This is a genomic window from Actinoplanes sp. CA-015351 (genome assembly GCF_050955685.1).
Lineage (GTDB): Bacteria > Actinomycetota > Actinomycetes > Mycobacteriales > Micromonosporaceae > Actinoplanes.
On the sequence record NZ_CP192102.1, the window covers coordinates 8314678 to 8371350 of the forward strand.

Consider the following 56673-nt stretch of genomic DNA (forward strand, 5'->3'; position numbering starts at 1 on the left):
GGAGCATTACTACGGCCGGCTCAACCGCGCCCAGATCCGCAACCGGTTCGGACTGGCCGCCATCCGGGCCCGCATCACACCAATACCCCCACCAGCCGACCCGCCCGAGCCCGCACCATGAGCGAACCGCCCATCGTCCTCGACGAACTCGACAGCAGGGGGACACGGCGGCGTCTCGACGACGGAATCGCCGCCGCGCTCAGCAGCACCGGGCTCGTCGAGGTTCGCCCCGAAGGCGACGACTGGTGGCACCTGCTGCCCACCGGCAAGGTCGGCGCCGTCCGCATCGGTGGCCTCGACGTCCACGTACGACCCAAGACCGGCATCACCCGGCTGCTGTTCCTGCTCGGCTACGCCCTCGACCCGGGATTTCGCCCTGAGGACGTCACCGCCACCGCAGAACCGGACCTGTGGCCGGCCCTGGCCGAATCACTGATCCGGCAGGCCGAACGTGCCCTGGCCCCCGGTGTCCTACAAGGCTACGTCTCCGTCGACGAGGCGCTACCTCTGGTCCGAGGCCGCATCCGGTTCGCCGACCAGTTCACCCGCCGCCCCGGCATGCTCCTGCCCATCGAGGTTCGCTACGACGAATACGCCACGGACATCGCCGAGAACCGGATCCTCCGAACCGCCCTACGCCGGATGGCAACCGTGCCTCGGCTGCCCTCCGGCGCGCTCGCACGAATCAATCACCTCGACGGCCGGCTCGATGGTGTCCACATCCTCCCCGCCGGGACGCCGCTGCCGTCATGGCGACCCAGCCGGCTCAACGAGCGCTACACCGCCGCGCTGCGCCTCGCCCAGATCATCCTGCTATACCAGTCCGCCGAACCCGGCCCTGGCGACCTCACGATCGCGGCTTTCGTGGTCAACATGGCCAAAGTGTTTGAAGACTTCGTTACTACCGCGCTACGCGAAGCCCTCGCCCCGTACCCCGGTCACAGCGCTGGCCAGTACCAGGATCACCTCGACATCGACCGCAGCATCCCGATCAGGCCCGACGTCGTCCACCTCGTCAACCAGCGACCGGTCGCGGTCTTCGACGCCAAGTACAAGCTCGAAGGACCCAGCTCGCGATACCCCAACGCCGATGCTTACCAGATGCTTGCCTATTGCACGGCGCTCGATCTCCCCACCGGCTGGCTCATCTACGCCCAAGGCAAGGCACCGTCACGTCATCGGATCCGCCATACCAGCATCGACGTAGTCCACCACCCGCTGGACCTGACCCGAGAGCCTCGGTCGATCCTCAATGACTTAGCCAAGATTGCTCACACCGGGTTCCACGCTCAGCCCTGCTAAGACATCTCCGCGATGCGCATGAGCTCAGCGCGTCCGATCTGAACGCTGAGGCGAGGCCGTAACCCGAGGCGCTGGTCTCGAGCCGAGGACGATGTCATGCGTCCAGCCACCCCGACCGCTGGGGGTCCGCTTCGGGCATGTCTCTGCGTAGCACCGCCAGTACCAGTTCCCGTTGCGTCGTCGACGCAGGTCGACTTTAGAACTTCCGCATGCACCGCATGGCGGCTGGCGGGAGAAGTCGGCGGAGTGCTCGTGCTCGAGGAGCTTCCGAGCGAAGTGCGCACCACGCATCGCCACCATTACCTCGCGGGTCCAGCTCTGCGACAGCACGTTGAGGCTGCCAAGTAGCGTTGTCTGTTCATCGATGACGACGATCTTCTGGTGCATGACGTTGACTTCGATAACCGTGTGAAGGACGGCGCGGAGGTCGGCCAGAAACTTCTGATGCTTTGGCTCGCGCTGCGTCTTGTCGCCTGGGTCACGGACGAAAAGGGTGATGTGCACGCCCCGGTCGACGGCGGCTTGCAGCAGCGGCAAGACGGACTTGACCCGGTTGGTGGTCCAAGGCGCCCATAGCCAGATCGACTGGCGTGCGGAGGCAATGTGATCAGCAAAAACATCAAAGAACGTCCGCTCGTCGTGAATGTCCTCGACACGGACATGCTGGGCCAGCAGCTCGGCCAACTCGCCAGTGAAGGATCCCGCAAGGTGCGCCAGATCGTCGTCTGGGGTCGACGTCGGAGCGACCAGATGATTGGCGTGAATGACCCGGGCGCGCTTCGTCCGGATGAGTTCAGCGATGTACCCGAAAGGCGTTCCCGCTGCAGCGTCCTCGATGCGTTTCCAGCTCCCGATCAGGTAGAGCCGGTGTTGCGTTCGAGTGATCGCGACATTGAACAACCGGATGCCGTCCCGCAGGAAGAGGCTCTTAGTGAGGCTGGCCTCGGCCATCCAACGACTGTCGTATTCGTCTTCAACCATGTCAAAAATGACAATCGGGAACTCGCGGCCTTGGAAACGGTGGGCTGTACCTACCTCGGTGACAAGTGAGCCCCCGGTCTCGTGATCCCTGAGCGCCTCAAGTGTTGCCTCGACCTGCCGCCCGTACGGCGTCACGATGCCCGTTCGCTCCCCGCGGCTTTGGTGGAAGTCGGCCAACACACGAGCAAGGAGTGCGCCGGCGGGCCACCATCCCTTGAAGGGCCCATCGCTTCGTACACGTCCTATCTCCCCAAGACCGTCGACATTCACCAGCAAGATCTCCGGGTCGCTCTCGACATGCGGCCGGACGGACTTGCCAGCTTTGAGGCGGCCATCGTAGGCAACCGCGTTGGCCAGCCCCATGATCTGTGGTCCGAAGCGATGCTGCACATCGAGCATGGTGCAGCCGGGATGCCGGTCGGCGTCGTTCGCGGATGTGATTCCGCAGTGTGTGAACACGTCCGGAATCAGCCACTTCTGTACGTCGGATCGGTCCGTCTTGCTGACCTCCCTGTTGTCGATGATGGCGCCGAGCTGCATGAAATCGCCGAAGAGAACGGCTGCCTGGCCCGCACGAGATACCGCGAGCAGCACCTCGGGAAGGTTCGCGGCGCCGACCTCGTCCACCAGCACGACGTCGTACGGTCCGTCCATGAGCGGTTTACTAATCCGGAGCCGGGCAAGGGTGGTCGCGACCAGGCGGGCGCTACGGATGATTTCGCCTTCAGCATCTCGGCTAAGCCGTGTGAATTGCTCCTGCACCTTGGCGTACTGAGCTTCGAGGCGCCCCCAGTCACCTTCGGAGGCGTTGAGCCGGGTGCGCAAGACACGCATCTGCGCATCGAGAGTCACCAGATTTCGGCGGTCTGCGTCGGCGACGAATGCGCGCTGTGCGTCGGTCGGTGATGCGGCCTCTGCGGCGAGGAGACGCTGCTGGGCGATGTCGCGACTCTCGGTGATCTCATTGACCAACGTGGCCGACTGTTCCAATTCCCGACGTGCCCTCAACAACGCCGACTGAGCATCTCGGATGTCCGAGCGGCTGCAACCGGCCTTGGTCGTCAGCTGCTCCTTTCGGACCTCGAACCGGCGCTGTTGGCGATCCACTAGATCTTTCGCCTCACGCGCCCGCAGAGTGGCTTCCTGCGCCCGCGCCGTGGCCTGTTCCTGGTCGGCTGCCAGCTTTTTCAGTCGACCGCGATCACGTAGCCGCGGAAAACGACGAGTGCCTACGAGATCACGGATTTCGGTGTCGATCAGGTCCGCCACATGGCTGGCTTGCAGTGAGCGAGCAGCTTGGCCGTCAGCGGCCGCAACGAGTTCCTCAATTTCTCGCCGGAGGTGGTCGATCTCCGAATAAGCCTGGCGAGCCTGCTCGAGAGCAAGCCACCGAGTCTCTGCATCGTCGTGAGCCGCTGTTGCGTCCGCTAACTGGATCTGCGCGACACGACGAGCCTCCTCACTCTTCGACAGGTCAGATGCCAGCTGAGGAACCGAGGCAGCGGCGGCCGCAGCGCGCCTCGCACCGTGGTAGGCGTCTGGATCGAAGCCAGCAAGGTCTCGCTCCAGGCGAGCCAGTTCGCCGCGCTCCTTTCGGATCTCCACCAAGCGTTGCTCGATGCCGGCGCGTTCCTGGCTGACCGCCGTCAGCCGCTGCTCCACCAGCACCGGCAAACAAACCTCGGGATGTTCGAGAACTTCCGGATGATGCGGTGGGCCGACCCGGAGGAGGTGGCCTTGACGATGTCGTTTGCTTTTCACCGCGCCGAGCAGAGCGTTGTCCACGGCGATGTTGGTCGCGGAAACGAGCAGGACCCTTTTGCCGTCGCGGACCAGTGCATCTATCGCCTCGGTGAGTACGCGGGTCTTCCCGGTCCCGGGTGGGCCCCACACGAGATGGACTCCGCGACCGCGACACGCCGAGAGAGCCGCGTCCTGGGAAGGAGTGAAGTCACTGACGTGCGGCGGATGACTGGGAGCCGGAGTAAGCCGCCCTGCTGCGAGCTCATGCGCCAGGCCGGCCTCTTTCAGCCCAGCGATGCCTTCCTTGAGCTTGACGAGCAGCCGGGTGGGCGGCTGTTTGCTCTGCCAAAGCTGCGGCTCGGGCAGGTCGATGAACTCGGGAACCCGGAACCGAACCGTCTCGCCTTCTTGCACAGCCTCAAGAACTGCGTACGACGGTCCGGTCTCAAGGCCGTCTGGGCCGGCCAGCCGAAGTGACTCGATCTGATCGATGCCGGTAAACCGCAGGCCCCGCAGATCTACTGAGAACCAACCAGGTTCCGTTGGGCGAGCTCGGCCGAGCCGCAGCGGTCTTCCTGCCCTGTTCGGCCCGCCCTCAGCGTTGATCCAAAATTCCAGTGCACTGCACACAAAGTCACGCCAGTCCGGCAAGAACCGACCCCCATCGCCTCTACGCCACCCGTCGCGACACTACCTGGCGTAACCGGATGAGCACTAGCACATATCGATGGAAGCGACAGTCAGACGGCCGCACCAGCACCGCGGGTCAACTCACGGACCCGGAGTCGTCCGGATTAGCGCGCGTGGCCACCTCGACGATTCCTTCGGCTTCTTCGACGACGCCGGCTGCGGCTTCGTACTCGGCAGCCCGCGCGTGTAGCGCCGCGAGGCGACGGGCGGCTTGATGAAGTCGCTCGGCTTCAAGGGTGAGCGCAGGGCTGAGGTCCGCATCCTCGATGTGCTCCGAAACGATTTCATTGTCAAAGTCGAGGGGCACTACCTCTGTTGGCGTGGTCAGAGAGCCCGAGATCCAGGTCAGCAATTCCACCTGGGCCGCCAAGGCATTCACCAACTCGCCGCCTGCCAGAGCTTCCTCGGCGCGTTGTTGTGCTGGCTGGGGCACGGTCACGAACGGCGGCCTGACGGCATTCCGGCTCATGACGACCGCTCCGAGCTGCACAGCTGGTGCGAACGCCGGGTATTCGTTGCCCGTATCGTCGACGACGGTCGTGTCCGCCACGGCAATCGGAACCACCTCGGCAAGCGTGACTATGTGTTGATCAGCGTCTTGACGCCGACTGGGATCGATCCGTGTGGTCCCAACGATGATCACAGGAGTGTCAGCAGGCAGTCGGGCCAGGGCCGCTGCGAGATGGCCAGCGTTGTTGACCATGATCCGGCGCTCGCCGAGACCTTTCGTAACCGCCGCGAACGCTTCGCCGGCTTGGCGCTGGAAGTCTTCCCATCGGATTTCCACAATGCTCCTTCGGATTTTCGGCTTTACCTCTTGTTGTCGCGGTCGGTGACAGCAGTCGACGGCTGGCTCGAAGCAGCGACCCGCCTCCGATCGGCCAATTCGCCGCCAAGCTCGGCCCATCGCCGCGGGGCGGATTGTGTCCAACGGCCCCGGTGTCCTGGGCCGTACGGGCCAGGGCCAGCCGCTGCGGTGGCTATGGCTTGGATACCAGCGATTCGGGCGTGTTGACAGCCAGCACGCTGAGCTTGGCCAGGGATGTACGGCCCTCTCCGTCTCCAGCGATCGCCCACACCGCTTCTGCTGGGGGCTGCCCGCGGAGCGCCGCATGATCTCGTGCGCCGGTCGCCATCGGTATCACTGAAGGCAGTGCAGCGAGCCGGGTCCGGAAGTTGCGCTCACGGGCTGCGGAGTGCAGCCAGAACAGCACCGGCCATGCTCGCCCGATCTCGGCGAACAGCTTGCGGTAGCCGACGAGTTTGCCAATCAAGACGCCGAGTTGTTCGGCCCCAGTGTCGTACTCGAGGAAGAACGGAACGACCTTGTCGTCTTCCTCCCAGACGCCGTAGCCGTCTGGGCGTACACGGGGCTGGTAGGCGCGGATCAGGACGGGATCGTCCGGTTCGGCGAAGGTACCGGCACGTTGGCAGGCCGCCTCTGGCAACCACTTTCGCAGCGAACCGTGCGGGTGGGTGCGGTCGTGGCCAGCAAGGTCGGTGAAGAACTGGTTGACGCCGAGTCGGTGGCTGAGTGTCTGGGTGGAGGTCCAGCGGCGGCGTTCCAAGCGGGCGTGGTCGCGGCGGGGCGGCCGTTCGTCGCGAGCCGCGGCGACGACTTCAGCGCCGAGTTGGTCGATGAGCCAGTGGTACGGGTATGAGCCGCCGTCGGCGCGTTGAGGGCGGAACCGGGCGATCAGCCGCAGCTGGTAGAGGGCGCGAAGGCGACGCTGGCAGAAGTCCAGCGACGAGAACAGAGCGTTGGCGACCTGGAAGGTGGTGAGGACGCCGTGGTCGTAGAGCCAGCCCAGCAGGATCCGGTCGCGGGCGGTGAGCTGGGACTGCACCCGCAGGACGGGATCATCCATGGCGTCCCCCCGGGGAGACCCGAACGATTGCAGGGTCTGTCGGAGTACATGTCCCTGGTAGCCGCAGCCGCCCTGACCTGCACTGTGAGGCGGTCGTGGGGGTCGGTTCGGGGGTCCGGTTGAAGACTGACGTCAACACTGACGGCAAGGCTGACATCCGCACTGACGCGCGAACCGTCGTCGGTGGCGAGTACGAGGACTGCACAGAGATCTCCTCGATCTTCGAGAGGTGATGGGGGCGGTGGCGGCCGTCCGGAACATCTGCACCGTCGGGCCGGCCTGGTGTTGGCGAGAATCGGCGGGCACGGATGGCGGTCCAGCGGCAGACGCCATTGCGTTCGGTTGACGGCCGCGGGTGAGGCCGGCGTCGGTCCTGACGCCTGGGGTGCTAGCGGAGGGTGCGGCCTTCGGGAGGCCGGCGCGAGCGTTGTCCGGCCGGTCGCCTGTGCGCCGCGCGTGCCGGCGACGTCATCCTCAAAACGGGGTTTGTCAGCTCCGGCGAACACTCTCCGGTCTAACAGTTTTCTGACAGGCCGCTGAGGATGTCTGACAGTGCAGGTCAGCGGCATCCCGACAGGATTCGGCGCGGAGCGTCAGCATGATCGCTCGCGCTGTCAGTCGGTTGTACACAACCGACTGACAGCGCGTTCCGCAAGTCGCCGTGCCGGTCTGTCAGAGTCTCGGCCTCCACTGTCGATCAAGCCGCTGAGCTGCACTGTCAGACTTTCGTCAGGCGCTGTCAGAACTCTGTTAGAAATCTGTTAGATCGACGAGTGTTCGCCGGAGCTGACAAGAGCCGGTTTGAGAGTGCCAGCGCATCCCGCCCGCGCCGGCGGCCGACACGGGATGCGCCCGGCGTAGGCCCGTCTCTTGCGACAGGAGCACTCTCACCATGAACGCCACCCCGAACCCGAGCTTCTCTACCGTCCACCGCGACGGTGTGTGGACCGCAGACCGCATCCGTGCCCTGGCGCCGTCACCGACCTACCCACCCCGCGCGGATCTTCGGCCTCGGCCGGTCCCTGGCCTACGACCTCGCCCGCACCGACGAGTTCCCGGCACCGGTCATCCGCGCCGGCACCCGCTACCGCGTACCGGTCGCCGGAATCCTCACCGCCCTCGGCATCCCGCCCGGCGGCGACTTGACGCCGTCGGCGATGCGAAGCGTGGATCACCACGACGGAATCAGAACGCCCGCCGTCGACGACCACGTTCAGCAGGGAGAACCGTGACCAGCGAAGGATCCATCACCAAACGGTGCGGTTGCAAAGACGCCACCACCGGGAAACGACTCAACAGCGGCTGCCCGAAACTGCGCCGACCCGGCGGCTCGTGGAGCACCACCCACGGCGTCTGGGGCTACCAACTCGAACTCCCCACCGCACTCGGACGCGGACGGCGGTTGTTACGCCGCAGCGGCTTCGACGACCGCGATGCCACCCGCGCCGAACTCGACCACGCCCGCTCGCTGCTCGCCCTGGCCGGCGACGACACCGGCCTCGCCGTACAGATCGGGGACCTGCTGCAGGCGTGCAGGAACGGTATCCCGCTACCGGACCGGGACACCGTCGCCGACCGTGTCCGCGCCGGAGTCCCCGCCGCCGTCTCGACCACCACAGGCGAATACCTCTTCCACTGGCTGGCCGGACGGCGCGGGCTTTCACCCAAGACGATCCGCGGGTACGGCGACCACATCCGCTCCTACCTAATCCCGCACCTCGGCGACATCCCACTTCAGAGCCTGCGAACCAGCCACATCCAAGTCATGTTCACCGCACTCGACACCCGCAACGAACAGATCCGCGCCGCACGAACCAACACCGATCCGGTCGTACGTCAGAAATTTCGTGGCGTCCGGCCGATGGGCGCATCCAGCATGGTCCGGCTGTACGCCACCGTGCGGGTAGCGCTCAACGACGCCGTCCGCCGCGCCCGCCTCATCCCCACCAACCCAGCCCTCGGCATCGAACTCGAATCCGGCACCCGCCCGAAGGCACGCGTCTGGACACCGAAGGCGATCGAACTGTGGAAGGCCACCGGCGAACGGCCCAGCCCGGTGATGGTGTGGCGGCCCGAACAGGCCGGACAGTTCCTCGACTACGCCCAACGCCACGACGCCGTGCTCTACCCACTGTTCGAACTGATCCTGCACCGCGGCCTACGCCGCGGCGAAGCCATCGGACTCCGCGACTACGACGTCGACCTCAACGAGGCCTACCTCAGCATCGTCCAACAGATCACCACCGTCGGATACGCCCCCATCACCCGCAAGGTCAAGAGCGACGCCGGCGACCGGATCGTTCCCCTCGGGCCGACCACTATCGCCGGGCTCACCGCCTACCTCAACATGCGCGGTCGCTGGCAGCAGGTCAGCGGCGCCAGTTGGCCGGATACCGGGCTGTTCTTCGTACGTCCCGACGGCCAGCCGTGGCATCCACAGGCCATCAGCGACCGCTTCGACCACCTCGTCACCAAGAGCGGCCTACCACCGGTCAGGTTGCACGACCTCCGCCATTGCGCCGCCACCTACCTACGCCACGGCGGCGCCGACATGAAAGAGATCCAGGAAGTCCTCGGCCACTCCACCATCGGCCTCACCTCCGACACCTATACCTCGGTCATCCTCGAGCTACGACGCCCGAACGCCGACGCAGCCGCCAATCTCATCCCCCGCGAAGCCGCATAGCGGTCAGTCCGACAGGCCGGTCCACAGCAACATGGTGGGCCGGCCTTCGTTCCATCGAAGGCCGGCACGACACCGGCCGAACGCCACGTGCCGGACCTCCCTCATCGGGAGGCCCGGCGGCGCTGCCATAGCGACGGCCACCGGGCCGACCGCCGTGGTACCGGTCTGGTTGCGTAGCCACCTGACCAGGTGCACGAACGATCGCGTGACTCTTCGGAATGGTCAAGTGCTCTCTGACCAGGACGTGAGCCGCGACCGCACCAACTCATGTCACCGTCCGGCTTCCTCGTTCACCCCGCTCAAGTCTGCCGGCGACAAACCCTGCCCATGGCTCCGGGCTTGCACCTGCAAGCCGGGAGATCGTCGCATTCCTTCGATTTCGATGAATGGATGCGATCAACGTAGCCATCGTCCTACCCTGAGCCTTCCGAGCGGGGAGGGCGGGGATGGCTTCCATCGACACACTCTGGTGGAATTCGGCCACCCACGAGGGGCAGCCGTTATCTGAAATCTTGGCCCGCCACGAGTTCGGCAAGGTGTTCGCGTTCCTGCGGGCTCGGGGCTGGAGCGTCGGCGCGATATCAGCCCGCACCGGCATCGACGGCTAACGCATTCGCGAATACATCAAGGGAAGTCGGAAGATCTAGAAGCACAGCACCATCGAACGCGTGGCCGATGGGCTGGAGATTGATCGACGGCTCTGCCGCGTCGGTGACCTGTCACTAGACGAGCTGACTCTCGAGGCGATGCCATCAGCGGATGACGGCGCAACCGTGCTCCGAGATCTACTGGGCCGAGCGAAGAGGCTCAACGACGCTGGGCTGACCCTGCTAGGCGACCAACTTAATCAGATCCGCAAGGTTGATCGAAGTCTCGGTTCTCAGGTGACTGACCTGCAGCTTCTTGCCTATATGGGCACCTTGGCGGAACTCCGTTCCTTCAGCCTCCTCCCGGGTAGGCGGGAACGGCTGGCCGACCTCTTCTGTGACGCAGCCGCCCTGGCAGGCTGGGTAGCCCTCGACCTAGGTGACGTGGCTGCCTCATGGCGGCATCACGAGTCTGCCAAAGAAGCCGGGCGGGAAACCGGCTCTCCCATCGCACTGACGCATGCCCTGGCTCAGCAGGCTTACGTCCTCCTCGATATCGGCGACACCGTGCAAGCGGTTCAGCTCGCCGAGTACGCGCTCACTGTGGCGGACCGTGCCGTGCCTGCCGTGCTCCTGGCCTGGTTGTGGGCGGTCCTCGGAGAGATGCAGGCAATCATCGGTGCCGACCAGTTGAGCCGCAACGCATCCGAACGCGCGGAACGCCTTCTTCCGGCGAACCCAGCGGATCCGGCGGTGCCTTACATCATGCTCAACGAGTTTCACCTTGCTCGCTGGCGCGGAGCCGCCTTCGCGCGTCTCGGCGATGAGTCGGCTATCGACGAGATGCATTTCGCGCTCACCGGCACGGACTCATCGTGGGCGCGAGCGAAGGCACAGCTTCACGTGGATCTTGCCTATTCGCTGGTAACTGCCAAACATGAGGACCAAGCGGTTCGCCAGCTCGACCACGCTCGTGATCTCGCCATAGGAATCGGCTCGCGACGGCAGAAGCGTCGGATCCGAGACCTGGAGCTATTGCTCCAGCAGACCCGATGAAAGAACCCCGAGAAGCCCGACGAGTGATCCCGACCCAAGTACCTCGCCGTTCTTTATCAGCGAGGTGACGCTGTCGAGTGGTACCCAGTCGACGATGCCGGCCTCTTCAAGGTCGGTCGGTTCGCCGACGAGTTCGGCGCCCTTGGCGAAGTAGACCTCATGCGGGGTGTCGACCATGCCCGGCATCGGCTGAAACCGGGCGACGAGCTGCGGTGATCCCAGCGGCTTCCAGCCAGTCTCTTCCTCGACCTCACGCATGGCTGCGTCGGCTCCCGATTCGCCCTGGCCGACTATGCCGCCCGGCAACTCCCAGCCGATCTCCTGGGTAGCCCAACGATGACGGCGAAGCATCAGAACGCGATTCTGCTCATCCACGACGACGGCCGCCGCAACAGTCTGCAGGCGCACAACGTGGTGCCAGAAGCGTCGGCCATCCGGCGGCTCGATGTCGACCTGGACGAGCCGTACCCACGGATTGTCATAGATCGTGCGCTCGCCGAAGACCTTGGTCAGGGGTACGTCAGCAGATGAGTCGGTCACGTCGTGAGCGTACGTGGGCGTCGACCAGACCGCTCACGGTGAGCGCTCACGATGAGCCTCCCGAATGAGGGATGACACATCGACATTAGTGAGCGTGATTCGACATAGCGAAGACGTCGCCACCTCGGCAAATGCGATGGCAACCGTACCAACGATCACCAACCCCGCCGGGGCAGTTGAAACTTGTGGAGACGCCTGGTCCGCGGCAGCCCTTCAAGCGCTGCTGCGCGATCCGTCACCACTTGCCGACGACCGATGGCGCCGATGGTGCGCCGAACTCCTGCGTACGGACCGTCTCGGGCCTCAGGAGTTACTCGAGTGGTGGCGGGCTGCCGCCGAGTTCGATCCGATCCTGGCCGAGTACGGCGGTCGACTCATCCCCGTGCCCGAGCGCACCGTCGTCGTCGCCGGCAGCGGCAAGGAGCAGTTCAAGACCTTCAACATCAGCACCGCCGCGGCGATCCTCGCCGCGGCAACCGGCGTTTCCGTCGTCAAAGGCGTCTCCCGTTCCGTGTCCGCCGTGTCCGGTGCTTCCGACATCCTCGATGTTCTGGGTATTAAGCCGGTGCTCAATCCAGAGGCCATCCCGCAAAGTCTGGAACGGCACGGCATCGCCTTCGTCTCGTATCCGCAGTTCTGCCCTCGCTATGCGGCTCGCTACGACGGTGTCTTCGCCACGCTGAATCCGGCCAGCTTCTTCATGCCTATCGCCGCGTTGGGAGTGGAGGCCTGCGGCTATCTGTTCGGTCTGGCGCACAGCGACGTCACCCTCGCCGCCGCCACACTGCGCCAGATCAGGCCTGACCTCACCAGCGGGGTCGTCGTCTCCACCGAACTCACCGTCGGCGAAACCGTCGACGAATACGCCGACGTCGGCGTAGCCAGGCTCGCCCGACTGACCGACGGGGTGATCACCGGCGGCCTTCGTCGAGGGGCGAAATCCACCTCTTCCTGGCGACGAGCAGTCGCGCACCGGCCCACCCACGGCGGCAATGCGGCACTCGTTGTCGAGGCACTGACCGCGCACGCGGACACCCCCGCCACCAGGTTGGTCGAGATGAACGCTGCCCTCGTGCTCAGCGTGAGCAACGTCGGCCAAGGCCTCAACGACGCCACCAATCAAGTCCGGTGCGCGCGCCGGGCCGGTCGCGCCGAAAGCCTTCTGGCCTCCCTCATCACCGCTCGGTAAGGAGACTCGCATGCCTGCCAACCCGTTCGATCCGAATACTGCCGCTGAGGTCGCCGAACATCTCGGCCCCACCGCGGTCCGATTCACCCACCTCGACGATGCGCTCGCCGTACTGGATCCCGCGAACCGTGACTCCCTGGCCATCGTGACCGGATTCGGTCCCACCAACGCCCCAACGGCCGGCACCTTGTCGGTCATGCTGGGCGCGATCGAACTCCAACGCCAGCTCAAGGCACCGATGACCGTCGTACTTTCCGATCTAGGAGCGTGGAACTCTCGTAACCTTCCCTGGGCAGCCTTGGTTCAAATCCGCGACCAGATGGCGGCATTCTTCGTGGCACTCGGCCTCGACCCGAACACGGCTGGGCTGCGCAGCCACCTCGACCACGCCAACCTTGTCCGAGCCGGCCGTGTTGCCCGATACCTGTCTCGCGCCGATTTCCAGCAACATCGCGAAAGCCTGTTGGAGCTCTATGCCGATCATGGCCTGCTCGGTAGTGAGATCGGGGTCGTGGTCGACTCGCTGTACACCGTCGCCGATGTCCTCGGCCCGTTCGAAGTGGGCGCCTCCAACGTCCTCATGGTGTCCGGTATGGAGGAGGCCTACTTCACCGACCTGGCTCGGCTGGTCTTGAGCCGGCAAGCTGAAGCCGGCGCGTTGAGCATGGGTTGGAGCGGACAGATCGGTGCCCTTTATTTCCGTGTCCTCGAAGGACTCGCGGGCTACCCGAAAATGTCCAAGAGCATCCCCGCCTCGAGCATCCATCTCAATATGGCCCCCGATGAGATCACCGCCCGGGTCCTGAACGATGACGACGCCGGGCAGGCAGCGCTGTTGTCGGCCATCGAGCTGAGTAGCGGCTGGGATATGAAAGCCGTCGCCGCCGCCCGTCAGGCATTCGCTGACCGTATTGAACGGCCACGGCCGTGGAGCGATGTCCGCCATGAGTACTGCCACTCTTTCAACACCTTCGCCAAGATCTGGCGGAGGTGTTGGCCCTGATGAAATCAGTCATCATCCTTGGAGCATCGGGACGACTCGGGCGACCGACACTCCAGCGGTTCGTCGCTGCAGGCTTCGACGTCATTGCCGTCGGCCGCACCCGGCCGAAGTTCCTCATCCGAGGCCACTGGATCACGGCGGACCTGACCAACGAGCACGACCGGCATCGACTGGTGACGACGGCACGAGTCCTGACCGTCGCGTCGAGCCGTGTCTGGGTGGTGGACTGTGTTCTCGACCGCAGCGGGGTCGAAGCAATGCGCCGAAGCATTCAGGGTGCTACCCGCACCGTGGTGCAGCTCAGCCGCTCGCTTGCCGATAGCGGCCGACCCTGTGTTCTGGTGGCAGCGAGCACCACCGCAATCGTGGCCCCGAAACTCCTTCAAACGCCATACGGAATGGCCAAACAGCGCCAGGCGATCTCGTACGCCCGCTTGGGTGTGCCCGGCCTCGGGTTACTTCTTCCCTTGCTCACGGCCCCTGCTGAGGAAGACCGCTCGGGCTGTTCGTTCGATGACGCCGCGCAGCGAATGGTGGAAGCCGCAGGGGCCCTGCGAGCAGATCTAGGCTTCGTGTGCCACGTGCCGGCGCTACCGAGTCGACAGATCGAACTCGGAATGATGCGACCATGGCTCCTTCGTCTTGCTGCGGCAGTCCGCCTGAACAGCCGCGATTCCATGCAAGCGCACCGTACGGTCTCCCGTAGCCGGCTCAGCCTTGCGTCGCGGCGGATACGCGTTCGCATCGACCACCACGTCGCGCCCCCGCAGTTACTACGCCGCTTTGCCGGACGCCATCGCATCCCTGTCACCGACGGCCGTGCCTCCGCACCGGCCCGGGCCAACAACGGGAGCGGACGTGGCTAGGAAAGAAGTCGATGTCCTCGTGGTCGGAGCAGGCTTTTGCGGCCTCGCCATCGCGATAGCCGCAGCACGCCGCGGCCTCGCCGTCCGATGCGTCGGTGACGGCCGACCAGGTGCCTCGCTGGCCAACTTCGGGCAACTGCACTCCGGCGCCGTCTACGCCCCCGTCCTACCTGACGTGGCACAAGCGTGCTGGCAATACCGAGATCGGTGGCATGACCTCGCTGGTCCGGCCCGCATCGGCATGCCTCACGGCTACGCACTATTCGACTCGGTTGACTCCGTCGAGCGCTATCAGGCCGCGTGGCAGCGACTCAGCATCACTGCAACAGAAATCGATCCACGAATTGTGGGCTCGGCGCTCCCTGCAGCTGCCGCCTTCAGCATTCCCGACTACAGCGTCCACCTACCGACTCTGCACCACCGCCTCGCCGACTTAGCCAGGGCCAGCGGTGTAGTGACGGAACACGACCAACCGATCTACCTACCAGGCGACCTCACCACGACGCCGGCCACGGTCGTACTGGCCACCGGCGCGCACACGCCAGTCCTATTGTCCGCCATGGGGCTGGCCCACGATCTGCGCAGCCGCCGCATCGTATGGGGACAGCTCCCGCAGGGTGGTGGCCGCGATCTGACCTACTGGTTGGACGGCGACCTCCTGGCCCTGAGCCCCGATCGGGAGGGAATCCGAGCCGGCCTTCCTAGCAACGCCGGCCAGTACGGAGCCGCCGACACCGAACGCCACCGTCTTCAAGTCGCCTTGGCCCGTCGCGGGCTTTCCACCACCGACAATTCCCTCAGAGTGCTGTCGAGCACCGTTTGTGAGCCAGCAGAGACAACGGTCGCTCCCTCGACACGGGTCATCGACCTACGCGACCCACCGACCGGGTGGATCAGGACCAACAACCTCATCGTCGCACTGCCCGGTAAATGGACGACTGCCTGGCAGTGCGCCGATCAAGTGGTCGAAGCGCTCACCCGCTCGCCGGCAAGCTAGCCGATCCCGATGGCGTCACGCACCTGCTCCAGCAACGGCCGGGTCTGCTTGCGCGCCTTGTCAGCACCGTGAACCAACAAATCATCCAGCTCACTGCCCGGAGCCATCAACGTCTCGTATCGCTCGCGCAGCGGCGCGAAACGAGCAATCAGGGCATCCGTCAGCCGGGCCTTTACCTCGCCCCACCCGACTCCGCCCGCGACCAGCCCGGCCCGGGTCTCCGCCACCACATCCGGGGTGCCGAAGCGTTCCAGAAGGGTGAACACCACCGCTGAGTCTGGATCTTTGGGCGCCTCGACGGGCACGCTGTCAGTCGGAATCCGTCGAATGACCTTGCGCAGGGCGGCGTCGGCCGCGAACAGGGGAATCGTGTTTCCGTAAGACTTGCTCATCTTCCGCCCATCGGTGCCGGGCAGCGTGTGCGCCGAACCCTCATCCGGCACGATCGGCTTAGGAACCTTGAACGAGAAACGGTCACCGTAGAGCGCGTTGAACGCCCCAGCGATATCGGCCGCATACTCGACGTGCTGGAGCTGGTCACGGCCCACCGGAACCACATCGGCATCCATGAGAAGAATGTCGACCGCCATCAAAACCGGGTAATTGAACAAACCCATGTTGACCCCGGCGTCGAGGTCTTCCTTGCCGGCCTCCCGGTTACGGTCGCGGAACGCCTTGTAAGCGTGCGCCCGGTTCATCAGCCCTTTGCCCGTCACGCAGGACAGCACCCAGGTCAACTCGAAAGTCTCCGGGATGTCCGACTGTCGGTAGAACGTCGTCCGGTCCGGGTCGAGACCTGCGGCCAGCCACGAAGCCGCCACCGATCGCGTGTAGTGCCGCAGTAGATCACGATCACGGATCGTCGTCAGCGCGTGATAGTCCGCAATGAAGTAGACCGATTCATAGCTGTCGGCCAAGCTCAGTGCCGGCAGGATCGCACCGATGTAATTGCCCAGATGCGGCTCGCCGGTCGGCTTGATGCCGGTGAGCGAGACCTTACGCGCCGTCGAACTCATGGGCCGACTCTACCGTGGATACCAGCGCCCGCTTCGACCGATATTGTCAGGGATACTCGGCGTGCCGCAATGACAACGGTCAGAGACCGAGCAATGCCGGCAACTCCGTCATGCTGCTGAACGAACCAGCAGACGGCGGGCCAACGCGGCGCTCCTGCTCGAACTGGAGGACACGCATCCCCGCGGCCCGTGCAGCGGCAACACCGGGCTCGCTGTCTTCGACGACGACACACCGCTCGGGTTTCGCTCCCATACTCGCTGCAGCGAACAGGAACAGATCCGGAGCCGGCTTACCTCGTGACACCTGGTGCGAGGTGAAGATCCGGTCCTCGAAGTAGCCGGCCAGCCCAGTGACGGCCAGCGTCAATGCAACCTTCTCGGGACGACCGTTGGACGCGACGCAGAAGGGCACATCAAGCCGAGCGAGAACAGACTGCACTCCCGGAACCGGGCGCACCTGGATGCGTAGCGCTGCATCAACCGCCCGGGTGAGTTCATCGAACCAGCCCGCAGGAATCGGCGCGCCTAACCGATCGGCGATGCGGGCGGCCGTGACGTCTTGAGTCAGCCCGGTGAAGTCCCGACCGCATTCCGCGTCGGTGATGCCGACGCCGAGCTGCCGCATCTGCTCACCCAAAACGCCGAGAACGATCGGCTCGCTATCCACCAGAACGCCGTCGCAGTCGAAGATGACCAACTGAGAAGGACAGCCTATTCGCAAGATCGCCTTTCAAGGGTCGCCTCAGCGTCGCCTGCAGCGCCGATTCCTTCTGAACCCGATCGGCTGGCATGTACGCGGCTGGGATGCCGATCTGCCGATCATCCGGAAGGCTTTGAAGGTACAGAGCGGCCGCGAGGTGGACGACGTGGACTCCATCATCGCGCTGCGGAATCTCGTTCGGGCTGTGGCCGGCGACAAGCCTGCGCCGAACCAAGCGGAGACGGAGGCCTGATCCACTACGAATCGACAGTCTTTCGACACGCGATCACCACCGGATCACCACGGTCCCACCAGGCGGGATTTCGAAGCTTGAAACCGGGAAACGAAAAGACCGCAACCTGCGTATCCGCAGGTCACGGCCTAATCAAGATGTGCGCCCGAAGGGACTCGAACCCCTAACCTTCTGATCCGTAGTCAGATGCTCTATCCATTGAGCTACGGGCGCTCCCTCACTTGCTAAGTCAGCCTACAACACCGACTTTCGCGCGGAGACTCCGGGATTCGAACCCGGGATGGGCGGTTAACCCAAACCGCATTAGCAGTGCGGCGCCATAGACCAGACTAGGCGAAGTCTCCCCGGTGCCCCGAAGGTCACCGAGGCTTGACAATACCGGACCCCTGGGACGCCGCACAAAGAGGGCCACATCCGGCACGCCACGGATCTCCGTAAGGGGTCGCCAACAGGCGAAACGTCGCGTCAGCGGCTAGGCTGCGTCGATGGAGGAGAACACCCGCCGCCAGTCGCCGTTCACCGCCCCGAAGCAAGCACCGGAGCAAGCACCAGAGCAGGCACCGGAACACCCGGCCCCGGCCGAGCAGCGCGCGGCCCGCCGCGGCGCGCCGCCGGCGGTCACGTTCCAACCCCCGCGTCCCGGCCCAGGTGCTGAAGGTCACCCTTCCGAGCCTTCCCCGGGTACGCCCAAAGCCCCCGCCGTCTCACCGAACACCCCAGCCCCGCCGGCCGGCACTCGCAGGCCCGCCCGGAAGGCAGCGCCCCGGCCGCCCGCCTCCACGGTCCCGGCCCAGCAGACCCGGGCAGAAGACCCGCCCGCCAAAAAGGCTGCCACACCAAAAGCCACGAAAAAGGTAACCCCGGTAAGCAAGGCCACCGCCCCGGCGAAAAAGGCCGCCCCCGTCAAGAAAGCAACCCCGGCCAAGCGAACCCCCACCGCAAAGCCGCCCATCCCGATCGCGGAAACAACACTCCCGCCGGAACCCACCCCGGCACCCCCGGCACCCCCGGCCCCCACGGCACCCCCGGCCCCCACGGCCCCCACGGCACCCACGGCACCCACGGCCGAGCAGACCGCTGACCTTCTCTCCCAGCTGCTCGCCGACCCCGCCAACGCCCCGAAAACCCTGGCCCTGACGGCTGTCCAAACCCTCGGCCCCCGCGCCCGCGACCACGTCGCCAACTTGCGCGCGATCTACCCCACGGCCAGCACCGAGGGCCTGACCCGCCTGACGACGCAGACGTTCGCCCGGGCAGCCGTACTCCGTGGCTCGTTGACGGCGATCACCGGCCCGTCCACCGCGATCGCCGCCATCGGCATCACGCATGCCGAGCTGGTGCTCCACCTGGCAGCGATCCACGGGCTGGACCCCACCGATACCCAGCGAGCAGAAGACATCCTGGCCTGTGCCCCACTGGAGCAGCCGGCCAAGACCCTCGCCGCCTACGCCGCGATCAGATACATCAACCGCGCGCTTCCCGGCACCAGCCTGCTCAGCACGATCCTGGCCGGCCACAACACCATCGCGGCAACCGCGACCAAGGCCCGCAAGCTTTACACCCGGAGCCAGTCCAGCCAGTTGTCCGGCAGCAGCTGATATCCGACGAACGCGGTGATGTCGAGCAGGGCGTGCGCCACGATCAGCGGCATCACCCGCTTCGTCTTGATGAAGAACAGCGCGAACACCACGCCCATCACCGCGTTCCCGATGAAGGCGCCGAACCCCTGATAAAGGTGGTACGACCCGCGCACCACTGCTGAGATAGCGACGATCCACGCGATCGACAGGTTCATGGTCCGCAGCCGAGTGACCAGGTACCCCACAACGATCACTTCTTCGAGGATCGAGTTCTGCAGCGCCGACAGGACCAGCACCGGCACGGTCCACCAGTACGGCGCCAGAGCCGACGGGACGATCTGTGCGTTGATTCCGAGCTGCAGTGACGCGTACACAAGAAGGAGCCCGGGGATCCCGATGGCCGCGGCCAAACCGAAACCCCAGCCGAGATCGAAGCGGGGTCTGCGGTAATCGATGCCGAGCTCGCGGCTCGGTGAGATGCGGTCGCGCAGCAGCAGGAAGAGTACGAGGGCGACCGGGATCAGCTCGAAGAAGATGCCGAGCAGCTGCCGGGTCAGGTCCAGGTATGGCCGCGCCGACTGGGGTGCGTTGAGAACCGCGGTCTGCTGGGCCAGCGGCGCGGCAGCGGTGAGTTTCGCCGCCAGCGACACGATGGCGTAAGCGGCCGACTGCCCGAGCGACAGCAGCAGCACGATGGCGATCTCAACGGAATACCCCGGGCGGGTGGCCTGCTGCCGGTCTTCGAGAGTCACCGGGCAACTTTACGGCAGGCACAAACGGCCCTATTTCATCAAGCGACGCGCCGGACTCCGTGACGAGTCGCACTTTTGGTGCGTCGTGTTCCTGACTGTGCTGACCACCCTGAATGGCATGGGAGACCTCGCACGCTTGCTCAAGGAGAGCTGGAGCCTCGTCGAGGAACATCAGGACAAGGTGGCCGGCTACTTCTACGCGCGCATTTTCCTGTCGTACCCGGACCTGCGGGAGCTCTTCCCCGTGCACATGGACGTGCAGCGAACCCGTCTGCTGAACGCGATCGTCACCGCGGTGCAGACGCTTGAGGATCCGGAGAAGTTCGACGACTACCTGCGCGGTCTGGGGCGGGACCACCGCAAGTTCCACGTGGAACCGGAGCACTACGAGGTTGTGGGCGGAGCGTTGATCGAGGCGATGCGTGCCTTTGCGGGTGAGCAGTGGGGTGTCGAGTACGACCAGGCGTGGGCGGACGCGTACGCCGTGATCGCCTCGAAGATGCTGGCCGGCGCGGATGCCGACCCGAATCCGCCGTACTGGTACGCCGAGGTGGTGGCGCACGAGCGCCGCGCCAAGGACATCGCGGTCTTCACGGCCCTGCCGATGCAGCCGCTGGAATTCCGCGCCGGCCAGTACCTGAGCATCGAGTGCTCGAAGTACCAGCCGCGCCTCTGGCGCACCTACTCACCAGCGAACGCGCCACGGCGCGACAACACCCTCGAGTTCCATGTCCGTGCGGTTGGCGCCGGCTGGGTTTCCAGCGCTTTGGTACGCCGCCTCCAGGTCGGCGACATGATCAAAGTGGCCGCCCCGATGGGCACTATGACGCTGGACCGCCGTTCCACCCGGGACGCGGTGTTCGTGGCCGGCGGCACCGGCCTGGCCCCGATCAAGTCCCTGCTGGAAGAGCTGACCCGGTACAACCGGACCCGCTGGGTGCACGTCTTCTTCGGCGCGAAGACCCGCGAGGACCTGTACGACCTGGCCGACCTGAACCGGCTCGCCGCGCGGTACCCCTGGCTGTCGGTGGTGACCGCGTGCAGCGACGACCCGACCTTCCCCGGCGAGCAGGGTGACATCTCGGACGTGGTGGCCCGGTACGGACCGTGGCAGGAGCACGACTTCTTCGTCTCCGGCTCCGGCAAGATGGTCAAATCCACCCTGAAGAAGCTGGCCGAGCTCCAGGTCCCGTCAGTGCGGATAAAGTACGACAGCTTCACCGAGCAATAGGAGCGGCTAGTAATCCCACGGCCGGCCGGTCTGCTGGTACTGCGCCACCGGCACCAGTTTCGCGTCGTGCGTCATCCGGTCCACGTAGAGCCGGCCTTCCAGATGGTCGATCTCGTGGCTGATCAGCCGGGCCAGCGCCCTGTCGAACGTGGTGACCACCCTGGTCCCGTCGAACCGGGCGTGCTCCACGTCGATCCGCAGCGGCCGGGTGACAAGGCCCCGGTAATCGAAGAACGACAGGCAGCCTTCGTACTGGTCGTCGCACTCGGTGGACTCTCCGACGATCCGTGGGTTGAGCAGGACCACCGGCTGGGTGTCGTACTCCGGGGGCTGGACCACCGCGGCCGCGACCGGCACCCCGATCTGGGTGGCGGCCAGGCCGACCCCTTTGCTGAACTCGTGCAGGTCCTGGAGCCGGCCGAGGGACGTGAGCAGCCGGGTCACGGTCTCCTGGGCGGCACCGCCCTCGCGGGGGAGCTGGAAGTGACGGGCCCGCTGCCGCAGCAGGTCGGATCCGCGCTGGATGATGCCGATGCCCCGCATCCGGTGCGAGGCGCGCGGCAGGGTCGGCTCCGGCGGCCCCAATTCGTCGTAGATCGGAGCATCGGCGCCGCGGTACCGCCATTCAAGGCGGTACCTGGCGTTGAGCAGGGGCGCGTCGGTTGACCACTCGAAGATGGCACGACCTCCCTCGGTGCGGCGTTCCAACGGGGTACGGACGGGCACCTCAGCGGCGAGGGACGCCTCCACACCCCAGACCTGGGGCTCGAAATTCTCCGGGAAGTTCAGCCGGACGGTCAGCGATCGGGTCGGTAGCCGGACGGCGCGCTGGAACCACTGCCCCCATTTCTCCTCGCCGACCGTGTACGCGTACTCGATCGTGGTCCGCTCGCCGGGATAGAGCGGGAACTGGCCGTGCTCGTTCGCGAACAGCAGCCAGATCTCCTTGGCCGCGTCCCGGTCGAGCTTGACCCGCCACTGCATCGGCTCAGCGGCGGTGCCCTCGCCGGCGAAGGCGTGCACGTCCATCTCGTCGAAGCTGAGCGGGTGGTCGCGATGGTGCCGGTTGGAGCCGGGCGGGTCGTGCGGGTACCGATCCACCGCGATCTTCACCAGATAGCGGGTAACCGGCTCGACTCCGGCGTTGTAGAGCGACCGGCGCACGCGACAGCGGTAGGCTCCGTCGGTGTACGCCAACTCGGCGATCTCCTGCTCGACGACCAGCCCGGTCCCCGGTGGCAGCCACTGGACCGGCACCGGCGGGTCACGGTGCAGGGACGAGCCGCGGGCGTGCCGGAGTTCGTCGTACTCCTGGAAGCGTTGCCAGATCATGCCGCCGGCGCCGAGCACCGCCTCGGCTCGGCGGGCGAAGTCCTCGGTGGGCTTGTGGCGCCGCCCCTCGACGTGGCTGACATAGGAGGGATCGAAGCCCATACGCGCAGCGAGCTGCTTCTTGGTCATTCCGCGCTCGACCCGCCATTGCGCAAGCGCCGTAACGAACTGCTCTGCGGCCCGTTCAATGGGCGAGGTGGTCATCACGGATGTCCCCTTCGCGACGGCACGTTAAGTGTCGCTGGCTCTCCGTGTCCGCAAGGTGCTAGTAGCGCGTTGCCGACAGATACCTTGACGAACCCGCCAGCCCGGCAACGCTACGTAAAGTAATTATCGCCGAGGGTATTCGTCCGAAAGATCCCGCTCCCAGGTGTGGTTAGGCTACCCTTAACGGAGTACGGTGGGTCGCCTCAGACCTCTTGAAGTACCCCCTGGCGAGGAGGCAGGCGTCCGTGACCAGCACCACCCTGGAACTGTCCCGGTCGCGCCGCGCCGATCAGCCACTCGCCCCGGTGACGACCACTCTCCGTGCGATGTTCGGCACCAGCACCGAGATTCCCGGCCTCGCTCCCGATCTCGTGGTGCCCGACCTCGCCGGCTGGATGCCCGCCGCGCGCCTCACCGACGCCCACCTTGAGACTCTCCTCGGCAACGCTTCCCGCCGCTGGAACGCGCAGCCCCACGCGGCCGCCGCGCTCGCCTGGAAGGCGTACACCTACTGGCTCACCCTCCCGGCCGTTCTCGGCTGGGCCTCCGCGCGCCGCGTCCCGCTGCTCACCGCCACCGACGCGGTCGTGCACTTCACCGACCCGCGCCCGCTGGTCACCCTCGGCCTTCGGCCGGACACCCCCGTCGCGGTCCTGCCAGGCGACCCCCTCGCGCTCACCAACCACCCTGGGGTACGCGTAGTCGCCGACGAAAACGCCCTGCTGGCCGAGTTCCGCAGATCCGTCTTCGACGAGCATCTCGGCCCTCTGCTGGACGCGATCCACGCGAAGGTACGGCTCGGCAAGCGCACACTGCTCGGCTCGCTCGCCTCCGGTGTGGCGTACGGAGTGCTGCGGTCGGCCGACGCCCTGCCCGGCTCGTCCGCAGAGAGCATCGACAAGCTGCTCGGCAGCCTGGGCGTCCGCGACCTGGTCGAGCTGTACCCGAGCCACCACGGCAAACTGGACGTCCGCCGCAAGACCTGCTGCCTGGCCTTCACCCTGCCAAATCCCAAGGTCTGCCCCGGCTGCTGCATCAAGTAAGAACGCCAGAAGGCGGGCCATCGGCCCGCCTTCTCTATGTATTACCCGGCTCTTACTTCATGCCGATGGCGGTGACTTTGGCGTCCGGATTGTCGACCAGGGCGCGCACGTCCCACATCCACACGCCGCCGGTCCAGGTCGGACGGAAGCCGATCAGCTCGGAGAACGTCCGCAGCATCTCGATGTCTCGGGGCTGCGGTGTCAGCACCACCACACCGGCCTGCCAGAAGCGCAGGTCGGCCAAGGCCATCTCGCGCCGGGTGTCGTCGATCTCCGGGATCGGGTTGCCCTGCCGGACCGAGGTGATCAGGCCGCTGGTGGGCCGCCACGGCGGCGAGAAGATCGCGGTCCGGTCATCCGGGTTGCGCGGGTCCTGGTTCGGCAACAGTGCGTACGCGCCGGCGATGCGCATCTCGTGCCCGGTGAACGCGGTCCAGCGCAGCGGGTCCGGGTAACTCGAGTCAGGCAGCGGCAGCGCGACCACGGTGTGGTCCTCGTCGGCGAACTGCTTCCAGGCGCCGGACGTGACGAACTCGGGGACCGGGTCCATCAGCGTCGTCTGCAGCGGGGTCGGCACGAGCGGCACGAGCGCCATCGCCACCGCGGTGATCATGGCGACCCGGACCGGGCCACGGGACTGCGGCTGGCTGCGGACCATGTCGAAGGCCCGCTGCACGCCCAGAGCCAGCACGATGCCGACCATCGGGGCGATCGCCATGGCCCACCGGGTCGGCACGGCCGAATCGAGAACCGGAACGCTGTGCAGGATCGACCAGATGCCGGGCACGCCGGTGTTCACACCGTTGAGGTAGATGCGCGGGCCGAGCGACATCGCCGCGAAGAAGACCGCGATGCCACCGAGGATGACCACCGCGGCGCTCCGGCGCATCCACAGGATCAGTCCGAAGAAGAGGACGACCATGCCCCAGCCGAAGAACGCGTTCTCCTCCGCCGGGTTCTGCGAGAGGCCGGCCGCCACCGCGCTGTTGCCGGCCACCGACCGGCTCGCGTACGCGGTGAACGACCCGAGGTCGGCGCCGAAGTTCCGGACGAACTCGGCGAGGCCCGCGTAACTCTGCGGACCGAAGAACTGCACGCTCAACGGGTACGCCAGCGCGGCCAGGGTGGCCGCCGCTGTCACACCGAGGGCGCGGACGAACGTCAGCACCTCACCGCGGTGCGTCTTACGCCGGATGACCGCCATGAACACGCAGAAGATGCCGAGCCCGACCGCGGTCATGAAGAGGATCTCGAGGTTGATGAACGCCTGCCAGATCAGCAGCCCGGCGAGGATCAGCCCGTTGCGCATCGCCCGGCGCGGCGTACGCAGTTCGAGGGTGCGCCAGATGATCAGCGGAACGAGGAATTGGGAGACGATGTTCGGATGGCCGCCGGCGTGCGAGATCATGCTCGGCGCGAACGTGCAGAAGAGAGCGCCGACCCAGGCCGCCAGCCGAGACGCGACGAACCGGCGCGACAGCACGAGGTACCACGAAGTACCTGTTAATGCCAATGCTCCGGTAAGAAATACGTTGAACGACACATGCGGACCGAACAGAAGAGTGATGGGCGTCAGTGGCAAGGAAACTGCCAAGACTGACGTGTTGGCCATCATGTTCACCCCGTCGGGGTAATTCATGCGGTCCGAGAAGAACGGATAGACGCCATCCGTGAGCACTCGGGCACCGTGCGCCAGCATCCACTCGAAGAATGCTTGATCCTGTGGATCATCACGCAACTCATGATCAAGATTGAGCCACAAGGGTGCCGTGACGAAGAGGGCGACGGCGAGGAAGCTGCCGATCGCGCACACGTCGCGCCAGGAGAGCGCACGCCATGGAAGGCGGCGTCGAGCAGGGCGTATCTCCTGCTCATCGGCGGTCTCCACGGTCGGAGTAACAGCGGCCGGCGCACGCACCCCGACGTCGCCCTCAAGGGCGATCAGCTCCGCGTCCAGGTCGACGTCGGCGGTCGCTTGGCGCGGCGGAAGAACGTTCTCACCGGTCGACTGGCCTGTCGAGTCAAAACCCGTAATCGTCATAGCATCGGCGAGCCTAACCGAGGTTCCGAAGAGTTCAGCGATGAGCGCCCGATGCGTGATAGAGCCGATATGTACGCGTGTTTTCCGCGTGTCCTGCGATGGTGCACTCTCAGCGGGCTTTCAGCGCGTAACCCATACGAGTACCTGACCTACCTATGTCTCAATCAGGCCAAAAAATCAGTTCGTACCGGCGCTCAACTTTCGGATAGTCGCTTCAGATGGTTAACTTCTCCGGTCCCGCTGTCAGCTCAGATCGGCAAGATGAGGGAACCTCACCTATGGCAGACATCACTGGAGACCAGCGGATCCAGTCCGAAGTGCTCGAAGGCCTCGCCACGGCTGTGAACCACCGCAGGTGGTTCGTCGAGCTCGCGCTCCCGTACCTCGGCGATAATCCGATCGAGATCGGTAGCGGCCTCGGTGATTACGCTATCGAGTGGTCCGAGCACCTCCCGCGGTTCACCGCGACCGAGGCCGACCCGGACCGTCTTGTGCTGCTCAAAGAGCGGATGGCGGACTACCCGACCATCGACGTGAAGCAGATGCTCCTGCCCGCGCCGGAGGCGAACGGGCAGTACAGCGCCGCGGTGTCCTACAACGTTCTTGAGCACATCGAGGACCACGTGGGCGCACTGAGCAGCATGAAGGATCTGGTCCGCCCCGGCGGCGCCGTGATCATCATCGTGCCGGCCTTCATGTTCGCGATGAGCCAGGTCGACATCGCCACCGGCCACATCCGGCGGTACACGAAGAAGACCCTTGCCGCCGCCTTCACCGAGGCCGGCCTGGAGATCGAGAAGATTCACTACGCGAACGCCCTCGGCCTCCTCGGCTACTACACGGCGACCAGCATCTTCAAGCTGGCGCCGAAAGAGGGCCCGATGGTCAAGATCTACGACTCGGTCGTGCTGCCGGTGACCAAGGCCGCCGAGCGGGTCGTGCGGCCGCCGTTCGGCCAGTCGGTCTTCTGCGTGGCACGAGCGCCTCGCTAAGGCGTACCCAAGCAAGAAGCGCAAGCAATCGAAAAGCCGCCGGCAAGCCGGCGGCTTTTTCGTTTGGAGAACTTGTCAGCCCCGGACCTGGAACGTCGGGCGCAGGGTGGCCCGGGCCAGGGTGTGGAACGCGAGGTTGAAACCGACGTAGGCGGGGGACGCGTCGGGCGTCACCTCGAGAGCGTCGACGTCGATCGCGTGCACAGCGAAAACGTATCGGTGCGCGCGGTCACCGGGCGGCGGCGCGGAACCGCCGTAATTGCGCTCGCCGTAATCGTTGCGGACGCAGAAGGCGCCGTCCGGCAACGGATCGACGCCACGGTCCAGAGCGGTGACCGACACCGGCAGGTTTACCGCGACCCAGTGCCAGAAACCACTGCCGGTCGGGGCGTCCGGGTCGTAACAGGTCACCACGAAAGCGCGCGTCTCGTCCGGGAAGCCGGACCAGGAAAGCTGCGGCGACAGGTTTTTCCCGCCGACGCTGGTGTGCGCGAACAGCTCGTCGAGCGGCTGCCCGTCCGTCACGTCCGTGCTGGTCACCGTGAATGACGGGACCGGCGGCAGCAGATCGTACGGGTCGGGAGCCAGGGCACGGTCAAGACTCATGAAGGCCTCCGGCGGCGTGGTGAGTAACTGATCAGGTTTTCCCACGATGGGCCGAGGTTAACCGGCCCAGGTCACGAGCGCCTTTCGCCCGTATTGCGGCACGCTGTCACTCGATTGGGTAAACGCACAGGTGGTGCGCATGCCCGGCGGCATGCTCGGGGATGCTTCTGTCAGACATCCGACCGGGTGCGTGCGGCAGAGATCCCCGCGCCCGGTTGCGGTCGAGCGAGTGGGCACCCGTCTTCCGGCGGGTGCCCGCTGCTTGTCCAGGGGTCATCTGCCTCTCGGCAGGGTCATTTCCCCACGCGCGCCACTCGCAGACCGCGGTAGACCTTGCGGTACACCACCCCGGTTCGGCTGTTGCCGGCGTCGATCATCATGCCGCGACCCATGTAGATGCCGACGTGCCCGGGACCGACCACCAGATCGCCAGGACGGGCCTGAGAGCGGTCGACGGTACGCGCGCGGCGTGCCTGCGCCCCCGACGAGTGCGGCAGGCTCACGCCGGCCCGTGCGTAGGCGCGCTTCGTGAAGCCGGAGCAGTCGAATCCGCCCGGCCCTTCACCGCCACGGACGTACCGCTTGCCGACCTGGGACCGGGCGAACGCCAGGACCGCACGCATGTCCCGGCCGGCACCGGCCCGCAGACGACGGATCGCGGTGCTGCGGGTCGTTGTGCGTACCGAGACGGCACCGCGCTTCGCAACGGTCACCCGCTTGCGCTGGACGGCGACTTTCTGGGCCTTCTGGGCTTTCTGGGCCTTTTGTGCGGTCGCGACCCGGCTCTGCGGAGCTACGGCCCGCTTCGGGGGGATTGCTCGGACCATCCGGCCGGGTGTTGTGCCCACTGGACGCCGGAATACCGGAGAGCCCACCGGGCGAACGTTCGGAACAGAGCGGATCCCGGGCCGGCGCGGCATCGAACGGGACGCCCGCGTCTGGGCCGTCATCCGCTCCTGCAGCAGACCCGTGGTGAAATCCGGGATTCCAGTCCGGATCGGGGAGTCGGGAACTTCCGGTACGGCCGGCAGGGGCGCGGGTTTCGCTTCCGCGGCGTGCTCGGCGGGATCTAGCGCCGGTGCGATGACGGCGAGCGCAAGCGCGCCAGCGGTCAGCACCCGGCGGGTGGACGAACCGTGCAGTGTTGCCTCCGAAATAGGCCCGGGGCACTCACGCGAATCCCATCAGCGCGGCGGAACTGCTTGCCGCGCTTTTGCCTCCGTTGAAGGTGAGCAATGGGAACCCGGACAACCATGCGTATTCCGTGGACCATGCCAACACAACATCGATTGAGCCGGGGCAGGATTCAGCTAATTGATCCCCCCGATCTCGGAAAGATAAACGTGCTGCGGTCACCCGGCCGGTGGGAGAGTGATGCGCACCCCCGGTGTCGACAAGGCGCCGTGCACCGAGACCTCGACGAGCTCAACGTCGGTAGGCACGTCGAAAGGAAGCACGCCGGTAACCGTCGCGCCGGGCGCGATTTCGTTCAGCAGCGTCGAGCTGTGATCGTTGAGAAAGACCGCGGCCTGATCCGCGGCGGCGTACGCTACGCCGTTTTTGTCGTAAACCCGCTGCGAGCCGCTGTCGAACAGTTCCGGTTCGGTGCCGGCGTTCTTCACCGATACATCGAGCAGACAGAAATGGCCTGTCGCTCGCTGTTCCATGCCGTCCGGGCCGACCGAGTCGAGGCCGCATCGGACGCCGTCGACGGCGAATTCGAAGTGGCCGGCCATAGCTCCTCCCGGCACGTTCGTGGTGACCGCGGTGGGACGGTGATCGGCGGTCACCACGGCCCAGACGCCGAACGAGATCAGCGCGACGACCGCGATGATGCCGCCGGCTATCCAGAGCTTCGCCCGCAACACGGATGTGCCGGGTTCCAGCCAGAAGTCGTCCTCGACGTCCCCCACATCCTCGACGAGGGGCGGTGCGGAACGGTGCGGTGCGTACGTCACGAAGTCCCCCAGCGGTCGGATACGCAGCGCGACCAACGGACGCGCTGTCCGTCCATGCTGGGGTTGAACGTGGCGAAACGCGGTCACGACTCGCCGCATATCCAACTTTATCGGACATATGCGTCTGGAATACTTCCTCCTAACGAGTGATCAAGTCGCCATCGGCGGGTTGTCGGCCGGTTGTCGGCGGGCTGTCTGCGGGCTGTCGGCGGGTGGTCGACGGGCTGGTGGCGGGTGGTTGACGGGCTGTCGGCGGGTGGTTGACGGGCTGTCGGCGGGTTGTCGACGGGGTTTTCAACGCTGCAGGACGATCTTTCCGAGGTGATCGCTTGACTCCATCAGCCGCTGCGCCTCGGCCGCCTCAGCGAGCGGAAACGTGCTGTGGATGATCGGCTTGACGAGCCCCGCAGCGATCAGCGGCCACACCTGATCACGCACGCCGGCCACGATCCGTGCTTTGTCCTCGGTGGGCCGCGCTCGCAGCGACGTCGACGAGATGCGGCCGCGTTTCGCCATCAGGGCGCCCAGATCGAGCTCCGCGGTGCGGCCGCCCTGCATCCCGATCACGGTGATCCGGCCGTCCGGAGCGAGCGCCTCGATGTTGCGGGCCAGATATTTCGCCCCGACGATGTCCAGGATCACGTCGGCGCCACGATCCTTGGTGAAGTCGTGCACCGCGCGTACGAAATCGTCGTTTTTGTAGTCGACCGCGAGCGACGCGCCCAGCGCGAGCAACCGCTCGTGCTTCTCCGCCCGCGCCGTCACGATCACGGTGGCGCCCAGCGCCACGCCGAGCTGGATCGCGAACGTGCCGATGCCGCTGCCGCCGCCGTGCACCAGCAGCGTCTCACCGGTGCGCAGGCGGTCACGGTCAACCACGTTGGACCAGACCGTGCAGGCCACCTCGGGCAGGGTCGCGGCCTCAACCAGCGACAATCCGGCCGGGACCGGCAGCAGCTGCCCCGCCGGAACGGCCACCCGCTCCGCATAACCCCCGCCGGAAAGCAGCGCACACACCCGCTCGCCGCGATGACGACCGGTCACACCGGGCCCGATCGCGCTGATCACCCCCGAGCACTCAAGCCCCGGATAATCCGGCGCGCCCGGCGGCGGAGGATAAAAACCCTGCCGCTGCAGCACGTCAGCCCGGTTCACCGCGGAGGCGGTCACGTCGACGACGACCTCGCCATCCCGCGGCTCCGGGTCAGCCACCTCAGCCCACACCAACCGCTTGTCCTCGATCACGATCGCGCGCATGAAGCCGACTCTGCCCCACCGGTACGACAAGAAACTCGGGCGGGTGGCAAACTGATGCAGCAACACGGGAGGACTCGCCTAGTGGCCGATGGCGCCGGTCTTGAAAACCGGTAAGGGGAAACTCTTCGTGGGTTCGAATCCCACGTCCTCCGCTTTTTAGTTCGTACGGGGTGAGCGCTGAGGTCCCACCTCGTCAAACGCGCCGCACCCGGTCGGCCCAGGCCGTCCGGGTGCGTCACTGCTGCCGGTGCCAGGCGCGGGTGCGGGTGCGGGTGCGGGTGCGGGCCGTCCGGCGGCCATCGCTGTCGGCGTGGGGTGATTGTGCCGGCCCTTCGGCGGCTTCCCGCACGATCCATCTGCGCTGTGGCCGCCCGGCGTCGTTGCTGCCGGAGCACGGCCGGGCTCGCAATCACGTGCGCGCGGGCCGTCCAGCGACTTTCCCCGCGCGGGCCGTTCGGCGGCCTCCCGCACGATCCACCTGCGCTGTGGCCGCCCGGCGTCGTTGCTGCCGGAGCACGGCCGGGCTCGCAATCACGTGCGCGCGGGCCGTCCGACGGCTTTCCGCGCGGGCCGTCCGACGGCTTTCCGCGCGGGCCGTCCGGCGGCTTTCCGCGCGGGCCGTCCGGCGGCTTTCCGCGCGGGCCGTCCGGCGGCTTTCCGCGCGGGCCGTCCGGCGGCTTTCCGCGCGGGCCGTCCGGCGGCTTTCCGCGCGGGCCGTCCGGCGGCTTTCCGCGCGGGGTTGGGACACCAGCGCCCGCCCGACGTGGCGTGGTGGCCCGGGTCGTCACGCCGGTCCGGGCGGGCGAGGCGTTGCGCCCGCGAACAGCGGCCCGGCGAGGTCGTCCCGCGGGTCTCGACCAAAGCGACCCAGCCCGCACCCACATTCGTCACGCCGGGTGCGCTTGACGCCGGCAAGGCCCGCGCGCGGTGGATCAGGTCGCACGGAACGCCAACGTGTGCCCGCATCAACGCCCTGGCCGTGATGAAGTCGCACGGAACGCAACCGTGTGCCCCCATCCACACCAATCCGAGCGATCGTGTGCCCCCGTCCCTGCTCCGCGCCCGACTCCCCATCCCAGGGCCCACCGTGTGCTCCCGAACCCGCCCTGCCGCCCCGCACTCGGTCCGGCCCCAAAGCCCACCGTGTGCTCCCGGTCCGCGATTCAAGCCCTCAACCGTGTGCCCGGCCCGCGGCTCGAGCCCCCAACCGGCGCAACCGGCCGTGACCACAACCGGCCGCCGCTGGCGATCGACCGCCACGCTTACCGCGTACGAAAATCAGTCGCCCGGCGGATTGAGCACCATCTGCGGACCGGCGCCCCGACCGGCCAACCTGTCGCTCGGATTGACGAGCTTGCATCGCTGCAGCGAGAGGCACCCGCACCCGATGCACCCGGTCAACTGATCGCGGAGCCGCTCCAGCACGGAAATCCGCTCCTCCAGGCGGTGCCTCCACCGCGCCGACAAACGTGACCAATCGCCCTTGGTCGGCGTGCGGTTCTCGGGCAGCGACGCCAGTGCCTCGCGGATCTCGTCCAGCGACACGCCGACCTGCTGGGCGATCTTGATGAACGCCACTCTTCGCAGCTCAGCGCGGTCGTACCTTCGCTGGTTGCCGCCCGTTCGGCTGGCGTGGATCAGGCCCTCGCGCTCGTAGAAACGCAGGGCGGAAGCTGCCACACCACTACGAACAGCCAACTCGCCGATGGTTAGCGATTCCATCCTGGCACTCCCGAAAAGCTTGAGCTGAAGTGAACTTCAACCTGCAGCCTAGACACATGACCGCCACCAGCGCACCTATCAATCCGTTGCACACGCTTCTGAGCCGGATCACCGGTGACGCGAAGCACGCGCCCAGTGCGCACTCCACATTGGATGTGCTCTGGGTGCTCTACGACCGGGTGCTGAGAATCAGCCCGGAGACCGTCGACGAGCCGGACCGGGATCGGTTCCTGTTGTCGAAGGGGCACGGGCCGGCTGCCTATTACGCGGTGCTCGCCGCCAAGGGTTTCATCCCCGAAGAGTGGCTCGACGACCTCGGCAGCTGGGACAGCCCGCTCGGGCACCATCCGGACCGCGTGCTGATCCCGGGCGTCGAGGTCGGCACCGGGTCGCTCGGGCACGGGCTCGGCCTCGCTGTCGGCACGGCGCTCGGGCTGCGGGCGCAGGGCTTCGACCGTACGCGGACGTTTGTGCTGGTCGGCGACGCCGAGTTGGACGAGGGATCGAATCATGAAGCCATCGCGTACGCCGCTGCCGTCCAGCTGCCGATGACCGTGATCGTCATCGACAACCAGTCCTCGACACACGGCTGGGCCGGTGGCATTCACACCAGATTCCCGGGCTGGAGTTTCGACGGGGTCAACGGGCGCGATCACGACGCCATCGAAACCGCCCTGCGAAAGCACGAAAAAACACCACACCTCGTCGTTGCCACCGTCGAGCAGAAGTGAGGTTGAAGATCATGCGTGAAGCATTCGTCGCCACCACCACCGCGATCCTCGATGAGGACCCGCGTACCGCACTCGTCATCGCGGACATCTCCGGGGACGCGTTCGCGACCGCGCTGGAAAGCCACCCCGATCGCGTCTTCAACGTCGGCATCCGCGAGCAACTGATGGCCGGTGTCGGCGGCGGGCTGGCGCTGACCGGGATGCGGCCGTTCCTGCACTCGTACGCCCCATTCCTGATCGACCGGGCCTACGAACAGATCAAGCTGGACCTGGGACACCAGGACGCCGGCGCGGTGCTGGTCAGCATCGGGGCGTCGTTCGACGCGGCAGCCGAGGGATACACGCATCAGTCGCCGGGCGACGTGGCGCTGCTGGACACCCTTGGAGGCTGGACAGTGCACGTGCCGGGTCACCGCGACGAGGTGCCGGGGCTGCTGCGTGCGGCGGCCCGGCACGACGACCGGGTCTACGTACGCCTGTCCGCGCAGGAGAACCGGCGGGCGTACGCGAACGGCAGCGTACTGAAACGGGGTAGGACCCTGGTCGTCGCGGTCGGGCCGATGCTCGATCCGGTGATGGAGGCGACCGACGGCCTCGACGTGACAGTGCTCTACCTGAATACGCCGAGGCCGTGGAGCATCGACAGCGACCTGACAAATCAGGAAATAGTGGTTGTCGAGCCCTACCTAGCGGGAACCAGCGCCGCCAAAGTCAACGGAAGATCCCTGCACCTCGGAGTCGGAGCCACCGAGGTACGCCGTTACGGCACCTGGCGCGACCACGCCCGCGAACACGGCTTGGATCCGACCGGCCTGCGCCGATCAATCACCGAATTTCTGTAAGAGTCAGGCGAAAGCGGAGACACGAGTTTCTGTAAGCGTCAGGCGAAAGCGGAGACACGAGCGAGAGCCGGCGCCGGCTCAATCCGCCGACCGTGGAAACTCTGCCGCAGCAAATCCTCGACACGCCACACCGTCTCGGTGTCGACGAGCCGCAGCCGAAGCCGCTCACGCACCCCGTCCACCGCCGTGGCAGCCAGCTCGATGCCCGGTTTGGAGGTCTCCAGGCGCCACGTCACATTGCTCAGGTGGCGCAGGTTCGCGTTGAGATGCAGGCGCTGGCGGTGCAGCGCCCGGGTCTCCTGGATGACCACCAGTCGGCGGTGGGTCAGCAGCAGGAAGTAGTCGCCGGAGAGCGGCGCGCCCGGCCGGGCGCAGCGGGCCACCAGCACGGCGGCGTCGTCCTGATCGACACAACTACGGAAGATCGTCATGTGCCGGTTCGCGGCCGGACTGGCCGATCCGGCAACTGCGGCTTGGTGGAACGTACTGGCGAACACGTCCATGTGCTGATTAACGCCGTATGAACGGATGAGGAGTCGGGGGACCCCGCTGAATATCGAATTACACCCGCACGGCGACTGTGGTGCCGATCATTCTGTGACGCGCTGACATAGTTGTCAGATGCAATGGCGCGTCAAGCCGGTCCTCCCGGTCACGAAGCTGATGGGCGCGGTCGCCGCGCTGGTTCTGGCGGCCGCGTTCGCCGAGGGCGACACCGTCCGATGGGTCCTCGCCGGCGCGGTCGCGGTCGTCGTCACCGGGTGGGCGCTGCGCGATCTGCTGGTTCCGGTCCGCCTCACGGCGGACTCGGAAGGCGTCACGGTGGTCACCGGAATCGCCCGCCGCCAGCACCTGCCCTGGTCAAAGATCGAGAGGGTACGCGTGGACAGCACCGTCCGTCGTGGACTGCGATCCGAGATGCTCGAAATCGACGCGGGTGACGCCCTGTACCTGTACAGCGCGAACGACCTGGGAGCCCTTCCGGAGGACGTGGTGACCCAGCTGGCCGACCTGCGGACCTAGGACAAAGGCTCTAGCTCAGCAGGCTCTGGGTGCGGACCACCGCGGCGATCACGAGCACCAGCAGGATCGCCGCGCACCCGATCGCCTGTTTCACCGCACGGTTCGGCTGGTTCGCGTACACCAGGGCGGCGCTCGCGGCGGCGCCCGCCACCAGACCACCGAGGTGGCCGGCGATCGAGATGCCCGGCACGGTGAAGGTGAAGATCAGGTTGATAACCAGCAGTGGCACTAGCTGGCTGGAGTCGCGCATCATCCGCCGATTGACCACGATGACCGCGATGACCAGGCCGAACGTCGCGGTCGAGGCACCTGCGGAGGGCTGGTTCGGCGCCTGGAACAGGTACGCCGCGACGTTGCCCCCGAAGCCGGCGAGCAGGTAGAGCGCGGCGAACCGCAGCGGGCCGAGCTGCGCTTCGAGGTAACGGCCGAGCTGCAGCACCAGCATCATGTTGAGCAGCAGGTGCAGCACGCCGTAGTGCAGGAACATGCCGGTGACCAGGCGGTACCACTCGCCGTTGGCGATGCCGTGCAGCTGGCCGTCGGGGTACAGCGCGAGGCCGAGGACCTCACCCCAGTCGGTCACCGAGGTGCCGGAGCCGAGCAGGCCGAACCACTGGCTTGAACCCGCGATCGCCCCCACGCCGCCGATGACCGCGGACGCGACCATCACCAGTGAGTTGATCACGATGATCGAGATCGTCACGTAGCCGAGCTGGCCGGCACGGCTCCCCCCGAAGGCGGTGCGTGCCGGCCGCTGGCCGCGACGTCCTTCTTTGACGCACTCCGGACATTGATGCCCAACAGACGCGTCATTCATGCAACTGGTACAGATCGGACGTTCGCACCGGCTGCACTTGATCAGCGTCTCCCGCGACGGATGGAGATAGCACGTCGGAGCCGTCGAGGGAGCCTCACTCATGGCACCAAAGGTACCTTGAGCGTCAGGAGCGCTCGATCTCCACGCGCTCGATGACGACGTCCTCGCGGGGCCGGTCGCCCGGTCCGGTCGGCGTCGTCGCGATCGAGTCCACGACCTTCGCGGACTGCTCGTCGGCAACCTGACCGAAGATCGAGTGGCGACGGTTCAGGTGCGGGGTCGGCGCCACCGTGATGAAGAACTGTGATCCGTTCGTGCCCGGGCCGGCGTTCGCCATGGCGAGCAGGTACGGCCGGTCGAAGCTGAGCTCCGGGTGGAACTCGTCACCGAACTGGAAGCCCGGGCCGCCGCGACCGGTACCGGTCGGGTCACCCATCTGGACCATGAAGCCGGCGATGACCCGGTGCGAGACGGTGCCGTCGTAGTACGGCCCGGTGCCCGGCTGACCGGTACGCGGGTCCTTGTACTCCTTGGTTCCCTCGGCCAGCTCCACGAAGTTGCGGACGGTCGCGGGGGCGTGATCCGGGAACAGCTGAATCCGGATCGGGCCGTGATTGGTGTGCAGGGTGGCGTAAATGTTCTCTGCCACGGGTACTCCCGTCTGCGTGATGGAACTGCTCTCGTGCAATTCGGATCCTCCCCCATGTCGGGGATCCGGCCGCGCGGGGGTACCCGAGAAGGCAACATGGCCTGGGAGACGACCACAGGAGGTGGGCACCGGTGTTCGCAACATTGCGTCGTAGGAACCGCAAGGCCAAGATGCGGAACGAGCTCGGCCAGAGCGTGGATCATTTCAAGCGCGCTGCGTCGATCGCCGCGAGCGAGACGAGCGCAACCGTCGCGCCAAAGATCAATGCGGCTCGCGACAGGGTCCAGCCGGCGGCCAGCAAGGCCAAGGGCGCCGCGACCGACAGCTGGGACACCGCGCTCGCCGCGCTGACCCCGCTGGTCACGGCGGCCACGGACAATGTCCGGCAGGCTGGCAAGACCACCAAGAAGCAGACGAAGAAGCAGCTCAAGGCGGAACGCAAGAACGTCGAGAAGCTGCGTAAGAAGGCGGAGAAGGCCACCGGCCGCACGAAGAGCCGTAAGGGCAAGCTCGCCGGTTACGCGCTGCTCGGCACCGCTGTCGGCCTCGGCGCCGCGTACGTGGCTCGTCGTCGCAGCGAGTCCCAGTGGGACGAGTACGAGCCGGCGCCCGCGTCGCGCCCGTCCGACGACGCCGCTTTCGAGCCGGTGGAGCCGATCGTCTACACCACGGCGAACGGCACCGTCAGCGACCCGACCAAGCAGAACCCCCGGTAAGCATTAGGCCGTCAGGCTCGGCCGGCCCGGACAGGATCCAGGGCCGGCCCGGCCGGCAGCTGTGCGAGAAACCGCTCCGGCACTCGGAGCGGTGTGACTCCCGCGTACCCCAGCTTGCCCAGCAGGTCAGCTCCGGCCAGCTCGAAGCGCTGTCCCGAATCGGTCACGAGGTGAATCTCGTCACCGTTCGACGAGACGAGCGCCCCCTTGCCCCTCGGCACGTGCACAGCGCCTGACCGGAACGTGGCGTTCACGCGTACCCCGGCCTGGGTCTGATCACCCGCAAGGGTGACGCACGCACTTGCTGGAGCGTCGCTTGGCCGGGGATTTCCGGCCGGATGGCCGGGCGCGGCAGGGATCGCGCCGAGCCAGTCCTCGGGCACCGGCCAGGCCGCCAGATTCGGCTCATTATCGGTCAGGGCATAGCTGCGACCTTCAAAGATCATTTGGGTACGCCCAGCGGCCCGCACCACAAGCCCACCGGTCAGCGGCAGACCGCCGGACGGGGCCTCGCCGACCAGCAGAGTCGTCGCCCGGCCGGCCGTGCAGAGCGACCACGGCCCGGTCAGAAGGTCGCCGGCAGCCGGCAGCGCATCGGGCGCGCCAGGGATGCCGAGCGGCTCACCCAGCGGCACCTCCGCCAGTTTCGCCGCGCCGATCGTGCGCAACTCAGGTGTATCACCGCTGGTCAGCAGCAGACCGGACGTGTAGTTGAGCACCGGGTGCAACCGGCCGTCGGACGGCAGATAGACGTAACGCGTGCCGGTACGCCGCTCCAGCAGGATCGCGCCTGGATCGGTCGCCTCCGTCCGGCTGTGCCCGGTGAACAGGCCATATGCGGCAGCGGCACCGAGCGCGACCGCCGCCACGAGCAGACCGGCAAGCGCGCTCACACCACCGCGGCGCAACGGCGGCCGCGGCGGATCGGGGTCGTGGGTGACCACCGCGGCGACAACACGTTGCACCGAGAACCGGTACGAGTGCAGCTCATGCACCCGTCGATTATCGCTACAACCAGCCGTTGCGGCGGAACGCGCGATAGAGCAGGACCGTGATGAGCGAAAGGATCGCGACCAGGCCGGGATATCCGTACTTCCAGCCGAGCTCGGGCATGTATTCGAAGTTCATGCCGTAGATGCCGGCGAACGCGGTCCAGACCGTGGCGATACCGGCCCATGCGGCGATCTTGCGCATGTCGTTGTTCTGGTCGACGGTCACCTGCGCGAGCCTGGCCTGCAGGATCGAGTTGAGCAGGTCGTCGTAGGAGGACACCTGCTCCACCGTGCGGGTCAGGTGATCCTGCACGTCCCGGAAGTAACGCCGGATCTCCTTCGGCACCACGCCGTGGCTGGACGTGATCGCGGCGAGCGGGCGCTGAAGCGGCACCACAGCGCGGCGGAACTCCACGAGCTCACGCTTCAACTGGTAGATCTGCTGGATCGGGGCGGTCCGGTCCCGGGAGAACACGCCCTCCTCGATGATGTCCAGGTCAGCCTCGACCTGGTCGGCGACCTCGAGGTAGTGGTCGACCACGCGGTCGGTCACCGCGTACGCGACTGCCCAGGGACCCTGCTCCAGCAGCGCGGCCCGGCGGGTCTCCAGGTCGGCCCGGACCGGCGCCATCTCGGACGCGTCACCGTGCCGGACCGTGATGACGAACCGCTCCCCGATGAAAATCATCATCTGGCCGGTCTCGACCACCTGCGAACTCTCGGTGAGCTCCTGGTGAGGCACGTACCGGGCGGTACGCAGCACCAGGAAGTGCACCTCGCCGAACTGCTCCAGTTTCGGCCGCTGCTCCGCCTTGACCGCGTCCTCCACGGCCAGTTCGTGCAGGCCGTACGTCCGGGCGATCGCCGCCATCTCGTAGTCGCTCGGGTGATGCAGCCCGAGCCAGACGAAACCGTCCTTGCGGGATGCCTCGATCAGCGCCTGGTCCGGGGTGAAGTCACCGGGCAGCCGCTGGCCGGCCACGTAGACGCCGCAGTCCACCACCGCGGTGGTGGCACCCGGGTTATCCGGGTGATCCGGGTGATCCGAGCCGTTGGTGAGGAACGGGTTGATCGCCCGCATCCGTTCGGCCCAGAGTTTCCCGAGGGGCCGGCCACGTGTCCAAGCTCCCTGTTCCCGCTCAGCCATGCCAACCTCCCCCGGTCGCGGCGATGTCCGCCAAACCCGTCGAGGCTACCCGTTCGGGTCCGGGCCGGTCCGGGTTGTCCCGGACCGGCGCGGCGAAGCTCAGCCGGGTTGTCCCCAGCCGCCGTGGCGAAACTCAGTCGCGGACCTCTTCGATGGCCTCGGCGATGCGCCGCACACCCTCGTCGATCTGGTCGACGGTGACCGCCGAGTACGCCAGACGCAGCGAGTTCTTACCGCCCTCAAGCAGGAAGTCACTGCCCTTGACGACGGCGACACCCTTCTTCATGGCGGCCGGGAAGAGCTTGTCCACGTTCACGTCGGCGGGCAGGTCGACCCAGAGGAAGTAACCACCGTCCGGCTCGGTGAAGGTAGCGCCGGGGATGTGCTTGCGGATCGACTCGGCCAGCACCCGGGCCCGCTCGCCCAGCGCCGCGCTGACCGTCTGCACCGACTTCTCGATGTCGCCGGAGACGCAGAACTGGTGAACGATCGCCTCGGAGACCATGCCCGGGGAGATGTAGAGGTTGGTCGCCTTCTTCGCGATCGCGTCGATCAGCGCGGCCGGGCCGACCAGGTAACCCACCCGGACACCCGGGCAGACCGTCTTGGTGAAGCTGGAGGCGTGCACAACCGTGTTGTCCGAGTCCATCGACAGCATCGAGGGCAGCGGCTCGCCCCGGAAGCGGATGTCGACGTACGGGTCGTCCTCGAAGATGATGAATTCGTACTCGGCGGCGAGGGCGAGCAGCGCCTGCCGCTTCTCCAGCGAGAGCGTGAGGCCAGCCGGGTTCTGGTAATTCGGGATGATGTGCGCGAGCTTCGGCCGCACGCCGGACTCGAGCAGGCCGCGCAGCTCGTCGATGTCGATGCCGTCTTCGCGCAGCGTCACCTGGTGCACCTTGGCGCCGAGGTTCTGCAGGTTGAGCAGGGTGCGGTCGTAGGTGGGCTTCTCCACGACCACATCGTCACCGGGCTGCACCAGGTGGCCGAAGAGGAACGCGTCCGCCTGGAGTGAACCGTTCGTCACGATGACCTGGTCGGCGGAGACGTTGTGCTTGTCGGCGATCCACTTCCGCAGCGGGAGGTAACCGACGGAGGTGCCGTAGGCGGTCACACCGGCCGGGTCGGCGTCGAAAGCGCGTGCGGCGGCGGCTTTCAGGCCCTCCACGTCGACGATGTCCAGCGACGGAGCGCCACGGGCAAAGGAGATCAGCTGCTCAGCGGTCATGGTCCCCAGCTTAGAAGCTGGGTCTATACCATTTTCTGGGTGGTCCTTGCGAGTACGGCTATCCTCGCTGGGCACCTTCACACCATATTTTGGAAGGAACCACCCCATGATCGGTTTGGTACTCGCTGCCGGCGCTGGGCGCAGGCTGCGCCCGTACACGGACACGCTGCCGAAAGCGCTGGTCCCCGTGGACGGCGAAACCACGATCATGGATATCTCGCTGCGCAACCTCGCAGCCGCGGGGCTGACCGACGTGACGATCGTCGTCGGCTACCGCGCCGAGGCCGTCGAGGTCCGAGTCGACGCTTTCCAGCAGAAGTACGGCGTAAAGATCTCCCTCGTGCACAACGACAAGGCCGAGGAGTGGAACAACGCGTACTCCCTGTGGCTCGCCCGGGACCATTTCGCCCAGGGCGCGCTCATGGTGAACGGTGACACCGTCCACCCGGTGAGCGTGGAGCACACGCTGCTCGCGAACCGTGGCCCGAGCATTCTTCTCGCTGTCGACACTGTGAAGAAGCTCGCCGACGAGGAGATGAAGACCGTCTTCAATGAAGATGGACAGCTCACCAAGATTACGAAGCTGATGGAGCCCTCCGAGGCCTACGGCGAGTACATCGGCGCCAACATCATCGAGGCGTCCGCGGCCGGCAAGCTGGCCGACGCGCTCAAGGCCACCTGGGAAGCCAACCCGGACCAGTACTACGAGGACGGCTTCCAGGTGTACGCGGACCGCGGTGGCGAAGTCCGTGCCGCCCCGATCGGCGACCTGTCCTGGGTCGAGGTCGACAACCACGACGACCTGGCGAAGGCCCGGGAAATCGCATGCCGCTACTAGCCCGTAGCGTCCAGACCCCGCTGCACATCGAAGTGCGGCGGGGCGCGGTCGCTGACCTCGGCAAAATCCTCGTGGACGGCCGGATCTCCTCCGGCGGCGAGGTTGCCGTGGTGGTCGGTCCGGGCCTCGGCGAGCAGGTCGTCGACCTGCTCCGCCCGTCGCTCAAATCGGCCGAGATCTTCGTCACCGGCGGTGGCACCCTCGACGCCGCGCTGGAGCTCTCCAACGAGCTGCGGTCCGGCCACTACGACGCGGTGGTCGGCATCGGCGGCGGCAAGACCGTCGACACGGCGAAGTACGCGGCCAGCCGCTGGGGCCTGCCGATGGTGTCGGTGGCGACCAGCCTCGCCAACGACGGCATCGCCTCCCCGGTGGCAAGCCTGGTGAACGACGGCATCAAAGGCTCGTACGGCGTGCACATCCCGTTCGGCGTGATCGTCGACCTGGACTTCGTGGAAAACGGTCCGGACCTGGTCAACCGGGCCGGCATCGGCGACGTGATCAGCAACATCAGCGCCCTGGCCGACTGGGAGCTCGCCCGCGAGGTCCGCGGCGAACCGGTCGACGGCCTGGCCGCCTCGCTGGCCCGGATGGGCGCCGAAGCGGTACTGACAATGCCCGGCGACATGACTGACGACGCGTTCGTCACCGTGCTGGCCGAGGCGCTGATCTCCAGCGGCCTGGCGATGGCGGTCTGCGGCAGCAGCCGGCCGTCCAGCGGTGGCTGCCACGAAATCATGCACGCCATCGACTCGCTTTTCCCGGAAACCGCGTCGCACGGCGAACTGGCCGGGCTGGGCGCGCTCTTCTGCACGTTCCTGCGCGGCGACGAGCGGCGCTTCGCTCAGATGGCGGACTGTCTCGCACGGCACCAGCTGCCGCGTACGCCGTCCGACGTCGGGCTGAACGCCGACCAGTTCGTCCGCGCCGTCGAATTCGCCCCCCGGACCCGTCCCGATCGCTACACGATCCTGGAGCACCTCGCGATGTCCCCCGAGGAGATCCACCGAAAGCTGACTCAATATGACGACGCCGTCGCAGCCCGCTGACACCCGGCCGACCGCCGCCGACTACTACGCGGTGAACCGGGGTGGTGGCCTCTTCAGCGAGGCCGTCAGCCAGCGGATCGGCGCACGGATCGCGGTGCAGGCACACAAACACCACCTGTCGCCGACCGTCATGACCGTTTTCAACCTGGGCCTCGGCGTACTCACGTCGTTCCTGGTGATCGCGGCAGCCGGCCCGGTCGCCGACGGCAGCGTCTGGGCCGCGCCGATCGGCTTGCTCGCGCTCATCGGCTGGCAACTCGCGTACGCGTTCGACTGCTCGGATGGTCAGCTCGCGCGTGTCACCGGCCAGTCCAGCCCGGCCGGGGCACGGCTCGACGTGCTCTGCGACGTAGCGGTGCAGTCGTCGCTGGTGGCGGCGCTGGCCGCTACGGCGAAAGCGCAGGAGCCGGATACACCGGCCTGGTTGCTGGCCGCCTTCGCAGCGACCTGGATGGTCAACCTGGTCACGTCGGTGATGCAGGGTGGGGACCAGGCATCGAGCATGGTGTCCAGCCGGGCGCTGCCGGTACGGGCGGCCAAGCTGATCCGCGATTACGGCGCTGTGGTGGCGCTCGCGGGTGTGGTTTTGACGGTAGCGCCACAGTGGACGGTGTGGTTCGTCGCGCTGTTCACGCTGATCAACGGCGGTTTCTTGGCGGCGAGCATCGCGTTTACGGGGCGAGCAGCCCTACGCGGCTGACGCTCGGCCAGCCGGCGGGCGCCGCACTGGGCCGCCGCCGCGCCGGCCGGCGTCGCGTCAGCTGGCCACGCACTGGGCCGCCGTCGCGCTGACCGGCGTTCCGCGGCTTACCGTTCACAGATCTCGGCAAGTTCGGGTCGCTCGGGTTTCGCCATGTGTGGAGCGGTAGCGGGTTCGGGGTGGCGCGACGGTGTCTCGGTGTCTCGGTGTGGCGGTGTGGCGGCTTCTCGGTGTGGCGGCTTCTCGGTGTCTCGGTGTCTCGGTGCGAGGCGCCGCTCGGAGATCTTGTGCGGTTTGGCCGACCGATCGACCACGAGTGCACGAGTTTGCGGGACGGCCGTCCGCGGCATGTCGATTTCGGGTGGTTTGGGAGCGTTATGGTGATGCTCTGCTACCACAGCAGGTGAACAGCGCCAGATCTTGGAGACTCGTGGGTGTTCTATGCGCTGTTTTATGCCCACCGTTCCAAGGTTCGGCGTGGCGAACCCGGAGCTTCACCGATCTTGTGGACTTCGGCGAACCGTTTGCGTGTAACTCCGCAAGATCGACCAGGCCCTATTCGATCTTGCGGAGCTACGCGTACACGTCTGCGGAGAAGTCCACAAGATCCAGGCCGAGCGGCGCCGCGCGGAACCAGGCGAGGCGGCGCAGAGCGGGGCGGCGCGGGGCAGAGCGCGGGCGGCGCAGCGCAGAGCGGGGCGGCGCGGCGAAGAGCGGCGCGGCGCGGAACCAGGCGAGGCGGCGCAGAGCGCGGGGTGGGGTGCCCGCGACGGAGGGCATCAGCGCCCGGCATGACAGTGAACCTAGCGCCGTGACTACTCGCGGTCCGTATCGAAAACCCCGTCAGCCTGGCGGATCCACAGACCCACCAGTCGTTACGCGACCAGCCCGGTCACCTCCCGGCGGGACCGCAAGTGGCGAAAATCCAGGGCTCGAAATACAGGCCCAACGTGCCAACACCGCAATCTTGCGCCGCCGAACTCACCAAACTCCCCGCCCAACTCACCCCCCCGCGTACGCCATATCCACATAAATCCCAATGAGCCGCTTAGTAAGTACATCCGGCTGGAAATGCCGCAGATACCGCTCCCGAGCCGCCACCGCCGCCCCGGCCGCCCCGGCCCTCGCCGCCGGCAACACCGCGGCAAGCGCCCCCGGCTCAGGCTGCGCCAACCACCCGGCAGCCTCCGCACCCTCACCCACCATGTACGGAATCCCGCCCACAGCAGTCCCGAGCACCGCCCGCCCCGCCGACATCGCCTCCAGAATCACCGTAGGAAGCACGTCCTCCCAGGTAGGCGCAGCAATCACAACAGCCGACGCGTTCCGAGCGGCATTCATCTCAGCTCGATCCAGCGGCCCCAGATAAATCACGTCACCCCGCTCGGCGGCCGCCTGCTCGGCAAGCGGCCGCAGCTCGCCGTCCCCGGCGATCCGCAGCACCCCGAGCGAACCGTCCGGATGCCGCCGCCAGGCCTCCAGCAGCAGGTGGAGCCCTTTCTCCGGGCTGAGCCGCGCGCCGTACAGAAACCCATCACCCAATGGCGCCGGCTGGCCCGGATCCGGCAGCCCGTTCGGCTTGATCACGATGTGCTCGGGCGGCACCCCGTAATCCACCAGGTGCGCGGCGATCTTGTCGGTGAGCGCGATGTACCGATCCACCGAGCGCCAGGTCGGCCGGTGCACCGCGAGCGTGGTAGCCATGATCGCGCTCTGCGCCGCCGAGCCGCGGTAACACCGGTGCTTGATCGCCGGCCAGCCGAGAACCTTGCCGCGGCAGTCCCGGCAGTTGTGCCCGTCCCGGAAGTAGAGCCCGGACGAGCAGACCTGCCGATAGTTGTGCACGGTCTGCACGACGGGCACACCGTGAGCATGCGCGGTCCGGATCACCCACGGCGAGAGCAGTGGGTACGGGTTGTGCAGGTGCAACACATCCGGCTTCTCCGACTTGAGCAGATTCCTCAAATCTTCCTGCGCTGATGCCCCATAGATCGGGGAGATCGGCAGCAGCGCCTTCTGCACAGCCGGCATCTCCGCGATCGAGTCGGAACTTCGCTGGAACGGCACCACGGCAATCCCGGCCTCCCGCAGCTGACCGATCTCCGTGTCGACGATGACGTTCTCGCCGGACGGAATGGCCTCGCGATACCGGTTGTGCGCAACCACCACCTTCATGGCCGGAGCCTACTGGTCGCGAACTGCGGGACTCGCTGCGCTCACTCCTCGCCCGCGACAGCGCCTACCGGTCACGAACTGCGGGGCTCGCTGCGCTCACTCCTCGCCCGCGACAGAAAACGCTACCGTGAGGGAGTGCCCGAACTCCCTGAGGTCGAGGCGCTCGCGGCGTACCTTCGCGAGCGCGCGGTCGGCCACACCGTGGAACGCTTCGAAGTGGCCTCGTTCAGCGCGCTGAAGACGTACGATCCAGCGCCCACCGCCCTCGCCGGCCTCCCGATCACCGATGCCGGCCGGCACGGCAAGTTCCTCGACGTCAGCCTCGGCGAGAACCTGCACCTCGTCGTCCATCTGGCCCGCGCCGGCTGGCTACACTACCGGGACGCGTTCAAGTCACCGGCGCCGCTCAAGCCGGGCAGCGGCCCGATCGCGGTCCGGCTCCGGCTCGACGACGGCTCCGGTTTCGACCTGACCGAGGCGGGCACCCAGAAATCGCTCGCCGTCTACCTGGTCCGCGACCCCGCCGAGGTGCCCGGCGTGTCCCGGCTCGGCCCGGACGCGCTTGCCGTCTCCCGCGACGAGTTCGCCGAGCGGCTCCGAGCCCAAAAGGGCCAGATCAAGGGCATCCTGACAAATCAGGAAATAATTGCAGGGATCGGCAACGCGTACTCCGACGAAATCCTGCACGTGGCGAAGATGTCGCCCTTCGCACTGACCGGCAAGCTCACCGACGACCAGATCACCTCGTTGTACGAAGCGATGCGTGAAGTGGAGACGGACGCCGTCGAGCGTTCGGTCGGGCAGAAAGCGGCCGAGCTCAAGGGCGAGAAGCGTGCCGGCATGCGGGTGCATGCCCGGACAGGGCTGCCCTGTCCGATCTGTGGCGACACAGTGCGGGAGGTCTCGTTCGCCGACAAGAGCCTTCAGTACTGCCCGACCTGCCAGACCGGCGGCAAGCCGCTCGCCGACCGGCGGCTCTCCAAGCTGGTGCGATAAAAGGTGAAACTGCCACCGCACCGTCACGCAGGGTATGCATTGGGATTGCTGCCACAACGTCACCTTCTCTCCGGCCGATCCATCGGTATAGTGGCCCGGTCCCTGGCAACCGTTATGACGCGAACGGGTATCGGCGGACCCGCCGACGACCCAGAGGCCGTGGCGGTGCGTAATCTTTTTCCGGATGCGGGAGGACGTAGGCGAAGTGACGACTAGCCTGCATCGCCCAACAACCGACAGCAGCCGGAGCCAGCCCGTGGGGTACGAAAGCTTCGAGTGGCAGGAAACTCCGCCACCGAGCAATGGCGTACCCAGATCTGCCTGGACCCGGCAGCGCCGAGTCTCTCGCTGGCACCGGCCCTACACCTTCGCCCTGGTGATCGTCGACCTGCTCTCCGCCCTGGTGGCGAGCTACATCGCCGACACCCTGCTGGAGAAGTCGAAGAGCGGTTTCATCAACCGCTCCTGGGGCCTCTTCGACGGCATCGAGCTGTTCAACTTCTTCGCGTACATCGTGCTCCCCCTCGGCTGGCTGCTCCTGCTCTGGACGGCCGGCACCTACGACCGGCGTTACCTCGGTCTGGGCAGCGAGGAATTCAAGCGGGTCGTGCGTTGCTCGGTCACTGTTGTCGCAACCGTCTCCCTGCTCGCGTTCGCCACCAAGACCGACCTGTCCCGCGGCACTGTCGCTACGGTGTCGCTGAGCGCGCTGGTGTTGATTCTGGTCAACCGCGCGATGGCCCGGCAGATTCTGCACTACTCCCGGCGTCGCACCGGTTACGGCGCGCACCGGATGGTCCTGGTCGGCACGCTGCCCGAGGCGATCGAGGTCTACACCCACGTCACCCGGAGCCCGGCCGCCGGCCTGATCCCGGTCGCGATCCACCTGACCGACGGCATCTCGGCCGCCCGCGGAATAGAGACTCCGGTCCCGGTTTTCGCCGGTCGTGACGTGCTCACCCTGGTCCGCGAGGTCGGCGCCGACACGATCGCGGTCTGCGGCTCGGCCAGCGCCGAGCCCGGCGAGCTACGCCGTCTGGCCTGGCAACTGGAGGGCACCGGCGTCGACCTGGTGGTCGCACCGCAGCTCACCGACATCGCCGGTCCCCGCGTGCACATCCGCCCCATCGAGGGCCTGCCCCTGCTGCACGTCGAGGAGCCGACCCTCTCCGGCCCCGGCTGGCTGATCAAGAACCTGATGGACCGGGTCGCGGCCGCTCTCGGCCTGCTGCTGATCAGCCCGATCCTCGCAGTCATCGCGATCGGCATCAGCCTGTCCGACCCGGGTCCGGTCTTCTTCCGCCAGACCCGCGTCGGCCACGACGGCCGCACGTTCCGGGTGTGGAAATTCCGGACGATGTACCAGGACGCCGAGGAACGCAAAGCCACTCTCGAAGAGCTCAACGAGTCCGACGGCATGCTCTTCAAGATGAAGCACGACCCGCGAATCTTCGCGTTCGGCCAGAAGCTGCGAGCCACCTCCCTGGACGAGCTCCCCCAGCTGATCAACGTGCTCAAGGGCGAGATGTCCCTGGTCGGCCCCCGCCCCCTCCCCGCCGACGACGGCGACTACCTCGGCGACGTCCGCCGCCGCCTGCTGGTCCGCCCCGGCATCACCGGCCTCTGGCAGGTTTCCGGCCGCTCCGACCTCTCCTGGGACGAGGCGGTCCGCCTGGACCTCTACTACGTCGACAACTGGTCACTCACCTACGACCTCTCCATCCTTTGGCGCACCATCTGGGTCGTCCTGAAGCGCAAGGGCGCTTACTAAAAAAGATCAACCCCCTCTCGCAGCGGGGCGGTGAGTACAGACCGCAGCTCCCGCCGAGGGCCCGGCACAGGCCGCTGGCCGCTACGCGTCCAAACCGCAGCCATGCACCGCGCGACCTGCGCAATTGGCCGCGCCCTTCTCCTATCACCCCCGCCCCCACAAAAGGCATCCCAAGCGAACCGCCACCAACTCCCCGCGCACGAGACCCACGGCACCAAGAGCCCACCGTGCGCCCCCACCGAGGGTCGTCCCGTGACCCCAGCCCGCACGCACGAGCCCACCGTGCGCCCCCACCCACGGCCGCCACGAGCCCACCGTGCGCCCCCACCCACGCCCGCCAAGAGCCCACCGTGCGCCCCCACCCACGCCCGCCAAGAGCCCACCGTGCGCCCCCACCCACGCCCGCCAAGAGCCCACCGTGCGCCCCCACCCACGCCCGCCAAGAGCCCACCGTGCGCCCTCACCCACGCCAAGGGCTGTTCCGTGACCCCAGCCCGCGCGCGAGCCCACCGTGTGCTCTCGCGCCGTCTCGGCGGCCGGCAACGGAGACCAGGGCGCACAGAACTGCTGCGTGCAGCCTCATCCACGCCATAGCAATGACCCGGGCACACGCAACGCCAACGTGCGACCTCATCCCGCCGAATCGCCGCCAACGTGCGACCTCACCCACCCGGTTCGGTAGAAGGCCACCGTGAACCCTCAACTCGGCGCGACAAGAAACCACCGTGGGCTCTCAGCCCGGACGGACCCGCAACCACCGTGTGCCCTCAGCTCGGGTGGACCCGCAACCACCGTGTGCCCTCAGCTCGGGTGGACCCGCAACCACCGTGGGCCCTCAGCTCGGGTGGACCCGCAACCACCGTGTGCCCTCAGCTCGGGTGGACCCGCAACCACCGTGTGCCCTCACCCCGGACGGACCCGCAACCACCGTGGGCCCTCAGCCCCGGGTAGGGATGGTGTTTCGGGGCGGGACACGCGACTATCTGCTGCGTGGCGGGACAGGTCGGCAGTGCTCTCTCGATTCTTGCTGTGCTCGCCGCGCTAGCCGCCGCCGTAGTCGCAGCCCTACGGCTTCGGGCACGGCGGGGGATTGCCACCGCGATGCAGCGAGCCACCTACGACGTGCTGCACACCGCCGCCCTGGCCGCCGAGCCGCTGCGGGCCGGGCTCACCCCGGCGACCGCGGGCAAGGCGGTAAAACACCTGCGGACCCTGGTCGGCGCGGTCGGGATGGCGATCACCGACGGGCAGCGGTGCCTTGGGTACGACGGACGGGGCGCCCACCACACCGAACAACTCACCGCCGCCGCGCGCCGGGCCACGAGTACCCAGCGTTCCGTCGTACTCAATGGGTCTGATCTTCCTTGTGACCGCGTGGATTGTGTGGTTCGGGGAGCGGTGATCGCGCCGCTGAGCGGGCCGGACGATCAGACGACGGCCGCGCTGGTGGCGGTGGCTGATGATCAACCGGCGCCGGGGCTGGTGCAGGCGACGCTGGAGGCCGCGCGGTGGGCCGGTTCGCAGCTGGCGCTCGCCGAGCTGGAGTCGTCGCGGGAGCGGCTGGCCCGGGCCGAGGTGCGGGCGCTGAGAGCTCAGATCAGCCCGCATTTCATCTATAACGCGCTTACCGCGATCGCCTCGTTCGTCCGCACCGATCCGGAGCGGGCGCGGGAGCTGATTCTGGAGTTCGCCGAGTTCACCAGGTACTCGTTCCGGGCGCACGGCGAGTTCACCACGCTCGCCGAGGAGCTCCGGTCGATCGATCGTTATCTGACGATCGAGCGCGCCCGGTTCGGTGACCGGCTTCAGGTACGCCTCCAGATCGCCCCCGAAGTCCTCCCGGTGAACGTGCCGTTCCTGTGCCTGCAACCGCTCGTGGAGAACGCCGTCCGGCACGGCCTGTCCCGTAAGCCGGGCGTCGGTATGGTGAGCATCGAAGCTCGTGACGCCGGAGCCGAGTGTCACATCACCGTGGAGGACGACGGCGTGGGCATGGATCCGGTGGTCTTCTCCTTGAAAAACGATGACACCGATGACGGCCAGCACGTCGGTCTGGTGAATGTGGACGAACGGCTTCGTTCGGTCTTCGGCGATCACCACGGCCTGGTCGTCGAGACAGCGCCCGGTGCGGGAACGAAAGTGAGCATGCGCGTGCCGAAATTCCATCCCCAAGCACGAGCATGAGCCTCGTCGTCCTGGCCGTCGACGACGAGCCACCCGCCCTGGACGAACTCGCCTACCTGCTCAACGCGGACGGCCGGGTCGCACACGTGCACCGCGCCGGCGACGCCACCGAGGCCCTGCGGGTTCTCCGCGACACCGAGGTGGACGCGGTCTTCCTGGACATCCGGATGCCGGGCCTGGACGGCATGGAGCTGGCTCGGATCCTGCGCCGGTTCGCGCAGCCGCCGGCGATCGTGTTCGTGACGGCGTACGACGACGGGGCTGTGGACGCGTTCGACCTGGGCGTCACCGACTATGTGCGCAAGCCGGTCCGGGCGGAACGACTGGGTGAATCCCTGCGCCGGGTGGCCGGCCTGCGCGCGGCGCCCTCACCGGCGACGACCCCTGACGAACCGGCCATCCCGGTGGAGCTGGCCGGCACCACGAAGATGCTGCCCCGGTCGTCGGTGCGCTGGGTGGAAGCGCAGGGCGATTACGCCCGGCTGCACACCGGAGAAGCCTCCCACCTGGTACGCGTCTCGCTCGCTACCCTCGCCGAACGCTGGGCCAACGCCGGTTTCGTGCGAATACACCGGTCCTTCCTCGTGCAGCTGCGCCTGGTCACCGAGCTGCGCCTGACCAACTCGGGGTATGTCGTATCGGTCGACGGCGTGGAATTGCCGGTGAGCCGCCGGCACACCCGAGACCTGAAAGATCGTCTGATTCGGGCCGCAAAACACGACTGGACCCGATAATCCACACGGTTGTCCACAGCCTCACAGACTTCTCCACAGAGTTATCCACAGGCTGACCCCCCGTTTTCTTAAGTCCCGGATCGTCTCCACAGATCCTTTACAAGTCCACCGCCCCCTCTCCGCAGCCGGTTTATAAGCTGCTGACCCATCGGCCGGTGAGTCACGGGGGCGCACCGGCCGCTGCAAGCAGAAAAAAGCCGAGCAGCAGAGAAGCCGAGCAGCAGAGAAGCCGGGGACCGAAAATGGAAACGATCGAGCGGCGAGTCCTCGTGGTCGAGGACGAGCGGGTCATCGCCGACGCCGTGGCCGCCCGGCTGCGCGCCGAGGGTTTCCAGGTCCACCTGGCCGGTGACGGCCCGGCAGCCGTCGAGGCAGCTCGCACGCTCCGGCCGGACGTCGTGGTGCTGGACGTGATGCTGCCCGGATTCGACGGCCTCGAGGTGTGCCGCCGGATCCAGGCGGAGCGGCCAGTTCCGGTGCTCATGCTGACCGCCCGGGGTGACGAGACCGATCTGCTGGTCGGTCTCGCGGTCGGCGCCGACGACTACATGGCCAAGCCGTTCTCGATGCGGGAACTCGCGGCCCGGGTGCACGCCCTGCTGCGGCGCGCGGAGAAGAACCAGGTCCAGCCGGACAGCACCATCGCGCGAGGCGATCTGGAGATCAATTCGTCCGAGCGGCGCGTCACCCGCGCCGGAGTGGAGATCCACCTCACCCCGACGGAGTTCGACCTGCTGGTTCACCTGGCTGGACGTCCGCGCACGGTCGTTCCCCGGGAACGGCTGCTGGCCGAGGTCTGGGGCTGGGCCGACGCTTCCGGGACACGAACCGTCGATTCCCACATCAAGGCCCTGCGGCGCAAGCTGGGTGCGGACCTGATCCGCACGGTTCACGGCATCGGGTACGCCCTTGAGGTCGACCGATGACCCCAGAATTCATGCAGTTCGTCCACAATGTCGTCGCTCGACTCTTCGGCTGGCTTCCCACCCCACTCGACCCGGTCCGCTCGATCAAGGCGAAGCTCTCGCTGGCGCTGGGATTCGCGGGCGGAGTGGGCCTGCTGGTCTTCCTCTGGAGCATCGACTTCTATCGGGTCGACCTGCTCTGGATCGCGATCGCCGCCGCGCTCGGCCTGGTGACGTTGCAGGTCATGGCGCATGGAGCAACAGTTCCACTGCGCGAGATGACGGTTGCCGCCCGGGCGATGGCCCGCGGCGACTACACCCGGCGGATCCGCACCCGCTCGCAGGACGAGGTGGGCGAGCTGGCCTCGGCGTTCAATCAGATGGCCGCGGACCTCGCGGCCGCGGACCGCCAGCGGCGCGAGCTGATCGCGAATGTCTCGCACGAGTTGCGTACGCCCATCACGGCACTTCAAGGCCTGTTGGAGAACATCGTCGACGGCGTGGCCGCGGCCGAGCCCGAGACGATGAGCACCGCCCTGGCGCAGACCCAGCGCCTGAGCCGGCTCGTCACCGACCTGCTCGATCTGTCCCGTTTGGACGCCGGCGTGGTGCCGCTGCGCCGCGACGTGATCGACGTGCCGGCGTTCCTGCACGACGCGGTGCGGGAAGCCACCATGAACGCCGGCGACGGCGTGCGGTTCGAGGTCTCCGCACCTCAGATGTCGATCTCCGGTGACCGGGAGCGGCTGCACCAGGTCCTGGCGAATCTGCTGGACAACGCGGCCCGGCACAGCCCGGCCGGCGGCACTGTCACGGTCCGCGCCGAGCGCCGCGACGAGCATCTGCTGCTCGCCGTGGTGGATCAGGGCATCGGCATCCCGGCCGACGAGCGGGAACGGGTCTTCGAACGCTTCACCCGTGGTGAGCGGGCCACCGGCGGCGGTACCGGCCTCGGCCTGGCGATCGCCCGCTGGGTGGTCCAGATGCACCGGGGTTCCATCGCCGTGGTCGAGCCGGACGGCGACCACGGCTGCCACATCCAGGTAAAAATCCCGCTTCACACCGCCTGACGAAAGGCGAAGCCATCATGCCCACGGCACCTCCAGCTCTACAGACCGGACAAAAGGGAGATTTGCACGGGCCTTGGCCGCCCGCTCGCCGCGACGGCGTGCTCTGGCCCGGCCCCGGCGCCCCGGCCTCCGCACCAACACTGCTGGCGCTGGCCGGCGCCGCGATCGTGGCGGCCCTGACCGTGCCGCTCGACCGGCCCGGCGTCGGCTGGCTGGTCACCGCGATCGCCGGCACAGCGGCGCTGATCGTCGCCCGGATCGTGCCGGGCCGGCCGGGCATACCCCCGTTGGTGCAACGCCCGCAAAAGAAGGGGACGCCGGACCGCTATGTGTGGGCCGTAGCCACGGTCGCCCTGCTGGCCGTCGGCACAATCCGCTCGGCCGACTGGCTCTTCGCGCTCTGTGTGCTGACCGGCACCGTCACCGGCGCGATCGCGATCAGTTCCGGACGTTCACTGAGGGCCATCGCTGTGGCGTACCTCAGTGTCCCGGTCGCAACCGTGCGCAGCCTTCCCTGGATCTCGCGCGGTCTGTCGCGGGTGCGTAGCAGCAGCAGCGGCTCACCGGTACGCATCCTCGGCACCGCCGTGGTCTCGATCGTGCTGCTCGCCGTCTTCGGAGCGCTCTTCGCCTCGGCCGACGCCGCGTTCGCCCGGGTGTTCGAGGCGGCGATTCCGGACATCCGCGGTGACGTGGTGGCCCGCTGGATCTTCGTGGGCGGCTTCACGTTCCTGCTGCTCGCCGGTGCCGCGTTCCTGCGTGCCGCGCCGCCGTCGGTCGGGAAGCTGGACCGCACCGAGGGCCGCAAGGTCGGCTGGCTGGAGTGGGCCGTCCCGCTCGGCCTGCTCGTCCTGCTCTTCGCCGCGTTCGTCGCGATTCAGCTGACCGTGCTCTTCGGCGGCGTCCGATACGTGGTGGAGACCGACGGCCTGACCTACGCCGAGTACGCCCGCGGTGGCTTCTGGCAGCTCTGCGCCGTCACCGTCCTCACCCTCGTGGTGCTGGCCGGCGCGGCCCGATGGGCGCCCCGGCGAACCCCGGCCGACCGGGTCCTGCTGCGTACCGTGCTGGGCAGCCTCGCCGCTCTCACCCTGGTGATCGTCGCCTCCGCGCTGCACCGGATGAACGTCTACACCGACACCTACGGGCTGACCCGGCTGCGGTTGCTCGTCGCTTGCTGCGAGGCGTGGTTCGGTGTGGTGCTGGCGATGGTGTTGATAGCCGGGATCCGGATCCGGGCGCCCTGGCTGCCCCGGGTGGCGATCGCCGCGGGCGTGCTGGCCCTGCTCGGCCTGGCCGTGGCGAACCCGGACCGGATGATCGCCGAGAACAACGTCAGCCGGTTCGAGCGTACGCAGCGCATCGACATGGCCTACCTGGCCGGACTCTCGCCGGACGCGGTGCCGGCACTCGCCGAGATCGCCGACGAGGAGAAGCGCCGCTGTCTGGTGTGGGCGATCAATGATCGTATGTCGCCCGACGACTGGCGCGGCTGGAACCTCGGCCGGCAAACCGCCCGCGAGATCCTCGGAACGTCAAAGCCGGGCCAGGACTGCTGGGAGCTCATCCACCGGCCTTGACATTTCGGCCGGGCCGGACAGACTGCCGGACATGGCCGCCGATCAGCCCACGTCCGCGCCGGACACCACCAGCAGGACCCGGGTCGTGCTGGCCGAGGCGGCGGCCCGGCGCAGCGCCACCGACCCGGCCGGCATCGATCTCACCGAGCAGACCCCGGTCGGTGAGGCGCTGGTGAAAGGGCTGGTCCGGGCACAGCTGGCCCTGGCGCTGCGGCTCTCACTGGTGGTCGTGGCCGGCCTCGGAACCCTGCCGCTGCTGTTCGTGGCGGCGCCCGCGGCCGGCTCGTTCCGGGTCGCCGGGGTGCCGCTGCCGTGGCTGCTGCTCGGCCTGCTGTCGTTCCCGTTCCTGGTCGGCGTCGGTGCTGCGTACGTGCGCTGGGCCGAACGCAACGAGCAGGACTTCGCCGCGCTGATCCGGAGGCCGGAGCGGTGAACCCCTACCTCGGTCCCGGCCTGATCGTGGTGGTGCTGCTGACCGTGGCGATCGGGGCTTACGGCCTGCGGTTCGCGCGTACCACCTCGGACTTCCTGGTGGCTTCCCGATCGGTGAGCCCGACCTGGAACGCGGCGGCGATCAGCGGGGAGTACCTGTCGGCCGCGTCGTTCCTCGGCGTCGCGGGACTGATCCTCTGCTACGGCGTCGACATGCTCTGGTACCCGGTGGGGTTCGCCGCCGGATACCTCGCGCTGCTGCTGTTCGTGGCGGCGCCGCTGCGCCGGTCCGGTGCGTTCACCCTGCCGGACTTCTGCGAGGTGCGGCTACGGTCCCGCACGCTGCGCCGGCTGGCGACCGGGTTCGTGCTCTTCATCGGCTGTCTCTACCTGCTGCCGCAGTTGCAGGGCGCCGGGCTGACCTTCGCCACGATCACCGGCGGGTCGTACGTCTGGGGTGCCCTGCTGGTCGGCGTCGTGGTCACCGCGAACGTGGCTTTCGGCGGGATGCGGGCGATCACCTTCGTGCAGGCGTTCCAGTACTGGCTGAAACTGACCGCGCTGGCCGTACCCATGATCTTTTTGATCCTGCAGTGGCAGTCCGACGGGCGCCCGGCAGCGACGCCGCCGGAAGGCGCGGTCTTCCCGGCCGCCACCACCGTGGTGATCGAGCAGGACGCGATCATCAATGCGAACCAGCCGGTGAAAGCCGGCGAGACCCTGGAGTTCGCGGCCGGCGATCCGGTGCCGCGGATCAGCACTGTCGACGCCGGCTTCGGCGCGGACTGGCTGCTGCCCAGCGGCGACCAGGAGCTGTTCGCGACATATTCGCTGATCCTCGCGACGTTCCTGGGCACGATGGGTCTGCCGCACGTGCTTGTCCGCTTCTACACGAACCCGGACGGCGCCTCGGCCCGGCGCACCACCCTCGTGGTGCTCGCCATGGTCGGGCTCTTCTATCTGCTGCCCACCCTGTACGGCGTGCTCGGCCGGATCTACACACCGCAGCTGCTGATGACCGGCCACACCGACGCGGTGGTGCTGCTGCTGCCGGAGGCCGCACTCGGTGGCGGTCATCTGGGCCGGCTGCTCGGCGCGCTTGTCGCCGCGGGTGCGCTCGCCGCGTTCCTCTCCACCTCGTCCGGCCTGCTCACCAGCATCGCCGGGGTGATCTTCACGGACATCCTGCGGTCCGGCCGCAGCGGCTCGATCCGCGAGTTCCGGCTGGCCACCGTGCTTGCCGCGATGGTTCCGACCGGGTTCGCGCTCTACGTGTCCGACATGGACGTATCGAAGGTGGTCGGCCTTGCCTTCGCCGTCGCGGCGTCCAGTTTCTGCCCGTTGCTGGTGCTCGGCATCTGGTGGCGCGGCCTGACAGATGCCGGCGCCATCGCCGGGATCATCGCCGGTGGCGGCGCGTCGGTGGCCGCCGTGCTGGTCACCGTGCTCGGCCCGCCGCTCTCCGGATGGGTCGCCACGGTGGTGGAACAGCCCGCCGCATGGACCGTTCCGCTGGCTTTCCTGGTGATGGTCGGCGGCTCTTTACTGACCAGCCGGCGGATTCCGGCCGACGTTGGGGCGACCATGCTCCGGCTGCACGCACCGGAGTCACTGAGGGTGTGACCGGTTCCGCCGCAGCGGTTCGGACCGATACGTTCGTCTTATGACCATCCCGGCACAGCGCCTGCCGACCGAACACCCCAGTGCCGCGATGTCGCTGCGGGGACTCGTGAAGAACTTCGACACCCGGCTCGCCGTCTCCGGTGTCAGCCTGGAGGTGCCCGCCGGCTCGTTCTACGGCCTGCTCGGCCCCAACGGGGCCGGAAAAACCACGACCCTCTCCATGGCCGTCGGCCTGTTGCGGCCCGACGCCGGTCAGGCTTTCCTTCTTGGGTA

53 protein-coding genes and 3 tRNA genes (2 of these 56 cut by a window edge) are annotated in these 56673 nt (G+C 67.1%); 32 read left to right on the top strand and 24 right to left on the bottom strand.

All coding sequences use genetic code 11. From position 1 onward, the window contains the following. Nucleotides 1–121 carry the final stretch of an McrB family protein gene (locus ACQP2E_RS37805; RefSeq protein WP_433827721.1) on the top strand. The gene continues 2129 nt to the left of window position 1, outside the view, so 121 of the gene's 2250 nt are visible here — the last part of the coding sequence; its start codon lies off the left edge, out of view; the stop codon is at nt 119–121. Beyond that, on the top strand, nt 118–1302 hold the full coding sequence (locus ACQP2E_RS37810; RefSeq protein WP_433827722.1) for an McrC family protein: 1185 nt from the start codon (nt 118–120) through the stop codon (nt 1300–1302). Before ACQP2E_RS37805 ends, ACQP2E_RS37810 begins: the two co-directional genes overlap by 4 nt. 24 nt (nt 1303–1326) lie before the next feature. Here the strand turns inward: ACQP2E_RS37810 and ACQP2E_RS37815 are convergent, their stop codons facing one another. The 3 genes from ACQP2E_RS37815 to ACQP2E_RS37825 all read right to left on the bottom strand — a co-directional run bounded on the left by ACQP2E_RS37815 (nt 1327) and on the right by ACQP2E_RS37825 (nt 6584). After that, nucleotides 1327–4440, bottom strand: coding sequence for an AAA domain-containing protein (locus ACQP2E_RS37815; protein WP_433827723.1), 3114 nt, complete (start codon nt 4438–4440; stop codon nt 1327–1329). Between the two features lie 352 nt (nt 4441–4792). After that, nucleotides 4793–5503 (bottom strand): hypothetical protein, encoded by a 711-nt coding sequence (locus tag ACQP2E_RS37820; protein WP_433827724.1) that lies wholly within the window; start codon nt 5501–5503, stop codon nt 4793–4795. Nucleotides 5504–5696: 193 nt separating this feature from the next. Continuing rightward, complete coding sequence (locus tag ACQP2E_RS37825; RefSeq protein WP_433827725.1) at nt 5697–6584, bottom strand: replication-relaxation family protein; 888 nt, start codon at nt 6582–6584, stop codon at nt 5697–5699. 962 nt (nt 6585–7546) lie between these two features. Between ACQP2E_RS37825 and ACQP2E_RS37830 the strand changes: the two genes are divergently transcribed. The 4 genes from ACQP2E_RS37830 (at nt 7547) to ACQP2E_RS37845 (ending at nt 10913) form a co-directional block, all read left to right on the top strand. Then, nucleotides 7547–7816, top strand: coding sequence for a hypothetical protein (locus ACQP2E_RS37830; protein WP_433827726.1), 270 nt, complete (start codon nt 7547–7549; stop codon nt 7814–7816). Then, the gene (locus ACQP2E_RS37835) at nt 7813–9270 is read left to right on the top strand and encodes a tyrosine-type recombinase/integrase (RefSeq protein WP_433827727.1); all 1458 of its coding nucleotides are present in this window, start codon (nt 7813–7815) and stop codon (nt 9268–9270) included. The genes ACQP2E_RS37830 and ACQP2E_RS37835 overlap by 4 nt, the downstream gene beginning before the upstream one ends. 446 nt (nt 9271–9716) lie before the next feature. Continuing rightward, the gene (locus ACQP2E_RS37840; protein WP_433827728.1) at nt 9717–9878 is read left to right on the top strand and encodes a hypothetical protein; all 162 of its coding nucleotides are present in this window, start codon (nt 9717–9719) and stop codon (nt 9876–9878) included. A gap of 60 nt (nt 9879–9938) precedes the next feature. Continuing rightward, the gene (locus ACQP2E_RS37845; protein ID WP_433827729.1) at nt 9939–10913 is read left to right on the top strand and encodes a hypothetical protein; all 975 of its coding nucleotides are present in this window, start codon (nt 9939–9941) and stop codon (nt 10911–10913) included. Here ACQP2E_RS37845 and ACQP2E_RS37850 read toward each other — a convergent pair. Beyond that, nucleotides 10890–11453, bottom strand: a complete 564-nt coding sequence (locus ACQP2E_RS37850; protein ID WP_433827730.1) for an NUDIX hydrolase — start codon at nt 11451–11453, stop codon at nt 10890–10892. The genes ACQP2E_RS37845 and ACQP2E_RS37850 overlap by 24 nt on opposite strands. Before the next feature lie 88 nt (nt 11454–11541). Here ACQP2E_RS37850 and ACQP2E_RS37855 point away from each other — a divergent pair, with 88 nt between their 5' ends. From ACQP2E_RS37855 to ACQP2E_RS37870, 4 genes are read left to right on the top strand one after another with little or no spacing between them, the layout of a single operon-like run. Continuing rightward, a complete protein-coding gene (locus ACQP2E_RS37855; protein WP_433827731.1) occupies nt 11542–12642 on the top strand; it encodes a hypothetical protein in 1101 nt (366 codons plus the stop codon). Between the two features lie 10 nt (nt 12643–12652). After that, nucleotides 12653–13645, top strand: coding sequence for a hypothetical protein (locus ACQP2E_RS37860; protein ID WP_433827732.1), 993 nt, complete (start codon nt 12653–12655; stop codon nt 13643–13645). Beyond that, nucleotides 13645–14511 carry a hypothetical protein gene (locus tag ACQP2E_RS37865; protein WP_433827733.1) on the top strand — a complete coding sequence of 289 codons (867 nt, stop codon included), beginning with the start codon at nt 13645–13647 and terminating at the stop codon, nt 14509–14511. Before ACQP2E_RS37860 ends, ACQP2E_RS37865 begins: the two co-directional genes overlap by 1 nt. After that, nucleotides 14504–15508 carry an FAD-dependent oxidoreductase gene (locus tag ACQP2E_RS37870; protein ID WP_433827734.1) on the top strand — a complete coding sequence of 335 codons (1005 nt, stop codon included), beginning with the start codon at nt 14504–14506 and terminating at the stop codon, nt 15506–15508. Before ACQP2E_RS37865 ends, ACQP2E_RS37870 begins: the two co-directional genes overlap by 8 nt. Here ACQP2E_RS37870 and ACQP2E_RS37875 read toward each other — a convergent pair. The 4 genes from ACQP2E_RS37875 to ACQP2E_RS37890 form a co-directional block, all read right to left on the bottom strand. Continuing rightward, entirely contained in the window at nt 15505–16524 is a 1020-nt protein-coding gene (locus tag ACQP2E_RS37875) for a tryptophan--tRNA ligase (protein WP_433827735.1), read from the bottom strand. The two genes, ACQP2E_RS37870 and ACQP2E_RS37875, sit on opposite strands and share 4 nt — an antisense overlap. A gap of 79 nt (nt 16525–16603) precedes the next feature. Continuing rightward, nucleotides 16604–17221: an HAD family hydrolase gene (locus tag ACQP2E_RS37880; protein WP_433827736.1), complete on the bottom strand. Its 618-nt coding sequence runs from the start codon at nt 17219–17221 to the stop codon at nt 16604–16606. Between the two features lie 396 nt (nt 17222–17617). Then, nucleotides 17618–17690 (bottom strand) — tRNA-Arg (locus ACQP2E_RS37885). Nucleotides 17691–17731: 41 nt separating this feature from the next. Then, a tRNA-Ser gene (locus ACQP2E_RS37890) sits at nt 17732–17821 on the bottom strand. Between the two features lie 840 nt (nt 17822–18661). On the opposite strand from ACQP2E_RS37890, the gene ACQP2E_RS37895 reads away from it, so the two are divergent. Then, nucleotides 18662–19075, top strand: coding sequence for a hypothetical protein (locus ACQP2E_RS37895; protein WP_433827737.1), 414 nt, complete (start codon nt 18662–18664; stop codon nt 19073–19075). On the opposite strand, the gene ACQP2E_RS37900 is transcribed toward ACQP2E_RS37895, so the two are convergent. Beyond that, nucleotides 19033–19809 carry a CPBP family intramembrane glutamic endopeptidase gene (locus tag ACQP2E_RS37900; RefSeq protein ID WP_433827738.1) on the bottom strand — a complete coding sequence of 259 codons (777 nt, stop codon included), beginning with the start codon at nt 19807–19809 and terminating at the stop codon, nt 19033–19035. The two genes, ACQP2E_RS37895 and ACQP2E_RS37900, sit on opposite strands and share 43 nt — an antisense overlap. Nucleotides 19810–19927: 118 nt before the next feature. Here ACQP2E_RS37900 and ACQP2E_RS37905 point away from each other — a divergent pair, with 118 nt between their 5' ends. Then, entirely contained in the window at nt 19928–21040 is a 1113-nt protein-coding gene (locus tag ACQP2E_RS37905) for a globin domain-containing protein (RefSeq protein WP_433827739.1), read from the top strand. A 6-nt stretch (nt 21041–21046) separates the two neighbouring features. On the opposite strand, the gene ACQP2E_RS37910 is transcribed toward ACQP2E_RS37905, so the two are convergent. Beyond that, complete coding sequence (locus tag ACQP2E_RS37910) at nt 21047–22576, bottom strand: peptide deformylase (protein ID WP_433827740.1); 1530 nt, start codon at nt 22574–22576, stop codon at nt 21047–21049. Between the two features lie 329 nt (nt 22577–22905). Here ACQP2E_RS37910 and ACQP2E_RS37915 point away from each other — a divergent pair, with 329 nt between their 5' ends. After that, nucleotides 22906–23622 carry a hypothetical protein gene (locus tag ACQP2E_RS37915; RefSeq protein WP_433834250.1) on the top strand — a complete coding sequence of 239 codons (717 nt, stop codon included), beginning with the start codon at nt 22906–22908 and terminating at the stop codon, nt 23620–23622. A 52-nt stretch (nt 23623–23674) separates the two neighbouring features. On the opposite strand, the gene ACQP2E_RS37920 is transcribed toward ACQP2E_RS37915, so the two are convergent. Beyond that, complete coding sequence (locus ACQP2E_RS37920) at nt 23675–25663, bottom strand: hypothetical protein (protein WP_433827741.1); 1989 nt, start codon at nt 25661–25663, stop codon at nt 23675–23677. Between the two features lie 278 nt (nt 25664–25941). Here ACQP2E_RS37920 and ACQP2E_RS37925 point away from each other — a divergent pair, with 278 nt between their 5' ends. Then, nucleotides 25942–26655 (top strand): class I SAM-dependent methyltransferase, encoded by a 714-nt coding sequence (locus ACQP2E_RS37925; RefSeq protein WP_433827742.1) that lies wholly within the window; start codon nt 25942–25944, stop codon nt 26653–26655. A 75-nt stretch (nt 26656–26730) separates the two neighbouring features. Here the strand turns inward: ACQP2E_RS37925 and ACQP2E_RS37930 are convergent, their stop codons facing one another. From ACQP2E_RS37930 to ACQP2E_RS37945, 4 genes are all read right to left on the bottom strand, one after another. After that, a complete protein-coding gene (locus ACQP2E_RS37930; protein ID WP_433827743.1) occupies nt 26731–27261 on the bottom strand; it encodes a YbhB/YbcL family Raf kinase inhibitor-like protein in 531 nt (176 codons plus the stop codon). A gap of 293 nt (nt 27262–27554) precedes the next feature. Next, nucleotides 27555–28088, bottom strand: a complete 534-nt coding sequence (locus tag ACQP2E_RS37935; RefSeq protein WP_433827744.1) for a C40 family peptidase — start codon at nt 28086–28088, stop codon at nt 27555–27557. 525 nt (nt 28089–28613) lie between these two features. Next, nucleotides 28614–29219, bottom strand: coding sequence for a DUF4352 domain-containing protein (locus ACQP2E_RS37940; RefSeq protein WP_433827745.1), 606 nt, complete (start codon nt 29217–29219; stop codon nt 28614–28616). Nucleotides 29220–29513: 294 nt separating this feature from the next. Further along, complete coding sequence (locus tag ACQP2E_RS37945) at nt 29514–30476, bottom strand: NAD(P)H-quinone oxidoreductase (protein ID WP_433827746.1); 963 nt, start codon at nt 30474–30476, stop codon at nt 29514–29516. 67 nt (nt 30477–30543) lie between these two features. On the opposite strand from ACQP2E_RS37945, the gene ACQP2E_RS37950 reads away from it, so the two are divergent. Beyond that, a tRNA-Ser gene (locus ACQP2E_RS37950) sits at nt 30544–30628 on the top strand. Between the two features lie 1126 nt (nt 30629–31754). On the opposite strand, the gene soxR is transcribed toward ACQP2E_RS37950, so the two are convergent. Further along, a complete protein-coding gene (gene soxR, locus ACQP2E_RS37955) occupies nt 31755–32198 on the bottom strand; it encodes a redox-sensitive transcriptional activator SoxR (protein ID WP_111651060.1) in 444 nt (147 codons plus the stop codon). Between the two features lie 56 nt (nt 32199–32254). Here soxR and ACQP2E_RS37960 point away from each other — a divergent pair, with 56 nt between their 5' ends. Further along, nucleotides 32255–32929, top strand: coding sequence for a thiamine pyrophosphate-dependent enzyme (locus ACQP2E_RS37960; protein ID WP_433827747.1), 675 nt, complete (start codon nt 32255–32257; stop codon nt 32927–32929). 11 nt (nt 32930–32940) lie between these two features. Beyond that, nucleotides 32941–33771 (top strand): transketolase family protein, encoded by an 831-nt coding sequence (locus ACQP2E_RS37965; protein ID WP_433827748.1) that lies wholly within the window; start codon nt 32941–32943, stop codon nt 33769–33771. A gap of 38 nt (nt 33772–33809) precedes the next feature. On the opposite strand, the gene ACQP2E_RS37970 is transcribed toward ACQP2E_RS37965, so the two are convergent. Beyond that, nucleotides 33810–34274: a hypothetical protein gene (locus ACQP2E_RS37970; protein ID WP_433827749.1), complete on the bottom strand. Its 465-nt coding sequence runs from the start codon at nt 34272–34274 to the stop codon at nt 33810–33812. Nucleotides 34275–34392: 118 nt separating this feature from the next. Between ACQP2E_RS37970 and ACQP2E_RS37975 the strand changes: the two genes are divergently transcribed. Then, complete coding sequence (locus ACQP2E_RS37975; RefSeq protein ID WP_433827750.1) at nt 34393–34794, top strand: PH domain-containing protein; 402 nt, start codon at nt 34393–34395, stop codon at nt 34792–34794. A gap of 10 nt (nt 34795–34804) precedes the next feature. On the opposite strand, the gene ACQP2E_RS37980 is transcribed toward ACQP2E_RS37975, so the two are convergent. Together ACQP2E_RS37980 and ACQP2E_RS37985 are read right to left on the bottom strand one after the other, a co-directional pair. After that, on the bottom strand, nt 34805–35713 hold the full coding sequence (locus ACQP2E_RS37980) for a rhomboid family intramembrane serine protease (RefSeq protein WP_433827751.1): 909 nt from the start codon (nt 35711–35713) through the stop codon (nt 34805–34807). A gap of 22 nt (nt 35714–35735) precedes the next feature. Continuing rightward, the gene (locus tag ACQP2E_RS37985) at nt 35736–36260 is read right to left on the bottom strand and encodes a peptidylprolyl isomerase (RefSeq protein ID WP_111651055.1); all 525 of its coding nucleotides are present in this window, start codon (nt 36258–36260) and stop codon (nt 35736–35738) included. Between the two features lie 170 nt (nt 36261–36430). On the opposite strand from ACQP2E_RS37985, the gene ACQP2E_RS37990 reads away from it, so the two are divergent. Then, nucleotides 36431–36976 carry a hypothetical protein gene (locus tag ACQP2E_RS37990; RefSeq protein WP_433827752.1) on the top strand — a complete coding sequence of 182 codons (546 nt, stop codon included), beginning with the start codon at nt 36431–36433 and terminating at the stop codon, nt 36974–36976. An 11-nt stretch (nt 36977–36987) separates the two neighbouring features. On the opposite strand, the gene ACQP2E_RS37995 is transcribed toward ACQP2E_RS37990, so the two are convergent. From ACQP2E_RS37995 to ACQP2E_RS38005, 3 genes are all read right to left on the bottom strand, one after another. Then, nucleotides 36988–37971, bottom strand: a complete 984-nt coding sequence (locus ACQP2E_RS37995; protein ID WP_433827753.1) for a type VII secretion protein EccB — start codon at nt 37969–37971, stop codon at nt 36988–36990. A gap of 13 nt (nt 37972–37984) precedes the next feature. Continuing rightward, nucleotides 37985–39115 carry a magnesium and cobalt transport protein CorA gene (locus ACQP2E_RS38000; RefSeq protein ID WP_433827754.1) on the bottom strand — a complete coding sequence of 377 codons (1131 nt, stop codon included), beginning with the start codon at nt 39113–39115 and terminating at the stop codon, nt 37985–37987. Nucleotides 39116–39248: 133 nt separating this feature from the next. After that, entirely contained in the window at nt 39249–40343 is a 1095-nt protein-coding gene (locus tag ACQP2E_RS38005) for a PLP-dependent aminotransferase family protein (RefSeq protein WP_433827755.1), read from the bottom strand. Nucleotides 40344–40449: 106 nt separating this feature from the next. On the opposite strand from ACQP2E_RS38005, the gene ACQP2E_RS38010 reads away from it, so the two are divergent. Genes ACQP2E_RS38010 through ACQP2E_RS38020 form a run of 3 tightly spaced genes read left to right on the top strand, consistent with a single transcriptional unit; the run spans nt 40450 to nt 42930 of the window. Continuing rightward, nucleotides 40450–41181, top strand: a complete 732-nt coding sequence (locus tag ACQP2E_RS38010) for a sugar phosphate nucleotidyltransferase (RefSeq protein ID WP_433827756.1) — start codon at nt 40450–40452, stop codon at nt 41179–41181. Further along, nucleotides 41169–42230, top strand: a complete 1062-nt coding sequence (locus ACQP2E_RS38015; protein ID WP_433827757.1) for an iron-containing alcohol dehydrogenase family protein — start codon at nt 41169–41171, stop codon at nt 42228–42230. Before ACQP2E_RS38010 ends, ACQP2E_RS38015 begins: the two co-directional genes overlap by 13 nt. After that, complete coding sequence (locus tag ACQP2E_RS38020) at nt 42205–42930, top strand: CDP-alcohol phosphatidyltransferase family protein (RefSeq protein WP_433827758.1); 726 nt, start codon at nt 42205–42207, stop codon at nt 42928–42930. Before ACQP2E_RS38015 ends, ACQP2E_RS38020 begins: the two co-directional genes overlap by 26 nt. A 573-nt stretch (nt 42931–43503) precedes the next feature. On the opposite strand, the gene ACQP2E_RS38025 is transcribed toward ACQP2E_RS38020, so the two are convergent. Then, the gene (locus ACQP2E_RS38025) at nt 43504–43710 is read right to left on the bottom strand and encodes a hypothetical protein (protein ID WP_433827759.1); all 207 of its coding nucleotides are present in this window, start codon (nt 43708–43710) and stop codon (nt 43504–43506) included. Between the two features lie 222 nt (nt 43711–43932). Then, nucleotides 43933–45105: a glycosyltransferase family 4 protein gene (locus ACQP2E_RS38030; protein WP_433827760.1), complete on the bottom strand. Its 1173-nt coding sequence runs from the start codon at nt 45103–45105 to the stop codon at nt 43933–43935. Between the two features lie 135 nt (nt 45106–45240). Here ACQP2E_RS38030 and ACQP2E_RS38035 point away from each other — a divergent pair, with 135 nt between their 5' ends. The 10 genes from ACQP2E_RS38035 to ACQP2E_RS38080 form a co-directional block, all read left to right on the top strand. Beyond that, complete coding sequence (locus tag ACQP2E_RS38035) at nt 45241–46101, top strand: Fpg/Nei family DNA glycosylase (RefSeq protein WP_433827761.1); 861 nt, start codon at nt 45241–45243, stop codon at nt 46099–46101. A gap of 184 nt (nt 46102–46285) precedes the next feature. After that, a complete protein-coding gene (locus ACQP2E_RS38040; protein WP_433827762.1) occupies nt 46286–47872 on the top strand; it encodes a sugar transferase in 1587 nt (528 codons plus the stop codon). Nucleotides 47873–48862: 990 nt separating this feature from the next. Further along, entirely contained in the window at nt 48863–50056 is a 1194-nt protein-coding gene (locus ACQP2E_RS38045) for a sensor histidine kinase (RefSeq protein ID WP_433827763.1), read from the top strand. Continuing rightward, nucleotides 50053–50790, top strand: coding sequence for a LytR/AlgR family response regulator transcription factor (locus tag ACQP2E_RS38050; protein WP_433827764.1), 738 nt, complete (start codon nt 50053–50055; stop codon nt 50788–50790). The genes ACQP2E_RS38045 and ACQP2E_RS38050 overlap by 4 nt, the downstream gene beginning before the upstream one ends. A gap of 242 nt (nt 50791–51032) precedes the next feature. After that, the gene (locus ACQP2E_RS38055; RefSeq protein WP_433827765.1) at nt 51033–51716 is read left to right on the top strand and encodes a response regulator transcription factor; all 684 of its coding nucleotides are present in this window, start codon (nt 51033–51035) and stop codon (nt 51714–51716) included. Next, nucleotides 51713–52765 (top strand): HAMP domain-containing sensor histidine kinase, encoded by a 1053-nt coding sequence (locus ACQP2E_RS38060; protein WP_433827766.1) that lies wholly within the window; start codon nt 51713–51715, stop codon nt 52763–52765. The genes ACQP2E_RS38055 and ACQP2E_RS38060 overlap by 4 nt, the downstream gene beginning before the upstream one ends. A 62-nt stretch (nt 52766–52827) precedes the next feature. Then, the gene (locus ACQP2E_RS38065; protein WP_433827767.1) at nt 52828–54345 is read left to right on the top strand and encodes a DUF4153 domain-containing protein; all 1518 of its coding nucleotides are present in this window, start codon (nt 52828–52830) and stop codon (nt 54343–54345) included. 31 nt (nt 54346–54376) lie between these two features. After that, entirely contained in the window at nt 54377–54778 is a 402-nt protein-coding gene (locus ACQP2E_RS38070) for a hypothetical protein (RefSeq protein ID WP_433827768.1), read from the top strand. Then, entirely contained in the window at nt 54775–56400 is a 1626-nt protein-coding gene (locus ACQP2E_RS38075; RefSeq protein WP_433827769.1) for a cation acetate symporter, read from the top strand. The genes ACQP2E_RS38070 and ACQP2E_RS38075 overlap by 4 nt, the downstream gene beginning before the upstream one ends. 40 nt (nt 56401–56440) lie before the next feature. Then, nucleotides 56441–56673: the start of an ABC transporter ATP-binding protein gene (locus tag ACQP2E_RS38080; RefSeq protein WP_433827770.1), read on the top strand. 553 nt of this gene lie beyond the right edge of the window; the window shows 233 of its 786 coding nt (coding positions 1–233); its start codon is at nt 56441–56443; its stop codon lies beyond the right edge, outside the window.

Coding starts and splice junctions, on each gene's coding strand:
- ACQP2E_RS38040 (WP_433827762.1), top strand. CDS start 46,286: ATGCGGGAGGACGTAGGCGAAGTGACGACTAGCCTGCATCGCCCAACA.
- ACQP2E_RS37920 (WP_433827741.1), bottom strand. CDS start 25,663: ATGACGATTACGGGTTTTGACTCGACAGGCCAGTCGACCGGTGAGAAC.
- ACQP2E_RS38055 (WP_433827765.1), top strand. CDS start 51,033: ATGGAAACGATCGAGCGGCGAGTCCTCGTGGTCGAGGACGAGCGGGTC.
- ACQP2E_RS37935 (WP_433827744.1), bottom strand. CDS start 28,088: ATGGTCCGAGCAATCCCCCCGAAGCGGGCCGTAGCTCCGCAGAGCCGG.
- ACQP2E_RS38005 (WP_433827755.1), bottom strand. CDS start 40,343: ATGACCGCTGAGCAGCTGATCTCCTTTGCCCGTGGCGCTCCGTCGCTG.
- ACQP2E_RS37980 (WP_433827751.1), bottom strand. CDS start 35,713: ATGAGTGAGGCTCCCTCGACGGCTCCGACGTGCTATCTCCATCCGTCG.
- ACQP2E_RS37930 (WP_433827743.1), bottom strand. CDS start 27,261: ATGAGTCTTGACCGTGCCCTGGCTCCCGACCCGTACGATCTGCTGCCG.
- ACQP2E_RS37975 (WP_433827750.1), top strand. CDS start 34,393: ATGCAATGGCGCGTCAAGCCGGTCCTCCCGGTCACGAAGCTGATGGGC.
- ACQP2E_RS38000 (WP_433827754.1), bottom strand. CDS start 39,115: ATGGCTGAGCGGGAACAGGGAGCTTGGACACGTGGCCGGCCCCTCGGG.
- ACQP2E_RS37925 (WP_433827742.1), top strand. CDS start 25,942: ATGGCAGACATCACTGGAGACCAGCGGATCCAGTCCGAAGTGCTCGAA.
- ACQP2E_RS37960 (WP_433827747.1), top strand. CDS start 32,255: ATGACCGCCACCAGCGCACCTATCAATCCGTTGCACACGCTTCTGAGC.
- ACQP2E_RS37910 (WP_433827740.1), bottom strand. CDS start 22,576: ATGACCACCTCGCCCATTGAACGGGCCGCAGAGCAGTTCGTTACGGCG.
- ACQP2E_RS37945 (WP_433827746.1), bottom strand. CDS start 30,476: ATGCGCGCGATCGTGATCGAGGACAAGCGGTTGGTGTGGGCTGAGGTG.
- ACQP2E_RS38060 (WP_433827766.1), top strand. CDS start 51,713: ATGACCCCAGAATTCATGCAGTTCGTCCACAATGTCGTCGCTCGACTC.
- ACQP2E_RS38010 (WP_433827756.1), top strand. CDS start 40,450: ATGATCGGTTTGGTACTCGCTGCCGGCGCTGGGCGCAGGCTGCGCCCG.
- ACQP2E_RS38050 (WP_433827764.1), top strand. CDS start 50,053: ATGAGCCTCGTCGTCCTGGCCGTCGACGACGAGCCACCCGCCCTGGAC.
- ACQP2E_RS38015 (WP_433827757.1), top strand. CDS start 41,169: ATGCCGCTACTAGCCCGTAGCGTCCAGACCCCGCTGCACATCGAAGTG.
- soxR (WP_111651060.1), bottom strand. CDS start 32,198: ATGGAATCGCTAACCATCGGCGAGTTGGCTGTTCGTAGTGGTGTGGCA.
- ACQP2E_RS37840 (WP_433827728.1), top strand. CDS start 9,717: ATGGCTTCCATCGACACACTCTGGTGGAATTCGGCCACCCACGAGGGG.
- ACQP2E_RS38030 (WP_433827760.1), bottom strand. CDS start 45,105: ATGAAGGTGGTGGTTGCGCACAACCGGTATCGCGAGGCCATTCCGTCC.
- ACQP2E_RS37865 (WP_433827733.1), top strand. CDS start 13,645: ATGAAATCAGTCATCATCCTTGGAGCATCGGGACGACTCGGGCGACCG.
- ACQP2E_RS37905 (WP_433827739.1), top strand. CDS start 19,928: ATGGGAGACCTCGCACGCTTGCTCAAGGAGAGCTGGAGCCTCGTCGAG.
- ACQP2E_RS37970 (WP_433827749.1), bottom strand. CDS start 34,274: ATGGACGTGTTCGCCAGTACGTTCCACCAAGCCGCAGTTGCCGGATCG.
- ACQP2E_RS38070 (WP_433827768.1), top strand. CDS start 54,377: ATGGCCGCCGATCAGCCCACGTCCGCGCCGGACACCACCAGCAGGACC.
- ACQP2E_RS37825 (WP_433827725.1), bottom strand. CDS start 6,584: ATGGATGATCCCGTCCTGCGGGTGCAGTCCCAGCTCACCGCCCGCGAC.
- ACQP2E_RS38025 (WP_433827759.1), bottom strand. CDS start 43,710: ATGCCCTCCGTCGCGGGCACCCCACCCCGCGCTCTGCGCCGCCTCGCC.
- ACQP2E_RS37965 (WP_433827748.1), top strand. CDS start 32,941: ATGCGTGAAGCATTCGTCGCCACCACCACCGCGATCCTCGATGAGGAC.
- ACQP2E_RS37990 (WP_433827752.1), top strand. CDS start 36,431: ATGCGGAACGAGCTCGGCCAGAGCGTGGATCATTTCAAGCGCGCTGCG.
- ACQP2E_RS38020 (WP_433827758.1), top strand. CDS start 42,205: ATGACGACGCCGTCGCAGCCCGCTGACACCCGGCCGACCGCCGCCGAC.
- ACQP2E_RS37810 (WP_433827722.1), top strand. CDS start 118: ATGAGCGAACCGCCCATCGTCCTCGACGAACTCGACAGCAGGGGGACA.
- ACQP2E_RS37875 (WP_433827735.1), bottom strand. CDS start 16,524: ATGAGTTCGACGGCGCGTAAGGTCTCGCTCACCGGCATCAAGCCGACC.
- ACQP2E_RS37915 (WP_433834250.1), top strand. CDS start 22,906: ATGTTCGGCACCAGCACCGAGATTCCCGGCCTCGCTCCCGATCTCGTG.
- ACQP2E_RS37860 (WP_433827732.1), top strand. CDS start 12,653: ATGCCTGCCAACCCGTTCGATCCGAATACTGCCGCTGAGGTCGCCGAA.